Genomic DNA, 57,671 nt, shown 5'->3' with positions numbered 1-57,671 from the left:
TTTTAATTCGGTATATATAAAAAGTTTGAACAAATGCCATTTTAAATGCGGATGTGATTTGACCCGAGGAACGAGGGGCAAAACACATCCGCTACCAGCTTTCAAGGTGGCACACCTTGCCGCCGGAGGCTGTTTTTTTTCCACTGAACAGTTACAAAAGTTGCTCGCTAATCAGGTTGCCCCACCTTGCCGCCGTCGGCTTTCACCGCCTGGCAGATCATCACCGCTGGCCCCCGGGCAGGCGCAAAATGCCGGGTGCTCTCCACGGCAAACCCGGCCTCGCGGATCCAGGCCAAAAGCTCTGCTTGGGAAAAACCGAGCCAGCGATCTCCGAAGCGGTCCCTAAGGGACTCGTCGGCGTGCCGGCCAAACTCGGCCACGAGGAGCCGCCCCCCGTCGGCCACCACCCGCCCGGACTCGTTGAGGGCCAGGCGCGGATTGTCCAGGTGGTGCAGGGCAAGGGAGATGACCGCCAGGTCCGCTTCCCCGTCCCCCATGGGGAGATGTTCGAGTTCCCCGAGGCGCAGGTCGAAGCCGCCGCCCAGGGCCTGTAGCCTTTTTTCCGCCTCCTTGAGCATGTTGGAGGAGCTGTCTACCCCCACCACCTGTGAAACCCGCTCGGAGAGCCGAGCCATGAGGGCCCCGGTGCCGCACCCCAGGTCCACGGCCGTGCTGCAGGGCCGGATATCGGCCATGAGGGCCTCGTTCAGGTCAAAGTCGCCGATGAGGTCCACTTTCAGGTGTTCCCATCGGGGGGCGATGTCATCAAAGAATTTCTGGCGGCGGAGCCTGCGCTCAAAGACGATGGCTTCGGCCCGGGCAAGGTCGTCCTCCATGAGGGACTCCCCTTGTGACAACGACTCCACCAGGGTGGCCACCAGGGCCCCTGCCCCTTCGTTGGCTGCCGAATAAAAGGCCCACACCCCGTCGCGCCGACAGGAGAGGAGCCCGCAATCCGTGAGGATTTTCAGGTGCCTGGAGATCCGTGACTGCCCCATGTCCATAAGCCCGACGATCTCGTTGACGCTCATCTCATGGTGCAGCAGGATATGGTAAAGGCGGATGCGCGTGCTGTCCGCCATGGCTTTGAAATAGATCAGACTTTTCATCCCCGAAGGATCCCCCTGCCGTGAAAATATCCATATATCAAGATTTATTGATATATAGAGTTTCCCTACTCCTGTCAAGTGGTTGCCCGCTTCCCCATCCGGAAAATCACCTTGCACCCCGATGACGCCACAGCTATAATTAGCGATGCGAGCGCTACACAGCCCCGACCGACAAGGCCCTGCACCGGCCTTCCGCATGATTTCCCGCCACGGCTGGAAATCGGCCCCTGTCGTTCAACCGACATGACCCTGTTTTGCCCCGACCAGCCACCCTGACGGGCGATCGAAGGACTGACACCCATGGATTTAAAAGCAATCGGAGAAGATCTCGGCCTGGAAGAGAACGAGTTCCTTGAAATCGTTGAGCTCTTCCTGGAAACGGCGGAAGCCGATATCACACGCCTCAAGCAGGCCATCGACGGCCACGACATGCAGACCCTCACCGAGGCGGCCCACTCCCTTAAGGGATCCGCCGGTAACCTGGGTTTTACCGAAATCTATCGTCTGTCCAAAGAGATCGAAACCGCGGCACGAGAACACACCCTGGACAGCCTTGGCCCTGTCCTGGAATCCATCGAAACCCTGAAGGGAGATATTAAAGACGCCCTGAACGCCAAGACAGCCTGACCACACGCCGACGGCAGGCCGTCCCCCATCGAGGTGAGCCATGTCCCCCAGCTTCACCATTCTGGTCGCCGACGACAACTCCGTGAACCGTCTGCTCATGGCCAAGACCCTCCAAAAGGAGGGATACCGCATCGTCACGGCCGATTCCGGTAAAGAGGCACGGCACCTGGCCGATGAAGAGCCCCCCGACCTCATCCTCCTGGATATCTGCATGCCGGGTGAAAGCGGGTTCGACGTCATCAAGCACTTTAAGTCCGATGCCCGCACCGCGGCGATTCCAGTCATCTTCCTCACGGCCCTCACCGATGTCGACTCCAAGATCGAAGGGTTCAACTTAGGGGCCGTGGACTACATCACCAAGCCCTTCCACCCCGAGGAACTCTCCGCCCGGGTCAGCCTCCATCTGAAGCTCTCCATCGCCACCAACTCCCTGATCAACAGCCAGGCGGAAAAGCTTCGCCAGCTCACCGAGGCCCAGGCCTCCTTTCTCATCACCCCCGAGCAGGAGCCCGGCGCCCGCTTTGGCGTGCACTACCTGGCCCTCCACGAGGCCGGTGGTGACTTCTACGACGTCCTCCACATCTCCGACCACATCTACGGGTACTTCATCGCCGACTTTTCAGGCCACGACATCAGCACCGGCTACCTCACCTCTTCGGTGAAGGGACTCCTCAAACAGAACTGCACCCAGATCTACACCCCCCTGGAGAGCATGAACCTCATCAACGGGGTCCTGGTGGAGATCCTCCCGGCAGAAAAGTACCTCACCGCCTGCTACGCACGCCTGAACCGACGTAAAGGGATCATGGAGATCGTCTTTTCAGGGCATCCGCCTGTCTGCTACGTGCCCCAGGGCGGTCCCCCCGAGCTCGTGGGGGCCGACGGCGACCCCATGGGCATGTTCCAGAGCGCCCTGTTCGGCCTCACCACCCTCACCGTCTCCAAGGGCGACCGGGTGTACATCTATACCGACGGTCTGGTGGAGTCCCCCTCCACCAAAAAAGTCTGGCACAGTGAAACGGAAAAGATGCTCGAAGCCTGCGACCGGGCGCGATCCGAGCCCATCACAGCAGCTCCCCGTTCCGTCTCGGATTACCTCTGCCCCAACCGGGAAGCCCAGGAAGACGACGTGGTCATCCTCGCCATGGAGATCTGAGCCCTATGAATCCTTTTGTCGTGACAAAAAAAGCTGACGGCCTGGAAATCGACATGCAGGCCTCCCTCGCCCTGGTGGACCGCGCCGTGGATGAAGTCACGGCATTCTGCAGGCAGCGCGGCATCTCCAACGCTCTTTTTGCCATCATCATCACCATGCGGGAGGGGCTCACCAACGCCGTCCGTCACGGCTCGTCCCTCTCCCCCGACGCCCAGGTCCGCTTCTCCATCTTCCTGGCCGACGACACCGTTCACATGGAATTTGAAGACAAGGGGCCGGGATTTGACTGGCAGACCATGATCGACAGCCAGGCTGCCAGTGATTCCGAGGGGGGACGAGGCATTGAAATCATGAGAAAATACTGCCACAACATGGCCTACAGCAAGCGGGGCTGTCATCTGCACCTCACCATCCGGGTCGCAGCAGAGAAGTCCGACTGAGATCAAGGGGTCGGCCGGGCCCGATTTTTTTGCTCAGCCGTCAATAATGATTGATAAAACACTCACAATTTTCTACCTTTACAGCCATGGGACACGTATTCAACTTTCAGGAAGCCGGGCAATATGCCCAATGGCTTGAAATGGATCGGCACCGGGACGCAGCCGAGCGCCAAAGCCAGCTGATGGTGAAGCTCATCAAGCCGGCCTATGGAGACCGGCTCCTGGACATCGGCTGCGGAACCGGGATCACCCTTGCCTGCCTGGACCACATCAAGCCGGGCCTGGACCTCACCGGCCTGGACGCATCCACCTACATGCTGGATATCGCCGGAGAAAAGCTGAACCACCGCGCCGATCTCTTCAAGGGAAGCGCCGAAGCCCTGCCCTTTGAAGACAACGCCTTCAACTTTGCCGTCCTCAACCTCACCCTGGAGTTCGTGGATTCCCCGGAGAAAGTGATCGCCGAGGCAGCGCGCGTGGCCAAGGACCGCCTTTACATCGGCTTTTTCAACCGCCTCTCCTTAGGAGCTGTGCCCTCCCTGGGCAAGGGTCTCCACGGCAATGCCGTCTATGCCAAGGCACGGTTTCTCTCCACCTGGGAGGTCCGGCAGATCATCCGGGGCCTTTTGGGCAAGGTGCCCCTGACCTCCCGCACCATTACCTATCACCCTCCCTCGGGAGGCCGGCTCCTGGGGCGTCTCTTCCACCGTCTGCCCTACGGGGCGTACACCGGCCTGTCCGTCAGCCTGGTCCCCCGGTTCACCACCCGTCCCCTGACGCTGTTCGCCGACAAGCCCCACCCACGGAACATGAGCATCGGGGAGCAATACTTCAAACCCGATCCCCGATAACCCCCCTTGTGGCCAAGGAGCCCATCATGGTCGAAGCCCTGTTGTATGAACGACTGGAAAACAATGCGGTGCGCTGCAACCTCTGCAGCCACCGCTGTACCATCAAGGAAGGCCAAAGGGGACGGTGCAGTGTTCGGGAAAACCAGGGGGGCACCCTTGTCTCCCTGGTCTACGGCCAGCTGGTGGCCGCCGCCTCCGACCCGGTGGAAAAAAAGCCCATCTGGCACCTGGCCCCGGGGAGCCTCTCCTATTCCGTGGCCTCCGTGGGCTGCAACTTCAGCTGCAGCTTCTGCCAGAACGCCGAAATCTCCCAGCTCGCACCGGACGACAACGGCCGCACAGGCATCACCGTCACCCCGTAGGGGCGACGGCGCCGAGTGCCGAGCCCGGGCCGCAGCATTGCCTCGACCTAGACGCCCAACCCGCCGCCCCGCCGGTTGTCCTGAACCGCCCGCCTGGCCCGGAGCCGGGGGCTCTTCACCATCCTGGTCACCAACGGCTTCCTCACCTTCGAAGCCATCGACCTTCTGGCCCCGTACCTCACAAGCGCCAACGTGGACTTAAAAGCCTTTACCGAGGCCTTCTACACCCGCTATTGCCGGGCATCCCTGGAACCCGTCAAGGACGCCATCCTCTACCTGAAACAACAAGGGGTGGCCCTGGAGATCACCACCCTGGTGATCCCCGACCTCAATGACGGCGCCGATGAACTCAAAGAGATCGCCCGATTCATTGCAGAAGGGCCGGGCATCGACACCCCCTGGCACCTCAGCCGCTTCTACCCCACCTACCGCATGACCGATCATCCCCCCACCCCCATGGAAACCATCCTCATGGCTCGGGATATTGGCATCGAAGCCGGATTGCGCTATGTATACACGGGCAATCTTCCCCACAACACGGGGGAAAACACCTTCTGTTACGGCTGCGGCAAAGCGGTGATCCAGCGATCGGGGTACCGGCTTACGGCCGTGGATATCAAGGACAACCGCTGCAGCTTCTGCGGCACCTACATTGACGGTATTGATATTGATGGACAGACTTCGTAATCGGCTCACAGCGGCCTTCACCTCCCCTTCTGCCGCAAAAGTCAAAGAGACCCTCATCGTTTACGGGCGCATGATCAAGTTCAGCCACACCATCTTCGCCCTTCCCTTTGCCCTCTCCGCCGTGGTCCTTGCCACCGCCGAAGCTCCCCTCACCATCGGAAAACTCTTCTGGATCCTGGTGGCCATGGTGGGTGCCCGCACCGCCGCCATGGGCGTAAACCGCATCGTGGATGCCGACATCGACAGCAGCAACCCCCGCACGGCCATGCGGGAGATCCCCAAAGGCGAGATCGGCAAAAAAGAGGCCTGGCTCGTGGTGGCCGGATCCTCCCTGCTCTTTGTCTTTGCCGCGGCCATGCTCAGCCCCCTGTGCTTTAAACTCTCCTTTCCCGTGCTGGTCCTTCTGGGGGCCTACTCCTTTACCAAGCGATTTACCTGGCTCTGCCACATCTACCTGGGCTTTGCCATCTCCCTGGCACCCCTGGGTGCCTGGATCGCCATCACCGGAGGCTTTTCCGGCGGTATCCTCATCCTGACCCTGGCCCTTCTCACCTACATCGCAGGCTTTGATATCCTCTATGCCTGCCAGGACAGCGACTTCGACCGGGAAAAGGGCCTCCACTCCATCCCGGCCACCATGGGCATCAAAAAGGCCCTGAAAATCTCCACCTGGATCCACGTCGCCACCTTTGGTTTCATGCTCCTGCTCTGGCCCGTGTTCAGCCTGGGGTGGCCCTACGGCCTGGCCGTGGCCCTCATCGGAGCGCTTCTGGTGGTGGAACACAAGCTGGTGAACCCCGACGACCTCTCCCACGTCAACATCGCCTTCTTCCACATGAACAGCATCATCTCCGTGGTGCTCTTCTTAGGGATCCTGGCCGGCCACCTCACAGGGGGCGCCTAAGATGAAACGCATCATCACCGCCCTCACCGGCGCCTCGGGCGCCCTCTACGGCCTCCGGCTGGTGAAAGCCCTGGCCGAGGCCGGTGCGCACATCGACCTCATCGCCTCAGACGCCGCCTTCATCGTTGCCAAAGAGGAGCTGGGGCTCTCAAAAGAGGCCTTCCTGGAGACCCTGCGCGGATTCGGCCGGGACAGCATCGAGATCCACGCGGTGAACGACTTCACCGCAGCCCCGGCCAGCGGCTCCTGCCCGGTCCACGCCATGGTGGTGGCTCCCTGCACCATGGCCACCCTGGCCGCCATTGCCACAGGCAACGGCCACAACCTCATCCACCGGGCCGCAGACGTCACCCTGAAGGAAAAACGCCCCCTGGTTCTCGTCCCCCGGGAGATGCCCTACAGCCTCATCCACCTCAACAACATGACCGCCGCAGCCACAGCAGGCGCAACCATCCTGCCCGCCTCCCCGGCCTTCTACTCCAGGCCCGAGACCCTGGAAGCCCTGGCCGATACCGTGGTGGCCCGCATCCTCGACCACATCGGCATCACCCCGGCCAAAGACCTGGTAAAACGGTGGAAAAGCTAATAAGCGGAGAAAAAGTCTCCGACGGCAAGGGGCGAGCCCCTTGACCCCAGGCTCGCACATGCTCCGGGGCTCGTTCCTCACCCCTGCACATGTGCTGACGGGCTTCGCCCAAAAAAACCGTTGCGATTTGGCCCGAAACATCAGGAAGACAATGAGCAAGTAGCGACAACGTATCCTGTTCCCTTAAATCTTGTGAGCCAGTCCGCAAAACCATCATCGTTTATATCGGGCGTAGCCCGAGCGCACGGCCGTTTGCCCTGAGGTCAGGCAAAGCGCAAGGGCAATCAGCTTTCGAGGTGGCTCACCTCGCCGCCGGAGGCATCTCCATGGATAAAACATCCAAAAGAGCAGCAGAACTCCTCGACCACGCGCACATCATGACCCTGGCCACGGCCTGTGACGGAAAGCCGTGGGCGGCGGCTGTCTATTATGTGGCGCACAAGGGGAGCCTCTACTTTTTTTCGAGCCCGGATTCGAGACACATCACAGAGGGGAAAGGAGAGACGGTTGCGGCAACGGTCCATGAGAACCCGTTTCATTTTCAGGAGATCGAAGGCCTCCAGATGGAAGGGGTGATCACCAAAGCAGGCTTGACGCCAAGGGCCATGGGGGCCTTTTCCCGGTATGTGAAGCGGTTCCCCTTTCTCAAGGACCTCTTTGCCCCGCAGCACCTGGGAAGCCTCGCCGGTTTCCTCGCCGCAGGCAAACCCAAATGGTACCGGTTTACCCCGGAGACGGCCCTCTACCTTGACAACAGCGAGGGTTTCGGACACCGTGTGGAAGTCAACCCGGACGCACTTTTTCCTCAAGAGGAATAAAAAGGGCAGGCCTCCGGCGGCAAGGTGTGCCACCTTGAAAGCAAATAGCGGATGTGATTTGCCCCTCGTTCCTCGGGTCAAATCACATCCGCATTTATAACGGCATTCATGCAACTTTTTTTATGACCTATTTGTTAAACTTTTTAAAAGTTTAGCCCCCGGCAGGGCCGCCGGAGGCATAAGCTGAATAGTTACCTGAAAACAAATGAAAGGCTGTTGGAAGCCACGGGACTTTAACCGGAGACAACCTGATTAGCTGCTTTGATCTTAACCTATCCACGGGCGAAGCCCGTCGGCCAATGGGATCGACCTGAGGAACGAAGGTCGGGAGCATTGGCGAACGTGGGGTCCAGGGGATCATCCCCTGGCCGCCGGAGGCACCATGACCTATGCCAGTATGAGAGAGTGTGTGGAGGATTTGGAGGCCAACGGCCACCTGATTCGTATCAAAGAAGAGGTGGACCCGTACCTGGAGATGGCGGAAATCCATCGCCGGGTCTATGCGGCAGGGGGGCCTGCCCTGTTCTATGAGAAGGTCAAGGGGTCTCCCTTTCCTGCGGTATCCAACCTGTTCGGGACCCTTGAGCGTTCCCGGTTTATTTTTCGCCACACCCTGGACCGGGTCTCCCGCATGGTGGAGGCCAAGTCAAACCCGGCCGCCCTTTTAAAACACCCGCTGAAAAACCTCATGCTGCCCTTTGCCGCGGCCTGCGCCCTGCCCCGAAAGGTAAAAGAGGCCCCTGTCATGGCGTGCACCACCGACCTCTCCAGCCTTCCCCAGATCACCTGCTGGCCCGACGACGGCGGCCCCTTTGTGCTCCTGCCCCAGGTCTACTCCGAGGACCCGAAAAAGCCGGGGATCCTGGGCTCCAACATGGGCATGTACCGCATCCAGATGGCGGGAAATGACTACGAAAAAAACCGGGAGGTGGGCCTTCACTACCAGATCAAACGGGACATCGGACGCCACCACGCCCACGCCATTGAAAAGGGACAGCCCCTGAAGGTCTCCGTCTTTGTGGGAGGGCCGCCTGCCCACACCTTTGCCGCGGTGATGCCCCTTCCCGAAAACCTGCCCGAAGTGGCCTTTGCAGGGGCCCTTGCCGGGCGGCGTTTCCGCTACGCCAAAACAGGGGGCCACACCCTCTCGGCCGAGGCCGACTTCTGCATCGTGGGCACCGTGGATCCCAAGGCGGTGAAGCCGGAAGGGCCCTTTGGGGACCACATCGGCTACTACAGCCTTACCCACCCTTTCCCCTTTTTGAAGGTGGAAAAAGTCTACCACCGCAAGGACGCCATCTGGCCCTTCACGGTGGTAGGGCGTCCCCCTGCCGAGGACACCAGCTTCGGGGCCCTCATCCACGAAATCACCGGCCCTGCCGTGCCCGATTCCATCCCCGGGGTATCGGCGGTCCATGCAGTGGACGCCGCTGGGGTCCACCCCCTGCTCCTGGCCATGGGCAAAGAGACCTATGTGCCCTACGCCAAAGACGACGCCAAAAAGCCCATGGAGCTCCTCACCCTGTCCAACGCCATCCTGGGCTTCGGCCAGTGCTCCCTGGCCAAGTATCTCTTCATCGCGGACGAAGGGGACAACCCTGCCCTGGACATCCATGACGAAAAAGCCTTTTTGCTCCACCTTCTGGAGCGCATGGACTTTTCCCGGGACATCCACTTCCAGACCCGGGCCACCATGGACACCCTGGACTACTCCGCCGAGGGCCTCAACGAAGGCTCCAAGGTCGTCTTTGCCGCCGCCGGAGAGAAAAAACGGACCCTTGCCACCACCCTGCCTCCGGACCTCTCCCTGCCCGAGGGCTTTTCCAATCCCCGCCTTGCCCTGCCCGGCGTGGTCATGGTGGAAGCGCCCCCCTTCACCGATGCCGAAACAGGCGAAGCCTCAGTCCAGGAGCTGGCCTCTCACCTGGCCCAGGCCGACACCACGGGCATGGCCCTCGTGGTCCTCACCGAGGACGCCGAGTTTGCCGCCGCCTCCCTCAACAATTTTCTCTGGGTCACCTTCACCCGCTCCAACCCCAGCCACGATATCCACGGGGTGGGGGCCACCACCATCCACAAACACTGGGGATGCACCGGCCCCGTCATCATCGACGCCCGACTCAAACCCCACCACGCTCCGCCCCTCATCGAAGACCCGGAAGTTTCCGCCCGTGTGGACGCCCTGCTCCGTAACAACGGCATCCTGTAACGCAAATTAAAGCGGATGAAAAAATCCAGCCTCCGGCGGCGAGGTGGAGCCACCTCGAAAGCATATTGCCATTGCGCTTTGCCCTTCGTTCCTCAGGGCAAAGCGCAATGGCCTTCGGCTCGGGCTACGCCCGACATAAACGCTGATGGTTTGTGCGGGCTGACTCGCACGTTTCGAAGTTTCAGGATACGTTGTTGCCACTTATTCATTATCGATTTAAGGCTATGGCAAAAATAAAATATACACGCAGTGAGCGTTACCGATCGGTGTATTCTCATCACAAATCAAACGGCCAGCATGAGATGGTGTATGATTAGCTTACGGCCGAGCCCTTAACCGTCCTGCCGGAGTTATCCCGGTCAACGTCAATCGATGTCTCCAGAGCAATAAAAAGGGCCTCTCCTGCAAAAACGGTTGCCACATGTCACACGTCACGCGAATGCCCCGAGAACGGTCGTAAAATGAACACCTCCATGCATTCGCCAAAGGGTTTCAAGGTGCCCCCACCTTGCCGCCGGAGGCACCTGAATCGCTTTATTTTTTTCATCAGGCCTTCATGCGCTTTTGAGGCACAACCGCGTTGACAACAAACACGGGCGTTTCGTATGGTCGGGATGAGTCTTGTTGGTTTGGGCGGAAAAGGCCCTTTCTTTGGCATGTTTGAGGTGTGTATGGCCCGAGTACTGATTATCGATGACGACGAAACCCTTTGTTACTCCCTTTCCAGAGTGGTGCGCTCCGCCGATCATGAGGCCCTGACGGCCCAGACCCTGCACGAGGGGCTGGCCCTTGCCGAGGCAGGGGATGTGGACGCGGTGTTCCTGGACGTGCGCCTGCCCGACGGCAACGGCCTGGAGGCCTTGCCGACCCTGCAGAAGGCCCCATCCGCCCCGGAGGTGATTATTCTCACGGGCCTGGGAGACCCGGACGGCGCCGAGCTTGCCATGATCAACGGAGCCTGGGACTACATCGAAAAGACCGCCTCGAAAAAAGAGATCACCCTCACCCTTGCCCGTGCCTTGCAATACCGCCGGGAAAAGGTCTCGGCCATGGAGCGCAACCCGGTGGTGGCCCTGAACCGCGAGGGCATCGTGGGGGAGAGCCCTGTGATGAACGACTGCTTTGACCTGGTGGCGCGGGCTGCGGCCAGCGACGCCAGCGTCCTCATCACCGGGGAGACCGGCACCGGCAAGGAGCTCTTTGCCCGGGCCGTCCACGCCAACAGCCTGCGGCAGAACGCCCCCTTTGTCATCGTGGATTGTGCCTCCATTCCCGAATCCCTGGTGGAGAGCCTCCTCGGCTGATGTCAAAGGCGCCTTTACCGGGGCGGACCGGGACCGCGTCGGCCTCATCGCCCAGGCCCACAACGGCACCCTCTTTCTCGACGAGGTGGGGGAGCTGCCCATGTCTCTGCAGAAAGCCTTTCTGAGGGTCCTGCAGGAGCACACCATCCGGCCTGTGGGAAGCCGGGAGATGGTGACAAGCCACTTCCGACTGGTCTGCGCCACCAACAGGGACTTGGAGGCCATGGTCAAGGAGGGCACCTTCCGCAAGGACCTGCTCTACCGCATCCACGCCTTCTCCCTGGAGCTGCCCCCCTTGCGCCAACGGGGAACCGACCTGCGCGAGATCGCCTCCTACCACATCGCCCGGTTCTGCAAAGAGACGGGGCGGGACCAGAAAGGGGTCTCCTCGGACTTCTTCGACGTCCTGGAAAAGCACAGCTGGCCGGGCAACGTCCGGGAGCTGGTGAATGTTTTGGACCAGGCCCTCATCTCCTCCCGCCATGAGCCCACCCTCTTTCCCAAGCACCTGCCCATGAAACTCAGGGCCCGGGTGGCACGGGCGCGGGTCAGCCATGGCGACCACCCATCCGATACCCAAGGCCCGGAGGTAACCCCGCATTACGACCCCGAGGCCATGCCTCCCCTCCAGGCCTATCGGGACCTCGTCTGCGCCGAAGCCGAAGCCCGCTATCTTAAAGATCTCATGGCAGGCAGCGGTGGCAACGTAAAAAAAGCCTGCGCAACGGCAGGCCTCTCCCAATCCCGCCTCTACGCCCTGCTCAAACGGCACGACATCTCCCACTGATGCCCATCCCCATTCCTGCCCCGCAAGAAAAATGCCTGCGGGGCAGGAGAATCTCAGGCTTCCCCTCGTCCCACGCCCAACCCCATTTCCGGCACAAACCTCATCCATTTCAACATATTGTACCCTGCCATCCCGATTTGGTACGGCTGTTGCTATTTCTCTTGGGCAACGATGTCTTTGGATGCGCCTCCTGGGCACCAGGATGCCGCCCGATCATGAGACCGGCCCGCTCGCGCAGCCCCACCAGCGCCCCCGGACTCCGGCCGTACGCACCATCAAGAGAAAGGATCATGCAGGATGCAAGAACTCAGGGTGTTGTCACCAACCGCCATACTGGGATACGGATTCCCCATGGCCTCCTTTGAGGAGGGCATGAAGCGAAAACCCCATGTGATTGCCGTGGATGCCGGTTCCACGGACCCCGGGCCCTACTATCTGGGCGCGGGCATCTCCTTTACCGATGCCACGGCCGTCAAGCGTGACCTGGCCGTCATGATCGAAGCAGCCATGAAGGCAGGCATCCCCGTCATCGTGGGAACAGCCGGAGGCGCAGGCGGAGAGCCCCATCTCGCAGAGGTGGTGGAGATCGTCCAAGCCATCGCCCGGGAAAAGGAGCTGACCTTTCCCATGGCCGTGATCCACGCGGAAATCGACAAGGAGACCGTGGCCCGCAAGATGGCCGAAGGAAAGGTGAGCCCCCTTCACCCCGCCCCAGAGCTCACCGGCGAGGAGTTGGACCGCACCGAACGCGTCGTGGGCCAGATGGGCCTGGAGCCCATGATCACGGCCCTGGACAACGGAGCCCAGGTGATCATCGCAGGGCGCGCCTACGACCCCACGGTCTTTGCCGCATTGCCCGTCAAAGAGGGCTTTGATGCGGGTCTGGCCCTTCACATGGGCAAGATCCTGGAATGCGCGGCCATCGCCGCCACCCCGGGCAGCGGCAGCGACTGCATGTTCGGGTACCTGGCCAAAGACCACTTTCGCCTGGAACCTCTCAACCCCATCCGAAAATGCACCACCCTCTCCGTGGCTGCCCACACCCTCTACGAAAAGACCGACCCCTACCACCTGCCTGGCCCCGGCGGCCTCATCGACCTGTCCGAGACAACCTTCGAGCAGGTCACCGACAGCATGGTCAAGGTCTCGGGTTCCCGGTTCGTGCCCTCAGAGGCCTACACCATCAAGCTGGAAGGGGCCAAGCGGGTGGGCTACCGCACGGTCTCCATCGCAGGCACCCGGGACAGCATCATGATCTCCCAGATCGACACCATCATCGAAGAGGTCAAAGAGCGGGTCAGAGACAACTTCTCCGAGGCCGGGTTCACCTACCATCTGGATTTCAAGATCTACGGCAAAAATGGGGTCATGGGCAGCCTGGAACCCTGCGCCGAGATCCCCGGCCACGAGATCGGCATTGTCATCGAGGCCGTGGCCGATACCCAGAAAATTGCCAACACCATCTGCGGGTTCGCCCGCTCCACCATGCTTCACTACGGATACCAGGGCCGCATCTCCACGGCGGGCAACCTGGCCTTTCCCTACTCACCGTCCGACTTCAAAGCCGGTGAAGTCTTTGCCTTCAGCCTCTACCACATCGTGGAGGTGGACCCCCATGAACTGTTTCCCATCGACTACGTAACGGTTGGAGAGGAGCGCCCATGAAAACCACACTCAAAGAGATTGCCGACGTCATCAGAAGCAAAAACGCCGGCCCCTACGAACTGACCTTCGATATCATCTTCAAAACCCAGGAAGACTTTGAAGCGGCCTGCGCCAATAAAATCATCAACGAAGAGGTCATGGCCGGGCTCTACCGCATCCCGGTCTCCGACGTCATCAACATCATCGAGTTCAAACCCGCCAAAGCCATCAAAGCCACCATCGTAAGACCCATGGCCTCCGGGGAACTCGGAGAAACCGACGTCTACGGCGCCCAACAGCACGCGCCCCTGGTGGACCTGGTGGTGACACTGTAATCGGCAGAAAACCGATTGAAAACCTGCCTCCGGCGGCCCTGCCGGGTGCCAAACTTTTAAAAAGTTTGACAAACAGGCCTTAAATCGCCATTTCCTGGCGCCGCCAAAACAATCACGATATTTGCGCACCCGTGCGTCGTTGTGATCGCCCCGAAGGGCGATCACAACGACGCACGGGTGCATTAGGAAAGTTTTTTGCGGAGCTTTTTTTCAAAAAAGCGACCCGCCGGAGGCAACTGAATTTTTGCATGCGTTGGCCCTGACCTGACACGGCCCCCCGGTTGACGCCTGCGGGGCATTTGTCATAGGAAAAAGAGTGCGTGCCGGTTTGGGGCGCTCAGGACATAAGGGGGTTCCATGGTGTGCAGGTGGGTACTGTTTTTCTGGTGTATTGGGGTCTGTGTTGCGCCGTTACGCGCTGCCGGGGCCTCGGAGGGGAAAGACGTTCGGGACGTATTGGTGCTCAACTCATACAGCCCCGGGTATGTGTGGTCGGACTGGAAGACCAAGGGTATCCGAAAGGTGCTGGATGCCGAGGGAAGCTCGGTCCGTCTCAGCTTTGAGTACATGGACACCAAGCGGTACAAGCCGTCGGAGATCTTCGACACCCTCAAGGAGGTCTACCGGCTCAAGTACGCGTCGGTCTCCTTTGACGTGATCATCGCCTCGGACAACAACGCCCTGGATTTTCTGCTTCTGTACCGGGCCGCCCTTTTCCCCGGGGTTCCGGTGGTGTTCTGCGGGGTCAACGACTTTTCCAGGGCCATGCTTAAGGGCCAGACCGGCTACACGGGCATTGCCGAGGACTACGACCTCAAGGGGACCCTGGACCTTGCCCTGGCCATCCACCCGGAGACCACCCATGTGGCCTATATATCGGGGGGCGGCACCTCCAGCCACATCATCCGTGATCAATTCGAGAGCCTCATCCCCGGCTACGCCTCCAGGGTGGAGTTCATCCGCCTCTCCATGATGTCTCCCGACGACCTGAAAAAAGCCCTGGCAGACCTGCCCGAGCATACCGTCATCCTCTACCTCTCTTACTACGTCACGCCCGACGGAACCCGGTTCACCGTGGCCGAGGGCCTCTCCCTGATTTTTGAAGCCGCTCGAAAGCCCATCTACGGCATCTGGGACTACACCCTTGGCAACGGGGCCTTGGGGGGCCGGATGCTGCGGGTGCAGGAGCAGGCCTCGGAGGCCGCGCGCATGGCCCTCAAGGTGCTTGACGGCACCCCGGTGGATGACCTCCCGGTGATGCGGGAAAGCTTCCTGGATCCCATTTTCGATTACACCATGCTTGATTACTTCGACATCTCCATGGGACGACTCCCCGAGGGAAGCGTGGTGATCAACGAACCGGTGACGGTCTACTACCGCTACAAATACATCATCTGGGCCACGGTCCTGTTTCTCATCTATCAATCAGTGACCATCGTGGTCCTCATGCGCATCATCGCCCGCAGGAAACGGGCGGAGGAGAGGGAAAAGGCGCTGGAGGCCCAGCTTCGACAGGCCCACAAAATGGAAGCCATGGGAACCTTTGCCGGGGGCATCGCCCACGATTTCAACAACATTTTGGGCGGCATCGCCACCTGCACAGAGCTTGCCGCAGACGAGGTGGAGGACAAAAGCCCGGTGCAGGAAGACCTGTCCCAGGTCCTCAAGGCCGTCAACCGGGGGAAAAGCCTGGTTCGCCAGATCCTCACCTTCAGCCAGAACAAGGACCGGGAGATGCAACCCGTGCAGATGCGCCTTATCCTCATGGAGTGCACGCAGCTGCTGAAAAGCTCCATCCCCTCCACCATCGACGTGCGGCTCAACGTCCAGGCAGAGGCCGGGTTTGTGCTGGCCGACCCCACCCAGATCCACCAGGTGATCATGAACCTGTGCACCAACGCCAGTCACGCCGTGGCCAACCAGAAGGGGTGCATCGAGATCTCCCTGGAAGCCGTGGAGCTGGACCGCAAAGCCTCCCTGCGCCACCCGGACCTCCACAAAGGAAGGTACTCCCGTCTCACCGTGCGGGACAACGGCCAGGGCATCGCCCCCGAAAACATGGAGCGAATCTTCGACCCCTTTTTCAGCACCCGCAAAGAGAGCGGGGGCACGGGTCTTGGCCTCTCCATGTCCCACGGCATCGTCAAGAACCACGGCGGGGCCATCACCGTGGCAAGCCATCCGGGCCGGGGAACCATCTTCTCGGTGTTCATCCCCTGTGCCCACGGGGTAGCAACCGTCCCCGGGGAGGCCGCCGCCGCCCCCAACGTACACACCCAGGGCACGGTGATGCTGGTGGACGACGATGAACAGATGCTCTACGGCACGGAAAAACTCCTCACCCGCATGGGCTACGAGGTGGCCGCCTTCTCCGGAAGCCTGGAGGCCCTCAAGGCCTTTCGCACAGATCCCATGCGCTACGACCTGGTCTTCACCGATCACATGATGCCATTTTTAAACGGAATAGAACTCGCTGCAGAACTGCTGGCCCTGCGAAGCGAGATTCCCGTGGTGCTCTGCACCGGCTATCAGGACGAACTCCAGGCCCTCACCCCGGACGTCCTGGAACAAAACGGTATCTCAGAGGTCCTCTCAAAACCCTTCAAACGACGGGAGCTGGAAACAATCCTTCCGGGCCTCTGCAAGGCCAACTCATTGTGACAATTCAGTTTGCCTCCGGCGGGTCGCTTTTTGAAAAAAGCTCCGCAAAAACTTTCCGGTAATCAAGGCGCTTATCTCCAACCCCGCAGAGGCTGGAGATAAGCGCCTTGAAAGAAAAGGGGGCTATACCCTGCAGGGACGCATCCCCAAAAAACAAAACCTGTTTATCAAACTTTTCAAAAGTTTGGCCCCCGGCAGGGCCGCCGGAGGCAAAAATCTAAATGCGCTATCCTTTCGGCCTCTGTGCCTCACATCACAACTGTGATAAAAGGCCCTTATGAACTGGAAAGAGATGCTCGACAAATCGGTGGTATCGGCAAAAGAACTGGCCGATGTCCTGGGAGAGGAGACGGACGAAATCGCCCGTGTGGCCGGGGTTTACCCCATGCGTATTAACCCGTACTGGCTGAAACTCATGAAAAAACCCGGGGACCCGTTGTGGCGACAGGCCGTGCCCTGCGCCGACGAGCTTTCGGACTCTCCCCTGCTGGAGGACCCCCTCTGCGAGGAGAAGGATTCTCCGGTTTTCGGCCTGACCCACCGCTACCCGGACCGGGTCATCTTTCTCGTCTCCAACCGATGCGCCCTCTACTGCCGCCACTGCATGCGAAAGCGAAAGGTGGGCAAGCACCAGGGCGCGGTGACGGATGCCACCATCGAAGCGGGCCTGGACTACATCGAACAGACCCCTGCGGTGCGGGACGTCATCGTCACGGGCGGGGATCCCCTGCTCCTGGAAGACGCAAAAATCGACGCCATCTTAAAACGCCTCTCCGCCATACCCCACGTGGAGATGATCCGCATCCACACCCGGGTGACGTCAACCCTTCCCATGCGCATCACCGAAGCGCTCTGTGCCGTGCTTTCCCAGTATGAAAAACTCTGGATCAACACCCACTTCAACCACCCGGCAGAGTTCACCCCCGAAGCAGAAAAGGCGCTCAGGCTCTTGAACCGAACCGGAGCGCCCCTGGGCTGCCAGACCGTGCTTTTAAAAGGCGTCAACGACGCCCCCGAAACCATGGCCGAGCTCATGCGCAAGCTCACCAAAAACCGGGTGCGCCCCTACTACATCCACCACGGGGACGCCGTCAAAGGCACCGGCCACTTCCGCACCTCCATCGAAACCGGCCTTACCGTGGTCAACGGCCTGCGCGGCCACCTCTCCGGCCTCTGCGTGCCCGCCTACGTCATCGATCTGCCCGGAGGCGGGGGCAAGGTGCCTCTGCTCCCCGACTCCATCCTGGACCGGGACGAAAAAAGCCTCACCGTCAAAGGCTACGACGGCAAAACCTACACCTACCCACTATAAGCAGGGGCTACAGCCCCTGCACCCCAGGTTCGGGAATGCTCTTTCGCCTTCGTTCCTCAGGCTCATCACATTCCCTGACGGGCTTCGCCCGTGTTGACTATGACTTCCGAGGCTTCACCAAATAATATCGCACCCGCGCTTCGTTTTAATTGCCCCGAAGGGCGATCAAACGAAGCGCGGGTGCATTCGAAAAGTTTTTTGCGGAGCTTTTTTTCAAAAAAGCGACCCGCCGGAGGCAAATTGAATCGTTATCCCTTCGCCTCCTTTGCCCGTTACTTTGTCATGTGCGTAAACGAGTCCTTCACCACCTTGTCGCCGGCTTTGACCTTCACCTTCAGGGTGTAGGTCCCACTCTGTTTCATCTCCACATCCGCGCCGTGTCCGCCGCCCATGGCCATGGCCATGGTTTTAACCTCTTTGCCGGCGGGATCGGTGATGACGAATCCGACCTTGGCGTCATGGACCATGACCCCGTTTTTCCCTTTCACATCCAGCATCAGATGGTGGGAAGCCACCTTGCCGGACATGGACTCCATGCCCTCCATATCCTTCATGCGCTGGTGCATGTCGATAAGGCGGTAGGTAAGTGTCAAGTCGTCAACGGTATGGGTTCGGATAACCTCCCCCATACCCATGTCATGGCCCTTCATGTCCATGGAATGATCCATGTGCATCTTATCTCCGTGATCCGAAGATCCGTGCTCATGTCCACCGGCCGAGGCCAGGGAAAAAAGTCCCAGGGTCAACAGAGCCAGCAGGCTCAGGATCAATGTGTGCTGTTTCATGAATAACGTTTCCTTCTATCTGTGTTGGTTGTTACCTGTCGGCCCCGCGGCACCTTTGCCGGGGACCGACCCTTTAAACTCTTCAGGCGCCGGGACGTTGGCCCCGGGTCATTTGCGAGCCTTTATCTCCCTGGCCTTGATCCCGTAATAGATGGCCGGGATGATGATGAGGGTCAGCACGGTGGAGGAGACGAGCCCTCCCACCATGGGAGCTGCGATGCGCTTCATGATCTGGGCGCCGGTGGCGCTGCCCCACATCACCGGCAGCAGGCCGATGAGGGTGGTGGCAACGGTCATGAGCTTGGGCCGGACCCGCTCCACGGCCCCTTCGATGACGGCCCCGTAGAGGTCGCCAGGGGTGTTCATCTGCCCTTCGGCAAGGCGCCTGGTATAGACTTCATTTAAGTAGACAAGCATCACCACCCCGGTCTCTGCGGCCAGGCCTGCCAGGGCGATAAAACCCACCACCACGGCCACGGAGAGGTTGTAGCCCAGAAGGTAGATGAGCCAGATCCCCCCGGTGAGGGCAAAGGGGAGGCTGGCCATGACCACGGCGGCCTCGGTGAGGCTGCCAAAATGCAAGTAAAGAAGCACAAAGATGATCACCAGGGTGGCCGGCACGATGAGCATCAGGGATTGCCTGGCTTTTTCCATGTACTCGAACTGACCGGACCAGACCATGGAGTACCCCGGCGGCAGGGTCACGTGGCTGTTCACAACCTCCTTGGCCTTCTTCACATAGGTGCCCACGTCCATGCCCTTCAGGTCCACGTAAACCCAGGCGGTGCGCCGGGCGTTTTCGCTCTTGATGCCCGCCGGGCCGTCTTTAAAGGAGAGGGTGGCCAGCTGGGCCAGGGGCACGTGGGCGCCTGACGGCGTAGGCACCAGGACCCGCCCCAGGCTCTCCAGGTCGCTGCGGAACTCCCGGCTGTAGCGCAGGTTCACGGGATAGCGTTCCAGGCCTTCCACGGTCCAGGTGATGTTGAGCCCCCCGATGGCGGTCATGATCACCTCCTGCACGTCATCCACAGAAAGACCGTAGCGCACGATGTGGTCCCGGTTGATGTCGATGTCCAGGTACTTGCCCCCTGTGACCCGCTCGGAGTAGACGGACAGGGTCCCTTCAAGGGGCCGAAGCACGGCCTCCACCCGGGCCCCCAGCTCTGAGAGGGTCTTCAGGTCCGTGCCCATGATCTTGACCCCCACCGGGGTCTTGATACCTGTGGAGAGCATGTCAATGCGGGTCTTGATGGGCATGGTCCAGGCGTTGGTGAGCCCGGGGAACTTCACGGCCTGGTTCAGCTCGTCGGCCAGCTCATCCATGGTCAGGTAGCGCTCTTCGGGAAGAACCCATCCCAGGGGCGCTTTCAAGAAACCGGGCCAGTCCGAAAAAAACCGGGGCACAGGCCGCTTGCGCCACTCATGAAGGATCTTTCCTTTTTTCTCCTTGGGAAACACCAGGGAGAGGGGACGAGCCAGCCACCCCGGCCAGCCGTCGTAGAACCGGTCCACCACCAGGGTCTCGTACTCCACCTTGGGCCGCAATACGATGGTGGTCTCGATCATGGACAAGGGAGCCGGGTCCGTGGACGTCTCGGCACGGCCCACCTTTCCCAGGGTGTGACGCACTTCTGGAAAACGCTGGATGATCTTGTCGGTCTGCTGCAAAAGCTCCCGGGCCTTGGTCACGGAAATGCCCGGCAGGGTCGTGGGCATGTAGAGCAAATCTCCCTCGTTCAAGGGAGGCATGAACTCACTGCCCAGCCGGGAGGCCGGCACATAGGTGGCGGCAATCACAAGGGTGGCAACGATGATGGTCAGCTTTCGATGGGCAAGCACGCCATGGATTACCGGCCGATAGAGGCGAATAAGAACGCGGCTCAAGGGGTTTTCTTTTTCGCTGAGGATCCTCTGGGGCAGCGCCACCATCACCACGAGAATGCCCGCCACCAGGGTTAGCCAAAAGCTCCAGGAGGGCATCGAAACGCCAAAGGAGCGGGCGACCAGCACCCCCACAGGGGGCAGCACGCCAGCCAGGCTGTAAATAAGGCGACGACGCCTTTTGGGCTGGTCATCGGCCATCCCTTTTTCCCTGACAAAAAAGGTCATGAGCACCGGGATCACCGTCACCGCAAGGACCGAAGAAGCAGCCATGGCAAAGGTTTTGGTATATGCCAGGGGGCGAAACATGCGCCCCGACTGCTCTTCCAGGGTAAAGACCGGCAGAAAGGAGACGGTGATGATCAAGAGGCTGTAAAACAGGGCCGGGCCCACCTCCCGGGAGGCGTCGATGATGATCTGCCGGTGGGAGCGGGTGCCCCCGCTCCGTTCCATGTGCTTGTGGGCGTTCTCCACCAGCACCACCGAAGCGTCCACCATCACCCCGATGGCAATGGCGATGCCCCCCAGGCTCATGATGTTGGCGTTGATGCCCAGGGCGTACATGACGGTAAAGGAGATGAGAATCCCCACGGGCAGGGTGAAGATGGCCACAAAGGCGGACCGGAAGTGCAGGAGAAAGATCACACAGATCAGGGCCACCACGGCCATCTCTTCCACCAGCTTCACCGTAAGGGTGGAGACGGCCCGTTCAATGAGGCCGGAGCGGTCATAACCCATCTCAATGGTCACCCCTTCGGGCAAGCCCGCTTCCAGTTCCATGAGACGGGTCTTCACCCGTTCGATGGTGGCCAGGGCGTTCTCACCGTAGCGCATCACCACGATGCCCCCCACCACCTCACCTTCACCGTTCCACTCCAGGACCCCGCGCCGCAGCTCCGGGCCTATCTTTACCCGGGCCACGTGCTTCAACAGGATCGGCGTGCCTTTTTCATCCACGCCCAGGGAAACCTTCTCCAGGTCCTCCACCGAAGAGAGATAGCCCAGGCCCCGCACCATGAACTCCGTCTCGGCCATCTCCACCAGGCGCCCTCCCACGTCGGTGTTGGACCGTTCAATGGCCTTGCGGATCTGGCCGATGGTGAGGTTGTAGGCATTCAGCCGCGAAGGGTCCACCTCCACCTGGTACTGCTTCACAAACCCACCGATGCTGGCCACCTCGGAGACGCCGGGCACCGCTGTGAGTTCATAACGCAGGTACCAGTCCTGGATGCTGCGGAGCTGCTGGTTGTCCAGGGTGCCCGAAGCATCTTTAAGCACGTACTCGTACACCCACCCCACGCCCGTGGCATCCGGCCCCAGGCCCGGGGTCACCCCGTCGGGGAGGCGCCCGGCCACCACGTTGAGATACTCCAGCACCCGGGAGCGGGCCCAGTAGATGTCCGTGCCGTCTTCAAAAATGATGTAGACAAAGGAGAGCCCGAAAAAGGAGTACCCCCGCACCGACTTGGCATAGGGCACGCTCAGCATGGCCGTGGTCAGGGGATAGGTCACCTGGTCCTCCACCACCTGGGGCGCCTGGCCGGGCACGTCCGTGTAAACAATCACCTGTACATCGGACAGGTCGGGAATGGCATCCAGCGGCATCCGGGACATGGCAAGGAGCCCCGCCGCCACCGCAAACAAGGTGGCAAGAATCACCAGGAACCGGTTCCGCACAGACCATATAATCAGTTTTTCAATCATCGTTTTTCGCCTTGATCAGAAAAAAATCGATAAAAAACGCCTCCGGCGGCAAGGGGCTGAGCCCCTTGACCCCAGGGTCGCCAATGCTCCCGGCCTTCGTTCCTCAGGCCGATCACATTCGCTGACGGGCTGTGCCCGTGCTAAACACCGAGGGCAAGGTGCAATAAACGGAATCAAGATATCTTTCGTTCCCAGGCTCCGCCTGGGAATGATCTTTGGAGGCTCTGCCTCCACGCTTGAAATTGCTTCGCCCTTGTCGAAAAATGAGAAAATGCAAAGATTCCACACCACCCATCACGGGCGAAGCCCGTCAGTAAATGTGACGTCCCTGAGGAACGAAGGGACGGAGCATTTACGAACCTGGGGTGCAGGGGATTTATCCCCTGCGTCTTACATATCCTCAAAAAAATCATCTTCTTTGGAATCCATCGACCTGGCCTCGGGTGCCGGCGGGTTGACGGCCTCCATCATCTTAGCCACGGCTTCTTTGAGCTGGGATTCCGAGTCCAGAAGGAACTGGCCGGAGACCACCACCTGGTCCCCGGGGGCAACACCCTGGAGCACATGGAGACGCCCGTCATCCAGGGTCACGCCGGTGAGGACGTCCCGGGGGGTGTAGCGCCCCTTTCCGGTCCGCACGAACACCGTCTCTTTGCTGCCGGAGCGCAGGACGGCCTCGGAGGGAATCACCACCCCTGTGTCCCCGGTACCGGTTTCGATGGTTACGTTGGCGTACATATCGGGCTTTAAAAAGGCGTCGTCGTTGTCAAACTCCATGCGCACGGTGATATCGCGGGTCTTGCCCTCCATAAAGGGATAGACAAAGGCCACCTTGCCCGTCCGGCTCTCACCGGGGCTGAAGGGAAGCACCATGGAGGCCTGCTGACCGGCCCTCACCCTCGCCACTTCGTACTCGTAGACATGGGCCTCCACCCAGACCCTGGAGAGGTCCGAAACGGTGAACAAGGTGGTTCCGGCACCGAAATACCTGCCTTCCACGGCCCGCTTGTCCACCACCACCCCGTTATAGGGAGAGGTGATTGTCACGGTATCCAGGGCCCGCCCCCGCTTCTCCGCCCGTCGAATCTCGGACGGGGCCATGGCATAATTGAGCAGCTTTCGTTTCGCCGAGGCCAGGAGCCTCTCGTTGTAACCGCTTCCCGGACCACCCAGCCGCTGCCGGGCGTGGAGGTACTCCTCCTGGGCGGCGATGAGCTCCGGGGAGTAGACCGTGAACAACGGGTCGCCCTTTTTCACATTCTGACCTTCAAAATTGGCGTGGAGGGTCTGGATCCAGCCGGAAAACCGGGGGCTGATATCGTAGGTGCGGGTCTCGTCCCAGGTGACGTGGCCCCAGGTATGAACGCTGCGGGCCAGTCGGGCGCGCTCCGCGGCCTGGATGCGCACCCCCATGTTCTGCTCCACCACCGGGTCGATGCGAATCTCCACCCCGCCCACGAGTTCATCCTCGTACACGGGAACCAGATCCATGCCCATGGCGCTTTTGCCGGGGGCATCATATATCTCGGCAGGATTCATGGGGGCCCGCCAATAGGCCACCACCCTCTCTTTGTCCTGGGCCAGGGCAGGTGCCTCCACCGCTTTCGGGATCAGGGCCATGCCGCACACCGGGCAGTCCCCGGGCTCATCCAGCACAATGAAAGGATGCATGCTGCAGGTCCACAACTCGGCTTCGGTCTCATGGACATGATCCCCGTGGACCACAGGAGTCGACCCGGACCCCTTCTGTCCCGGTCTCTGCAGGAACAGAACCCCCACGGCCAAAACCACAAGAGCCACAACAAGCCCCATGCCCCAGGGCCACCTCGTAAAACGTATGTTCCGTATCATCTGTTTCTCTCCTCCGCGGGATTACTGGCCTTGGGGAGCTTGCGGCTCCACACTCTTTAAAAACGGAGCGACACCGGGAAAGGTCCCCCCGGCCAGCGCCATGAGTCTCATCTCTGCCAACAGGGCGTCCTTGAGATACTGTCTTGCCGTCAGTTCCGCCCGCATGGCTGCCATGGCAGCCTCAATCATGTCCGTGTAGGAGACACCCCCCACTTCGTAGCGGGACACCAGGGCTTCGGAGAGCTGGCGCGCCCTTGGAACGAGGTCTTCAGTATAAAAAAGGTGACGATCCACGGCCGTTCCCATCTCTGTAACCACGCCGCCCACCAGATGGGGCAACTCCAGGCGATACCCCTGATACCGCAGGAGAGCCGCACGCTCCCCCGCCCTTCTGGAGGCCACAAGCCGGTCTTCCCGTCGCGCCTTCCAGACAGGAACAGGAATGGAGGCGGACAGGGACACAAAATCGTCCCTGCTGTTGCCCATGGGGTCATCTTCCCGCTGTCCGTAGGCCAGGCTGACATCCACATCCGGCATAGTCTCCTTTTCCGCCAGGGAAACGGCAACCCGGCTCAAGGACACCTCATGCCTCAACAGCTCCAGGCGGGGGTTTCCTGCTTCGGCCTGGGCCACCCAGGCTTCTGCCGGCCGAAGCTGCGGCAGGTCCAGGCGGCTCTCGGGTATGACCGGGCCGTAAACATCCCGCTGAAGCAACAGGTTGATCCGGATCTCCAGCCTGCGACGCTCTCCCTCAAGGGCCAGCCTTTCGTTGGTAAGCCCGCTCAGCTCCAGTTCCCCCGAAAGCACCGCTTCCTGAATCTCCCGACCTGCGCCGTACCGTGAGGCCGAAACATGGATCAACTGGCTCACCAGTTCAAACAGCTCCCTGTTGAGCCGAAGGCTCTCGGTCACGAACCAGAGCTCATAATAGGTGCCTGCCACTTCCCGCTGGAGGGCAAGGACCTTTTCCTTCATCCCGGCCTCGGCCCGTCGGGCTTCAAGGAGGCGGGACTCGGCTGCCAGTCCCCGTTTCCCCGGCCAGGGGAGCCGCTGGGTCACGGAGACCTGTTTCTGGGTCATGGGCTCCTGGTCCAGGTCAAAGCTGTCCACCGGCACGTTGATAAGCCCCACCCCGAGCCTGGGGTTGGGAAGGGCTTCTGCATACTCCGATGCCGCCCTGAGCCCTGAAACCCTCTCCCGGTCGGCACGGATCTCTGCGTTGGCTTCCACGGCCTCGAGAACCAGCTCGGCCAGGGCTTCCTCACCGGCAAGCCCAACGGCTGGAAACCATCCCCACGCCAAAATACATATTGCTATGGCAATCATTCTCATCATGCTTCCATCCCATCAAAAATCTGTTCCATCCCCGTAACCAGGCTCACCCAAAGAACAAAAAACAGTCAGAAAAGCCACCAGTTACGCGTTGCACTTCGAAGCACCAAAACGTCCATGGCCAGCCAGCCTGTAGTAAAATCTTTTGGACCTGACCTGGCCGTTTTTTCATGGGGTATCCGGGATAGACGCCACCTCTACCCGTTTCAGTACTTTCCCGCACCATGCTCATGAGCAACAGCCGTGCCACGACCCGATGATTCAGGGACTTTGCGCGGTTTCGGTTTCCATTCAGCGGGTTAAACCGAGCCCCATGTCCAGGGGAGATGAACGCCCGTTGCACACTATTCTTCACCTCTCTGAAGAGTATTCATCAGGATCTGGGCAGAGACAGGAAAAAGATGGGGCCGAGAAAGGGGCCGGAAAACGGCTCGAAAAGCGGCACGGCACGGGCCCGTTCAAAACCTCGCCTCCCCATACCGGTTTAACCAGTCCCCATGGCACGGTTCATGAAGACTCATGTTACAAAAAGACCGAATCACCCTGCAAAAAAGGGTGCTGGTTCGCCGTCCTCATCCGGGCCGTCGGACACAACACATACACTGGAGATTTTTAACCATGAAACAAATCACCTCGTACACAAAACACCTTTTTTCAGCAGCCCTCGTGCTGCTTGCCCTGACCGTGACTGCCGGTACCGCGTCCGCCGGATTTTTTGATTTTACCCAAGGCCGCGTGGCCCAGCCGGGGACTGATCTTCACGCCCTGGGCACCCAGGCACTGAACACGGGGCTGGGTGGTATCAGCTACTTTACAAATGGTGAGGGGCGAGTCATTGAAGTCCGGGCCAAAGAGATGCCCAACGGCGACCTGCGGGTTTCCCAGCGAAGGGTCTACATCCCCAAAAATTACGTAGCCAAGACCCATGACCAAACCCTGAAAGCCGAGCGCATCCGCAATAACCTGGCCGAACTTGCTGACCAGCAGCCCTGGGTTGGGGGATATGCTCTCCTGCCGCAAAACGAAGGGGCCAAGGCGTACAAATACGGTGTCATGGTGGAGACTGAGCTCCGACGAAACCACCAAAGCGACAACTGAGACGTTTGAGTCGCTGACGTTATCCATCCAACGGTGAAGCGGGGGCCCCTTACAGGGCTTCCGCTTTCTCACTCTCTCCCTGAGCCTGCCCTCCGGGCTCAGGCCTCAGACGTAGTCTCCCTCATGCCCGGCAGCCCGAGGCTGCAAAGGCCCCAAGGCACAATGGCAGCTTCTTCAATAAACGATCGTTTATTTACCCATGAAATTGTTTAAAACGTTTCCCCTTTTATACCGGGACGTTGGCCCCGAGAATATTCATTCCGCCATGCGTTGCGCTCCCGTCACGGGGAAGACCGGCTGTTGAAAACGAGCCACTGCTACCCAAACCGTGCCCCCGACGCTTTCCTCCCCCATGCAGCCCTCTCAGGCAGGACCCATTCCCCCAAAAGCACCGTCCATGGGCAGGGCCCTGCTCTTATTTATAAACAAATGTTCGTTTATTTATTTTTATGTCAATAAGCAAAAACCGCCTAAAATCACGTATAATTACGGAGCGCATCGCATCAGCCGGACCCCGCCTTTTTTGGCCCGAAACGGCCTGTTGCCGTAAGGGAGGCCACCTTGACACAATCCGGCCGATACCGTATTCTTTTTACGTGATGAACCTTGAAAGGCCGCACCAAACAGAGCTTTGTCATCACCCCCATGGCCCCTTCCCCCGCCCACGATGAGCCCTTGCAGGAGCGGGACTACCCACGGGCATGAAAAGGCGGCCCCTTGCGTCTCCCAACCCGATCCCCGCACCTGAATCCTGAACCGGCACCGACGACACCGAAAACGCCTGAAGTCGACAGGCTCGCGCCTGGCTCACCTCAAAGCCAGGGATCCCCGTGCCATGCCACCCTTCCAGACGAGAAGGTCCAAGCCCACCGCAATGTGGTCGCCGTGGCACAGAGGCAGCCATTCATCGGAAAAAAACTGCCTCCGGCGGCCCGGTCCGGCGCCAACCCGTTAACACGTACGACGACCAGGCAACCAAATGATGGCGGCCCCACCGCTGCAGACATGCCTGCTTTGCAACCGCCTTCACCCTTTTCCCGCAGCGGCATTCCAACAAACCGACCCCACGGGTTCACGGGGTCCAGGAGTTCCCATGGCGTCTCCGGTGCACCGCACATATGGCTTGACGGCCCTTTGCCTCCTGCTGCTGGGGTGCCTTCTTGGAACGCCGGGCCACGCGGACGGGTCGAGCCTTGCCCGGCGTGTCCTTCTCCTGCACTCCTACCACCAGGGATACGCATGGACCGACGGCATCACTGAATCCATCACCCGCGCCTTTGAGGGCAGGAACATCGAGCTCCAGGTGGAATATCTGGACAGCAAGCGTCGTTCCGTGGCCCAAATAACCGCCCCGAGCCGGGACTTTCTCGCCAGGAAATACGCCTCCAGCCAGCCCCATGCCATCATCTGTTCGGACAACAACGCCCTGAACTTCCTCAGGCAATACGGCCCGGAACTTTTTCCCGGTGTTCCCGTGGTCTTCTGCGGCATCAACGGCTTTGTCCCGTCCATGCTCCAAGGCTTCGACGGTAACATCACCGGCGTGGTGGAGCAGCCCGACCCCCTGGGCACCGCAAGGCTGGCCCTCTCCCTCTTCCCGAAAACCAGGCGAATCATCGTCATCACCGGCATCACCCCCACGGCTAAAAACATGCAACAGCTGACGCAACAGGCCTTTGAGGAGCTGAGGGGCAAGGTGGAAACACTGTGGTGGAGCGGCCTCTCCCGAGAGGACCTCACGCGGGAGCTCAAGGGCCTGGGCCCAGGGGACGTGGTCCTTCTCCTCCTCTTCAACCGGGACGGCGCCGGGGAGTACTTCTCCTACGAAGAGGGCGCCAGGATCATCGCCCAGGCGTCACGGGCTCCCGTATTCGGGCTCTGGGACTTTTTCCTGGGAACCGGTGTGGTGGGCGGGCGCATGGCAAGTTCCATGGACCAGGGGCAAAGTGCGGCGGCCCTTGCCTTGAGGATCCTCAAGGGAAAGAAGGCGGACCAGCTTCACATCATCGACTCCAGCCCCAACCTGTACATGTTCGACAACGCCATGCTGAAAAAGTTCGACATCCCCAAAAAAGACCTGCCCCTGGGCAGCGTGGTGTGGGGGGAGTCCGAAGGGGAACTGCCCCGCCCCTTTTTTTACATCAACACGGTCATCCTATTTCTCTGCTTTGTGGCCGTCATCTATATTCTGCTGATATCGGCCCGGCTTCTCAGGAAACGGAGGGCCCTCCCCCAGTTCTCATCCCAGATCTCCCAGATGGTCATCGCCGTGCCTGCCATGGTCCTGATCCTGGCCACCCTGCTCTGGGCAGGGCAGGACTACCTCCAGTTCCGTGACAACAGCCGAAGCCTGCGCCTGAAACTCATGGAAGAGCTTCGCAGAACCATTTCGTATCAGGTCAACCGGGCCATGGAAGACATTGCCTTTCAGAGAAAGGCCGAGCGCGCCCGCCTGCGCCGGGACTTGAAATCCCGCACAGAAGAGGCCCTGGGCATCACCGCCCACCTCTACAACACCCACCTAGAGCAACCGAGAAAAGAGGTCGAAAAACGGATCTATGATGCCCTGTACGCCCTGCGTTGGAACGACAAGCGCGGCTACTACTTTGTCCTGGACATCACAGGCCGGATGATTGTCCACCCTCTGCTCCCCGACCTCGAAGGGCGGGAGCTGGCTGACCTCACCGATGAAGACGGGGTACTGCTGATCCAGAACTTTATCGCCACCATCCAGGAAACCGGCCAGGGCTTCAGTCAGTACAAGTGGGCCAAGAGCCCCGAGGAGAAATTCCAGAGCCCCAAACTCTCCCACCTTCGCCTCTTTGAGCCTCTTGGCCTTATCATCGGCACCGGCGAATACTTAGATGACATTCAGGGCGACACCGAGGCCCTGGCCCGGCAGCAGCTGGAGGGCATCTCCTATGCAGGTGGCGAGGGGTATATTTTCGTGACGGCCTACGACGGCACCCTCCTGGTGAACCGCACCCGCAAGGACCTCATCGGGAAAAACCTGTGGGACGATACCGACCCCCACGGCATGAAAACCGTTCAGGAGTTCATTGCCGCGGCCAAGCACCCGGACGGGGGGTTCGTGACCCACGCCTTCCGAACCCCTCCGGACCCCACCCTGATGAAAAAAATAGCCTATGTCCGCGGGGTGGATGACTGGCAATGGGCCGTGGGCTCCTGCCTTAACCTGGACCGGCTCGACGACGCCGTGGCCCTGGCCAAGCAAAAGATGGTCACCAACTTTTCGGCCAGGCTCGGCCTGATGCTGGCGGCCATGGGAGCCCTGGGCCTGTTCTGCACCTGGCTGGGACGCCGGTACTCCACCCGCCTGGTGACCCAGTTCCAGACCTTTCAGGAAGACTTCACCACCTCCGAGGGCAACTCCCTGGATATTACGGTGTACGGCCACGCCGAGTTCCGAGACCTGGCCGTGGGGATCAACGAGGTCCTGGAGGAGCGGCAACGGGTCTCAACCGTCCTTTTAAAACAGCAGTCCCTGCTGGAGGCCATCTTCGCGTCCACCACGGATCTCCTGATGCTCAAGGACAAAGGCGGGGTGTATCGCATGGTCAACGACGCCTGCACCGCCTTTATGAAAAAAAAGCGCGAGGCCATCGAAGGGCGCACCGACTGGGAACTCTTCTCCCGGGACCAGGCCGAGCTCTTCTCCAAGGGGGACCGTGAGGTGCTGGAGCAGGGCCAGCCCATCACCGATGAGTGGACGTTCAGCAGAGAGGGGACCCTCAAAAGCCTGCTTATCTCCAAAACCGCCGTGCTGGAGGGCACCGGCAGGATCACCGGGGTCCTGTGCTCCGCTCGGGACATCACCACCGTCCGCCTGGCCCAGGAGGAGCTGCAGCAGAGCGAAGAACGTTTCCGGCGCCTCTTCCGAGACACCGCCGACTCGGTCTTTCTCATTGAGGGCAACCGGTTCATCGACTGCAATGAAGCAGCCCTGCACATGCTGCGCATGCCGTCCACCGAGGAGGTGATCGGCACCCACCCATCCCGCTTTTCTCCCACCCACCAGCCCGACGGCACGCCCACGGCCCCGGCCATGGACGCCCTCTTCTCCAAGGCCCTGGCCCAGGGCCCCACCTCCTTTGAGTGGATGCACCGGCGGGCAGACGGCGAAGCCTTCTGGACGGACGTGAGCCTCACCCCCATCGCCTTTCAGGACCGCCAGGTGCTGCACTGTGTCCTGCGCGACATCACCGAGCGCAAGCAGATGGAACAGCAGCTCCGGGACGCCCTGGAGCAGGCCGAAGAAGCAAGCCACGCCAAGAGCACCTTCCTTGCCAACATGAGCCACGAAATCCGCACCCCCATGAACGGGGTCATCGGCATGACCGGCCTCCTCCTGGAAACCCGCCTCACCGACGAACAGCGCCAGTTCGCCGAAACGGTCCAGGCCTCCGGGGAGTCCCTTCTCGCCCTTCTCAACGACATCCTCGATTTCTCAAAAATCGAGGCGGGCAAACTCAACTTGGACCTTCTGGACTTCGACCTGCGGGCCATGCTGGACGACTTTACCGGGCTCATGGCCGTCAAGGCCGAGGAGAAGCGCCTGGAGCTCATCTGCGCCCCGGCCCCGGAGGTGCCCCCCTTCCTCAAAGGGGACCCCGGCCGCCTCAAGCAGATCCTCATCAACCTCACGGGCAACGCCGTAAAATTCACGGAAAAAGGAGAGGTCTCCGTGCACGTGGATCTCCAGGAGGACACCGGCCAGGAGGTGCTCCTCAAGTTTTCCGTCAAAGACACCGGCATCGGCATCTCCCCGACCAAGCAGCCCATGATCTTCCAGAGCTTCCAACAGGTGGACCCGTCCACCACGCGCCAGTTCGGGGGCACCGGCCTGGGCCTGACCATCTCCAAACAGCTGGTGGAACTCATGGGCGGAGAGATCGGTGTGGCCAGCCGGGAAGGCGAGGGGTCCAACTTCTGGTTCACCGTGCGCCTGGAAAAGCAGAAATCCCAGCCCGAGCCCCTGCGCCTGGCCGAACTCGACGGCCTGCGCATGCTGGTGGTGGACGACAACCACACAAACCGGCGCCTCCTCACCACCCAACTCACCGCCTGGGGTATCCAGGCACGGGCCGTCTCCGGCGGGGCAGAGGCCCTGGCCGCCCTTGACCGGGCCAAGGCCGATGACGCGCCCTATCACCTGGCCATCCTCGACATGCAGATGCCCGGGATGGACGGCGAGGCCCTGGGGCGGGCCATCCGCGCCAACCCGGTCCACCGGGGGACCCTGCTCCTCATGATGACCTCCATGGGCCAGAGAAGCGACGCCCGGCGCCTGGAGGGAATCGGGTTTTCCGGCTACCTCATCAAGCCGGTCAAACAAAAAGACCTTTACGACACCCTGGCCGCGGTGGTGGGCAAAGGCCCTGTGGACAGCGGGCGCGCCCCCATCATCACCCGCCGCCTGGTCAAGGAGAACCAGCGCCGCAACGGCCACGTCCTCCTGGCCGAAGACAACCCCACCAACCAGAAACTCGCCGTGCTCCTGCTCCAGAAAATGGGCATCCACACCCATGCGGTGACCAACGGCAAAGAGGCGGTCCAGGCCCTTTGCCATACCCCTTACGATCTCGTCCTCATGGACGTCCAGATGCCCGAGATGGACGGCTATGAAGCCACGCGGCTCATCCGCACCCAGGGGTCCGGGGTGTTGAACCCGGAGATCCCCGTCATCGCCATGACCGCCTTTGCCATGAAGGGAGACCGGGAGGCCTGCCTGGACGCCGGCATGAACGATTACCTCAGCAAGCCCATTCGCAAGGCCGAACTCTCCCGCATCTTGGACCGCTGGCTCCCCAACAGGGCGCAGCCCTCCTGAGCGGGGCGTTCCCTCCCGGGGCCGCGCCAACCCCCTGAAAATAATTATGTCTTGACATCCTTCCAGCACAGCGATTATCACTAAATTACGCTGTTCATCCCCAACAACCCACCGTGTGCGCCCCGGCTCCACACCGCTGCCGTGAACCACGGGCGCCCGCGCATCGGAACGCAGCCCATGGTGTTTGTCATCACATCAGCCGCCCTGGCCGGAATTATCCTGGCCCTCTACGCCCAACCCCATGCCCGACGCATGAAGGAAAAACGCCGCGCCAGAAGCCGAGGCTGCCGCCTGATACCCTGAAAGCCCCGCAAAGGCGGGCCATCCCCCCTCTTTTTCGGCCCTTGTGGCCCATTTTTAGGTTGATCCACCGGACGCATTGTCGTATCGTCTTGGCACCTTAGCCGGCCCCTTTATTCCCAGAGGGGCCGTTTCTGTCTTGGGCCGCCGGAGCCCGAAGGATTCAGGTAATACCAGCGTGAGCAAACGCAAGCTGCGGCCGCCCGGCGATGACATGTGACATCGGCCCGTTACCTTGGACGTGTGGAGGTGCAGGGGCCTTCGCATGGCCTGAGTCCCTTTCGTTCTCCTCACTCCCCCTCAACCGTCCTCACGGAGTACATATAAAATGGAATTATCTCAACAACAGGCGGCTGCCGTAGAGCACCTCGGCTCCCCCGCCCTGGTTGTGGCCGGTGCCGGCTCGGGCAAAACCCGAACCCTCACGGCACGGTTTGCGCGGCTCATGGAGCGCAACGTGGACTCCAGACGCATTCTGGCCATCACCTTCACCAACAAAGCCGCAGGTGAGATGAAGACCCGTCTCATGCAGATGACCGGTTGCATGGACACGGATTTCCCCTGGGTGCGCACCTACCACAGTGCCTGCTACACCATATTAAAGAAACACTGCACCAAGCTGGGCTACCGCATGCCCCTGGAGATCTTCAGCAGCTACCACCAGCAGAAGACCATCAAGGAGATTGCCCTGACCCAGAACATCGACAAGAAACACGCCCCGGCCATCCTCTCCGAGATCTCACGGGCCAAGAACTCCGGCAACGTCAACCGGTACTTCGACGCCCTGCCCCTCATCACCCGGAGCCGAACCGAAGGGATCTACCGGGAGTACGAACGCATCCTGAAAGAGAAGAACGCCCTGGACTTCGACAACATCCTCTGCCTCACCCGGGACCTGCTGCGGGACCACCCCGAAGTCCAGGCCGAGTACCGGGAAAAGTTCCAGCACATCCTCGTGGACGAGTACCAGGACACCAACAACCTCCAGGAGGAGATCACCCGCCTCCTGCTGGGCCATGAAAACCTCTTCTGCGTGGGTGACGACTGGCAGGCGGTCTACGGGTTCAGGGGCAGCAACGTCAGCCACTTCCTCTCCTTCCCCGACAAGTATCCCAACGCCCGGATCTTCCGCCTGGAGCAGAACTACCGGTCCGCAGACGAGATCGTCCAGCTGGCCAACGGCATCATCGGCTTCAACGAGAGCCGCATGGACAAGCACTGCTTCTCCGAAAAACGAGGGGCTGTCATCCAGGCCCGCACCTTCTTCAACGAGTTTGAAGAGGCCGAGTGGGTGGCCCGGAAAATCCGTACCGAATTCCGCAGCGGGGTGGACTACGAGGACATGGTGGTGATGTACCGCACCAAGGCCCTCTCCCTCTGGTTTGAAAAGGCCCTGCGCCAGCTCCAGATCCCCTATCAGATGGTGGGCTCCAAGGGCTTCTTCGAGCGTAAGGAGATCCTGGACCTCAACTGCTTCCTCCTGGCCGCGGCCTTTCCCGGGGACGACGTGGCCTTCGAACGCATCGTCAACACCCCCAAGCGGGGCATTGGCCCTTCCATGATCACCAAGATCTCCCAGGCGCGGGTGGGCCTCATGAGCCTGCAGGAATCCGCCAGGCAGATGGTCAAAAACCGAGTCCTCTCCAAAAAAGTGCACGATGGCCTCACCATGATCTTCGAGCTCCTGGACGCCATCAAGGAGATGCCCCCGGCCCTGGCCATCCAAGAGATTCTGGACCGCACCGACTACCTCGGGTACCTCGAGGGGTACTGCAAGACCCCGGATGAGTTCAACACCCGCAAGGACCAGGTGGAGGAACTCCTCCACACCGCCTCCCTGAAGGAGAACCTGCTGGACTACCTGGAAGACGTAAACCTGATCCAGGAAGACAAGGACGACGATGACGGGGGCGGCAAAGGGGTCCACCTCTCCACGGTCCACGCCAGCAAGGGCCTGGAGTATCGCATGGCTTTTATCGTGGGCCTGGAAGAGCAGCTCTTCCCCCACTGGCGATCCATGGAGAGCGACCGCGAACTCGAAGAGGAGCGCCGCCTCATGTACGTGGCCGTCACCCGGGCCGAAAGCCACCTCTACGTCACCTCCGCATCGTCACGGCGGAAAAAGCGCACCAAAAAAAGCCGCTTCTTCTACGAACTCGACGAAGCCATGGACGAACTGGGAATCTGATCCCCCTCAAAGCGCCCCGGCACCCAGTCTGCCGGGGCGCTTTGCCGTTGAGCCCCCCTGCCCCACCCCACCCTCTTTTTTACCGCCTGTACACATTTTTCTTGACACAAGGGTCGTCGAAGAAATACCTTTGCATACAAACTAATATACAGAAACACCAATTTTAGCTTTTCTCAGATAATATTTTCAATTTATTAACTAAAACATAAAAATAGGGCGCAAGAGCAAGATCAAGGGAAGTTATCCTTACAAACTTTAACCCGACATCATCGTGCCGGACAGCCCCATACTGAACATTGATCATGTCTCCAAAATAGAGGCCCGCTACAAAGAGCCCCGGAGCGGCCCAAACCCCGCTCCGCCAGGCAAACGCCTCTTATCGGAAGACATCACACGGACACACGCAACCCACGGGATCACATGATAAAAACGTACAAAGACTGCATCTGCTTCCTGTTTGCCAAGGCCAACCAGAAGTCACAGGCCGTCTTAAAGAAAATGCTCAAACCTTACGGGCTGACTCCGGTCCAGATCCTCATCCTCGAAGCCCTGTGGGAGGACGACGGGTTGACGGCAGGGGACTTAAGCAAGCGCCTGATCCTGGACAACGCCACCCTCTCCGGGGTGCTGGACCGCCTGGCCGACGCCGACTGGATCTCCAAGTCGACCGACGCCGAAGACAAGCGGGCCATCCGGATCCACCTCTCGGCCAAGGCCCGGGAGTACCAGGAGGACCTGCTCCAGGCCCGCGAGCACGTCAATGAAACGATTTTGCAGAGCTTTTCCCAGGAGGAGAAGCTTCTTTTAAAACGTCTTTTAAAGGACTTGAGGTAAGTGTATTGCGGCGGATGGAAAGCGCCGGGGGTGCCCGCCGAGCCCAGGCCTTCATTGGAGCCGCTTCATAAACGCCCACACCCTTACATCAATGAAGAAGGAAAGGAATTGAAATGGATTTCAACTTATCACCACTGAACAAGATGGTCATCAAAACGGCAAAGGCGTTCTGTGAGACAGAGATCCCCGGGATAGATGCTTACATGAAAGAGCACAAAGACTATCCGCCCAATCTCCAGGAGATCTTTGCAAAGCACAAGATGCTCGGCATGGACGTTCCCAAAAAATACGGGGGCATCGGCGCCGACAACTTCAACCTCATCCTCATTGCCGAAGAGGTGGGCAAAACCGGGTCCACCTGCATGCTCCCCTTCTTCATGAACAACTCCGTTGCAGAGACCATCTGCCACTGGGGCACCGAAGAGGTGATTGAAAAATTCGTTCCGCCCCTGTGCGACGGCACCGCCTGGCCTGCCATCGCCTTCCACAGCCCGACACCGGTTCCGACCCCCGCGCCCTGACCCTCACGGCCGAGCCCGACGGCGACGACTTCATCTTAAACGGCACCAAGCGCTTCATCAGTATGGCCAACAAGCCCGGCTACGGCATCTTCTTTGCCAAGGACCTCTCCATGAAGGGCAAGCCCTTCGACACCACGGCCTTCATCGTGGACAAGATGTCCCCGGGCATTACCTTCTCCGGCCACTACGAGCTCATGGGCCTGGACGGCGCCGACACCTGCGATGTCTTCTTCAAAGACGTCCGCGTGCCCAAGGCCAACATCCTGGGCAAGCGAGCCGAGCCAACTGCCGTTCTTCTGCGCTGGATCGCCGGTGAGCGTATCCAGCAGTGCGCCGCCACCATCGGCGGAGGCCAGGCAGCCCTGGACGAGTCTGTGAAGTACGGCAACGAGCGCGTGGTGGGCGGATTTCCCATGGGCTACATGCAGGGTTTCTCCTGGATGCTGGCCGACATGAAGACCCGCGTCGAGGCGTGCCGCCTCATGTGCTACAAAACCGTCAAGCTCCAGGACGAGAGCAAGAAAGGCTTTGAGGCCGCCTCCTCCGAGCTCAAGGTCTTCACCGTGCCCATGATCCAGGAAGTGTGCCGCCAGGCTGTTCAGTTCCACGGGTCCTACGGCTACTCCAAAGAGTACAAGGTGGAAAAACTCTTCCGTAACGCCATGCACGTCGGCGTTGTCGCTTCAAGCCTTGAGATCAACAAGACCATTGCCGGCATGACGATCCTGACTCAGAAGTAAGGCACGCGGCGACACGCCGGCCCGGTGCCCGTGGGCGACACAGCCCATGACGCGATCACACGCGAATCGACGACTTTACCGATTAAGAGGACTTCTAAGATGAAAATCATTGTATGCATAAAACAAGTTCCCGACGTAACCGAGGTAAAATGGGACGAAAACGGCTCCCTGATCCGATCCGGTCTTCCCAGCATCATCAACCCCAACGACAAGAACGCCATTGAGGCGGCCCTGACCCTGAAAGAGGAGAAAGGCGCTGAGGTGACCGTTGTCTCCATGGGTCCCCCCCAGGTTGAGGAGGCCCTCCGGGAGGCCCTGGCCATGGGATGCGACCACGCGGTGCTCCTGACGGACCGCAAGTTCGGAGGCGCCGACTGCTGGGCCACGGCCTACACCCTCGGCCTTGCCATCAAGAAGCTGGGCAACTTCGACCTGATCTTCTCCGGCGTGGAGGCCATGGACGGCAACACCGCCCAGGTGGGCCCCGAAATCGCCGACTTCCTGGAGCTCCCCCTACTTTCCTATGCCGAAAGCATCGAGGTGGGTGACGGCACCGTCAAGATCCACCAGAAAATGGGAGACCTCACCCGGGTCATCGAAGGCCCCATGCCTGCCCTGATCACCTGCGAAAAAGAGCTCAACGTACCCAGGATCCCCCGCATGGACCTGGTGTTCGAATGCTTTGAAAAAGAGATCCAGGTCCTGGGCATGGCCGATGTAGACGGCGAGGTGGGCAACTTCGGCCTCAAGGGCTCTCCCACGCGCCTGCGCAAGGTCTTTTCACCCAAGCGCGCCAAGGCTCAGGTGGAGTTTCTCGACGGGACGCCCAAAGAGTCCTCGCAGAAGCTGGTGGAAAAACTTCAGGAAATCAATGCCATCTAAGGTAATGTTTGTGGTTTTGCTAAAAAAATACCAGTGCATATAAAGGCGTATGGGTATTCGTAGACAGGTGCAAGATCCACTAAGCCGCTCCACCCTTTCATTGGAGATCCTCGGAGAGGGCCGCAAGCTCGCCGACAAGCTGGGCAGCGAGCTCACCGCCGTCATCCTCGGGGAGAACGTTGAGGAAACCGCCAAGGAGCTCATCGCCTTTGGTGCCGACAAGGTGCTCATGGCCGATGCCCCGGTCCTGGCCGATTACCGCACCGAGCTCTACACCGACATCATTTGCAAGGAAGCCGAAGAGAGAAAGCCCGACATCCTTCTGGTGGGCGCCTCGGCCACGGGCCGCGACCTGGCCCCGCGCATCTCCTTCAGGCTCCACACGGGCTGTACCGCAGACTGCACCGAGCTTGACATCGACGAAGAGAAGAAGATCCTCGTCTCCACCCGTCCGGCCTTCGGCGGCAACGTCATGGCCACCATCCTCTGCCCGGACCACCGTCCCCAGATGTCCACCGTACGTGCCGGCGTCATGGCCGTTCCCAAGAAAGACGAGTCCCGCACCGGCGAGATCATCAAGATTGAGGTCACCGCCAAGGAAGAGGACGCACAGGTCAAGGTTCTGGAAGTGAAGCAGCACGAGGCCTCCGCCCAGAACATCCAGGAAGCCATCCGCGTGGTCTCCGCGGGCATGGGCGCCTGCTCCGGCGACTGCTTCGATCAGCTCAAAGACCTGGCCAAGGAGCTGGACGCCGAGATCGGCGGCACCCGCCCCGTCTTTGAAACCGGCCTCATCTCCCACGACGTCCAGATCGGCCAGACCGGCAAGACGGTCCGCCCCGAGCTCTACCTCGCCGTGGGCATCTCCGGCACGGTCCAGCACACCACGGGCATGGCCGACTCCCGCACCGTCGTTGCCATCAACAAAGACCCCAACGCCGAGATCTTCAAGTTTGCCCACTACGGAATCGTGGGCGATGCCAAAGACGTGGTGCCCCAGCTCATTGAGCAGCTGAAAGCCGTCAAGGCATAGGGCACACGATCTAAGAAAAGCGGGGCCCGGCTGGAGAGAGGGGCCCCGTTTTTTTTGGCCATGAACGCGGCAGCTTAAGCGGCAATGAAGCCTCCGGCGGGTCGCTTTTTTGAAAAAAAGCTCCGCAAAAAACTTTCCTCAGGCCTGGAAGGTTTACTCAAAACCTGTTTGCCAAACTTTTTAAACGTTTGGCCCCGGCAGGGCCGCCGGAGGCAATTTTTTTTCAGGAAGGAGGATCAGTGATTCAGACAAAAATAACTGAGATGTTCGATATAAACCTTGCCCATCATCTGCGGTGCCATGATGTGGATCTGCAAACCCGAGCTGTGCGCCGCCATCTCCAACGCCGGGGGCATGGGCAACATCACCGCGGCCATCTACAAGACGGAAGAGGAGTTCCGGGGCGCCCTGCGAAAGACCCGGGAGCTGACGGACAAGCCCTTCACCGTCAACATCACCCTGCTGCCCTCCATCAACATCACCCCCGAACACCACAAGATGTACCTGACGGTCTGCGCCGAAGAGAAGGTGCCCGCCCTGGAGATCTCAGGAGCGCCCATCGACAAGGCCTGCGGCATGGAATACATCGACATGCTGAAAAAAGCAGGGGTCAAGCTCTTCCACAAGGTGGGCTCCGTGCGCCACGCCATTCACGCGGAAAAAGCAGGGTATGACGGCATCTTTGCCGCAGGCATCGAAGAGGGGGGCCACCCCCTGAACGACGACGTCACCACCATGCTCCTGACCCCCCGCATCGTGGAGTCCGTGAACATCCCTGTGGTGACCACCGGGGGCATCGCCAACGGCAAAACCATGGCCGCCGCCCTGATGCTCGGAGCCGACGCCGTCATGATGGCCAGCCGGTTCATGGCCACCAGAGAGTGCGATATCCACCAGAACATCAAGGACGAGCTGGTGAAACGCCAGGAACGCGACACCACCCTCATCTGCAAATCCGTGAACCTCCAGGGACGGGCCCTGATCAACGAGACCACCAACGCCGTTCTGGACGTGGAAAGCAAAGGCGGCGGCCTGGAGAAGATCATCCCCCTCATCACCGGGGACAAGTGCCTCAAGGCCTGGGAGACCGGAGACGTGGACGTTGCCCCCATGATGGTGGGCCAGTCCATCGGCCTCATCCACGAGGTCACCACCTGCAAAGAGCTCCTCGCCTCCATGGCGGCAGAAGCCGAGGCCGAGATCAACAAGCTCCACGGCAAGCTCATCGCCTAAACCCTTTCGGCTAAAGCGATTCAGCGCATCCAAATCAATAAAAAAGGCGGAACCCATTGGGGTTCCGCCTTTTTTATTTCCTGAAGGCCCTGAAAACCAGACAGATATCTCTGCAAAGACGACTGCCGAATGTCACGAACCACGCCGCCGAAGGCTGGCTTTTCCCACCCACTTTAACCATAAAAGGCAGTGCGGTTAAATCGATAATGGACAAGGAGCGACATCGTATCCTCTTACCTCGAAGCTCTAACCTGCCCGCACAAACCATACCGGAGCATTTTTATCTCGGGCGTAGCCCAGCCCGAAGGCCCTTGCGCTTTGGCCTAGAAACGGAGGGGAGGGCGGGAAAAGCGATCCTGCTTCGAGGGTGGCTCACCTCGCCGCCGGAGGCATGCTTTTCCCCCCACTTTAATCATAGAAGGCCTCCGGTTTTGCCGCGCACTCGTATGTCTACAGGTTGTCCTGCACAAAGCGCCCCGGCGTGGTCCCCACCACGCGCTTGAAATGATACGTCAAGTGGCTCTGATCGAAAAACCCCGCGGCCAGGGCGGCCTGGTAATGCCCGCCCCCGGCCGAGAAGGCCCCGCGCCTGAGCGGTGACACCGCCGATGGGTGAGGTACCGATGGGGAGACATATGTCATCGCCGGGTAAAAAGACGCTGCAGGTGAAAAGGGCTGAGGCAGGCAACGGCCGACAGGGTGGCCAGGGTCAGGGGCTCTGCGTGGTGGGTGCGGATGTGGTCCCGCACCCGCGCCATGGCCGCATCCTGCCGTCCCACCGCACACACCTCCGGCGGATCCTGGGCAAAGGAGAGGATGATTTCAGAGAGCAGGCCGTAAAGAAGGCTCTCCTTGTCAAGGGCTGGGGCCAGGGGATCGGAGAGCATCCTGAAAAAACGCTCAAAATCCCGGGAAATGATTTCATGTGTTGCGTGCACGCAGCCGAACCACACCCCGGACACGCTCTTTTCCGAGATCTCGGAGGCCACGCGGGCCAAAACCGCCGGATCCACCGACAGGAGGCGATAGCTGTGGGCGCCCTCCTCCCCGGAAGCGCAGGCATGCACCTGACCGGGGTTCAAAAAGAAAAGCCCGCCCCTTAAAATGCCCGCTTCGCCATGCTCGTGGGCGATCACCCGAACGCCCCCGTCCACCATGCCCACAACAGCGGTTGTGTGACTATGGGATTCAAAGGTGTTGGACACGTCCTGCCCTGCCACCGCTTCCACGCCGCATAAAAAGGGAAGGCTCGAAAATGTGATGCGCTCCCGTGTTGCCATGGTCTCTTTTTTGGCCTCCGAAAATCAGCCTCCGGCAGGGCCGCCGAAGGCAATGCGATTAAATCGATACTGGACAACCTGTGACATCGTATCCTGTTACTTTAAAGCTTGTGAGCCAGCCCGAACAAACCATCAGCGTTTACGTCGGGCGAAGCCCGAGTCGAAGGCCCTTGCGCTTTGGCCCGAGGAACGAGGGACGAAGCGCAAGGGCAATCAGCTTTCGAGGTGGCTCACCTCGCCGCCGGAGGCACGCTTTTGGAGCCGACTTTAACCATCGAGGACAGGCCTTTTGACGGATCTCTCAGTTGCTCAGGGCAAGGCAGGAAAAAACGTGGCGCGAAGCAGGAGCCCTTTGTCTCCAGCTTTGACGCCATGGGCTTCCCCCTTGGGTATCACGGCAAGGCGCCCCATGTGGTAGGGGTGGTGCTTTCCGTCGAGCTCAAGGGAGCCCTCCCCGCCCAGGACCTCATGGAGTTCCCACTCTTCCCCGTGGACGTGGGACTCCAGGGTGCAGCCGGGATCGATGCGAACCATGTGGGCGCTCAGCGCCCCGTCAGTTCCCTCACCGCAGACAAGGGACTTTAAGTACACCCCTTTAAAGTGGGGGTGAGCGTTCCACGGCCCGACCTTTTTCGGGGAGCCTTCTCCCTTGTACGTAACAGATCCGTTGGCCATTGCCGCAAACAATTCCTTTTCCATTTCCATGGCATCCTCCAAGTCAAAAAATTCGGTTGGGTCGTGTTGACGTTACGGAAACACTACCTTCCCGCGTCTCCGGAATCTTGGAGGATCTTGCGAAAATACTCTGCGGCTTCAGTCTGCGTCTTCCTTTTCCAGGGCGTACCAGTCGATGCCCCGGGTGATGTACATAACCACCGAAAGCACGAGAAACAGGCCGACACTGCCCATGATCAGGGCGTAGTCTTCAAGCTGGAGCACAATGTAGAGGTAGGCATAGAGCACGGTCAGGATCCCGAACACCGTGACGGTGAAGCGGTTGTTGCGCAGAATCCCCCGGGAGTATCCCGTGATGAGGGCCGTGACGGCCGTTGCCGAGATGATGTAGGCCAGGTCAAAGTTAAGATGCTCGGAAATGGAGAGGAGCAGCACGTAGAAGAGCAGCACGGCCAGCCCGATGAGGATGTACTGAATCGGGTGAACCCTTTTCTTGCTGATGATCTCCGAGAAGAAAAAGGCGGCAAAGGTAAAAACGATGAACATCACCGCGTATTTTGAGATGCGCATGGACTTCTGGTAGATGTCCGCCGTCACCAGAAGGTTCACCCCAAAGGCGGAGTCTCCCACCTTGTACTGGTTTCCGGACCACACCTGGGGGTAGTTCCGGTTCAGGTGGAGCACCGACCAGTCCGCGGAAAAGCCCCGGTCCGTCACCTCCCGTTGGCTCGGGAGAAACGAGCCGTTAAAGCTCGGGGAAGGCCAGCTTGACGCCAGGGTCACACGGGTGGTCTCCCCCACGGGGATAAAGTGGAGCTCTTCGCTGCCGTTGAGCTTTAGCCTCAGGGAGAAGGGCGTTTTGGCCCGATCCGGGGAAAGGGGGATGGCGCACTGCACCCCGGAGGAAGCAATGTCCGTGGTTTTGAGGCCCGGGCCTGCCTTGTAAGTCGCCTCCCCGCAGGTCACGGAGATGGTGTCCCGGATCCCCCGCATGTCCGAAATCCCCACGGAAAAAATCGCCTGGTCCCAGAGCACATGGTCGGGGTCGATGCCGGAACGGGTCAGGTCCGGCAGGGCAAAGGCCCCGGAGATCTCCAGCCCGGAGGTGTAGAGAACGGCCTCGTAGAGGCTTCGGTAGCGGACCTCGGTATCGAGCTGCCCGTTGATGACCACCTCCTCGGGCAGTACATGAAGATACCGCAGGGTGTAGGTCAGCTTGTCGTCTTCATCCCGAAAGTAGGACTTGTAGGGAACCGTGAAAAAAGGCCCGGTCACGGTCTGGCTGTTGCCCCACTTGGCGTTGATCTCGTACACCACGTCGTCGCGCCGGAACTCCCGCTCCCGCATCAGGGAAGAGACCATGGACATGGGAATAAGCAACACCAGGACCAGCAGGCCAATGGAGACCACCTTCAACGTGGCCGAGTTGCGGATAAAATGGCCGGTTTTTTTCATTGTCTCCTGTTTTTTCATATCCTCTCCTGAAACCCTGAACGTAAAAGAATTGCCTCCGGCGGCAAGGTGGGGGCACCTTGAAACCCTATGGCGAATGCATGGAGGCAGACATCATGCGAACGCTTTCGGGGCATTCGCGTGGTATGTGACATGTGGCAACCTTTTTTGCAGGAGAGGCCTATTTCATTCTCCTGAAAACCCAGTGAAAAGCACCGGGGATTCGCTTGGCGTTAACCGGAATAACTCCGGCGGCAAGGAGTGCCGGTAACGGGTGCTTTTTACCCCTCGCAGGACCACCGGAGGCATCGGATGTGTAACTATCTATGTTTTAATTCTTACTGTTTCACGCGATACGTCACCTGCACCCCTTGGATAAAATTACGCAGGATCTGGTCCTTGCACTCCCGGTAATGCTTGTGGCCGGGCTTGCGAAAAAAAGCGCTCAACTCATGCCTGCTCATGCCGAAATTCGCCCGGGCCATGATCGCCAGCACGTCGTCCGAGGTGAGGTTCAAGGCAATCTTCAACTTTTTAAGGATAAGATTGTTTGTCAGGCGCGTCTCGGGTTCAGGCTGAGGGCCTTCTTTCCGGCCCCGGTTGTGGACGATAAGCCCGTTTAAAAAGCTCGCCAGCTTACGGTCGGAGAGTGCCTCAAAGGAAGGGTCCTCCTCCCGTTTCAACCAGGCGGCAGCCTGCTCCCGGGAGACCTCAAGGCCCCCTGAGACGAAGAGCTCCGCCATCTTCGGATCGCTGAAGTCAAAGGCATAGCGAATCCGCCTCAGTATATCGTTGTTGTCCATCGTGTGGTCCTTGTTTTCTCGTAACTATTCAGCTCAAAAAATCAGCTCAAAAAAAAAACAGCCTCCGGCGGCAAGGTGTGCCACCTTGAAAGCAGGTTGCGGATGTGTTTTGCCCCTCGTTCCTCGGGTCAAATCACATCCGCCTTTAAAGTAAAAATTCACTCAAAAAGATTTTTTAAAACCTGTTTGTTAAACCCGCCTTTATAAAATCAGGCAAACGTTTAGCCCCCGGCAGGGCAGCCGGAGGCATAAGCTGAATAGTTACGTTTTCTCCATCAAAAAAAGAGGTATGATAACGATTCATAGGCCACCCCGCCATGCGCATTTCCCTTTACATCCCATATGCATCTGCATTAGTAAACCGATGCGGTCTATTTCCTTTTCTAAAATATAAGGATTTGCTTCTCCACGGTTTATGTTAGGGCATAGCCCTTACGCCATGGTTCCATCCGTCTGACGCTATAGAAAAAAGTTGGTGATATGAGATTGACTGATTTGCGACGTGCCCTGCCTGATTTACTTCACCCTGTGTTTGTCTTCTTTTTTATCCTCCTGATCATGACACCCACCGCCTTTGGGGACTGCCGGGGCTGCTGCTCCGGCCACGGCGGCGTGGTCTGCCAAGACGGGGTGACCATCTGTGGTGACGGCACGCCCCTGTCGGAAGCCTGCCAAGCCAAGGGCTGCATCGGGTGCGACTCCGAATCCCCTGTGATCGCCCAAAACGATGCGGGCCCGTCGGCAGAGCCCCTGGCCGTGGCCAACTTCAATATCCAGGTGTTCGGTGTCTCCAAAGCAAAAAAGCCAAAGGTGATGGAGGCCCTGGGATCCGTTATCTCCCACTTTGACGTGGTGGCCGTTCAGGAGATCAGGGACAAAAGCGGAAAAGCCATCCAGGCCCTGGAAGAGCAGGTGGACGCCCTGGGACGGGACTACGAAACGGTCCTTGGGCCGCGCCTCGGGCGCACCTCCTCCAAAGAGCAGTACGCCTACCTCTACAGGACCGATGTCCTTGAGTTCATCGAGGCCTACACCTTTGACGATTCACGCGAAGATACCTTTCACCGGGAGCCTTTCATCGCGCAGTTCAAGACTCGGCAGAGCAATTTTTCCTTTGTCCTCATCACCCTCCACACCGACCCGGACGATGCCACCACGGAGATCAACGCCCTGCCGCAGGTGGTGACCGATGCCCGCGCCCATTTCCCGGAAGAGACCCGCTTCGTGATCCTGGGGGACCTCAACGCGGACTGCGCCTACTACGATGAAGACGAACTCTCTTCTCCCCTGAGGGGCGAAGGCTTCAGGTGGCTCATCACCAACGGCATGGACACCAACCTCGCCCGGTCTGCCTGTGCCTACGACCGCATCATCATCACCGAGGAGACCGCCCCGTACTTCACCGGCACCTCCGGCGTCTTTCCCTTTGACGAGATCCTGGGCCTGTCAGCCAAGGAGGCTAAAGCGGTCTCCGATCACTACCCGGTCTACGGGGTCTTCACCACCACACCTGCCGGGCAGTAGATAAACTCACGAAGAAGACCCGACCACGATCTCCTTTCCGTCCACGAGAAAGCGGGCCCCTGACTTGTTCATGACGATCCGAACTGTTTCAAACCCGTCCAAAGGCGCCGAAGCCCCGTTCCATTCAAGCCGGTCCTCCCGGATCACAATGCGATGGGTATTGCCATCCACCCTGGCCGTCACCCGGCACATTGAGCCTTCGGCATAGCTCAAGGCCGAGACCACATCGCCTGTAAAGGTATAGGTCACGGTCTTTCCGTTGAACGTGGACGTACCGGAAGATGTGTCTGCAGACGCAAGCCCGGTGCAGGCAACGAAGAGAACAACAAAGATAAAAGCACGCACAAAACGGTGCATATAAAAAAACCTCACGTGGGTGTGGTTGGTTGAAGCGTATGCCTTCTTTGGGAAAAAGCATGCCTCCGGCGGCCAGGTGGGGGCACCTGGAAACCCTATGGCGAATGCATGGGAGCAGACATCCTGCAAACGGTTTCGGGGCATTCGCGTGGCGTGTGACAACCGGCATCCGTTTTTGCAGGAGAGGCCTATTTTATTCTTCTGGAAACACAATAAAGGGCATTTGGGATTCCCTTGCCTTTAATCGGAATAACTCCGACGGCAAAGCAGGGCCGCCGGAGGCAGGATCTACATACGTTTGCCCTGGACGGTAAGGTGAGCCAAGGCAGGTTGCGAATGTGCTTTGATGGTATTTTCCGCTCACGTGGCTTCGGCCCTATCGTTGCAAACGTTTCCCAGAGTCCTTCATGTTATGCCAGAAATCGGGGTATTGGGTGTGTGATGTGCATTACACATGCAGAAATCCATGGCGGGAAAAAGGCGAAAGTCGTGTCATGGGGATTGACCGGAGCGTCTTGGTGGGCTTTGTCGCTGCGGTGTCTCGCGTTGCGTTCCCTGTAGGAAGGAATTTTCGGGCCACCAGCCTGCCATCCGGGGCTCGGTATCAGGGAGACGGCATCTCCTGGATGACCTGGGCGGCCAGGTGCTTGATCACCCCGGTGCCTTCAAGGTCGGGCTCGCGCTCTCCCCTGGCTTTCTCTTTGAAGTGCCGGATGCCATCCCTGTCGGATAGGGCCACCCGTCCCTCAATCCACCGAAGGGTCCCATCTTCGGCATGGAACACCACGGCAGGCCCGAAGACCTCCTCTCCGGCCCCTTGGGTGATTCGCCCCCTGACAAGGCAATGCTCAATGGCAAAAGACGCCGGCTCCGGCCCGAGCGCCAGCAGCTCCCCGAACAGGGCCACACACTCCTCCACAGAGTCGGCATCCTTCCACTCCACGGCGGCCCTCCCCTCGTACTCGAGCTGCTTGATGTCGGCCTCGGTAAAGGAGAGGTCCAGTCGCGAAATGGCTTCTTGGTAGACACTCTCCACCGACACCGCCTTGCGGCTGACCACCACATCCGAATCGCTTAAAATGCGCATGGCGTTACGGATGCTGATCATCTCTTTTAAGGTGGGCTCTTTGCGCATGGCCACATCATCCACGGTGCTTTTATACACGGGCAGATCGTTATCCAGAACAAGGAGGGTCTGCGGCTCATCCCCTGTGGTACCTTCGGGGAGGTAGAGCTCCATTCCCCGGACCTCGCGGCTCCTGAACCCGGCGGCCACAAGGAGCCCCCGCATGGCTTTTTTATCGACCTTTCTACCGCTGCCCACAGGACCGAGGCTGGCAAGCACCCGCAACCTCATGCGGTCCAGCGCCAGCTTTTCAAGGAGATTCTCTTTAAACGACATGGCGGCTCCTTCTGTTGAGGGTTGTCGCCCATACCAAAATTCAGCGGCAACGCATTCCTGCCCCCCTGTTTTTATCAAGCAACATGGGCTTTTGTCCTAAATATAGAACACCTGCGAACCGATATAATAAAGTACATCGTACAAATTAATGTTCGCTCCTAAAAAACGTGCCGTTCAATCGCTGCGGAGACGATCCCGATCCCCTGCGGGAATTCCTCTGTCCTTCCGACAGGCGAGGTGCGTACCATTCAGGACAGGGCGACATAGCACAGCCTCCTGTTTCATAACCGTATAACATGTAACGAAAAAAATAAAACGCTGCAATACACGCGAATCGACACAAGGAGACTTCTCATGTTCAAAAAACTCAAGTTGAGGGGAAAAATCGTTCTTCTCATCTCCCTGGTGGCCCTCGTCGCCTTCACCGTGTCCATAACGGTCATGACAACCAAGACCCACCGCATGGTCAAAGACGAAGCCCTGGCAAAGGGAATCGAACTGGCCAACCGCCACGGCAATGAGGTTAAGGCATTACTGGAGCTGCCCCTGGAGTCGTCACGCACCATTGCCCGAGGCATCATGGGCCTGAAGGACCAGGGGAGCGTGCCCGACCGAGCCGCTTTAAACCGACTGCTCAAGGGGATCATCGCCAACGACCCCGAGCTCCAGGGCATCTGGGCCTGCTTCGAACCGGACGCCTTAGACGGCAGGGATGCCGAGTTTGCGGGCACGGCCAACCATGACGACTCGGGCCGCTACATTCCCTACCTCTACCGCCTGGGATCGCCCCTCACCGTGGACAAACTCACCGACTACACGATCCCGGAGACCAACAATTACTATGTCATTCCCCAGCGGACCGGCAAAGAGTACATCACGCCACCCACGGTCTATACCATCAGCGGCAGGGAGGTCATCCTCACCAGCCTGACGGCTCCGGTGATGGAAAACGGTGGGGCCATCGGGGTGGTGGGGCTTGATATCCAGCTCAACAGCCTCTCCGACATGGTGGCCGACATCACCCCTTACGGCACCGGATATGCCGCCATCATTGCGGCCAACGGCACCTATGCCGCCCATGTGGACAAGAAGCGCATCGGCCAGTCCATAGGAGATCAGGGCCAGTGGGCCAGGGCGCGTGAAGCGGTCAAAGAGGGCAAGCCTTTCCGTTTCACCGATCACTCAGCCCACCTTGACACCGATACCTTAAGGCTTTTCGTTCCTATCGAAATCGGCAACACCGGCCAGCACTGGTCTTTTCTCGTCACCCTGCCCCTGGACAAGGTGATGGCCAACGCCGACAGGATCCTCGTCACCAACATCACCATCGGGGTGCTCTCCTTTCTGATCTTTGCGGCCGTGGCCTGGGCCATCGCCACCTCCATTGTGGGGCGCATCAAGGAAAACGCCGCCATGATGAATGACATTGCCAAGGGGGAAGGGGATCTGACCAAGCGCCTTGAGGTACGCTCCGAAGACGAAATCGGCGACCTCTCCTCGGGGTTTAACCTCTTTATGGAAAAACTCCAGGGCCTCATCCGGGAGGTGGCCTCAGGGGTCTCCTCGGTAAACGATGCCTCCGCTGGCCTTTTGTCCATGTCCGAAGAGCTTGCCGGGAGCGCGGACAACGCCTCCTCCCGCTCCACACGGGTGGAGCAGTCCTCGCGGGACATGACCGAGAACCTCACCGGAGTGGCGGCAGCCATCGAACAATCATCCACCAACATCGCCATGGTGGCAACGGCAACGGAAGAGATGTCCGCCACCATCAGCGAAATCGCCAAAAACACGGAAACCGCCCGGGGGGTCTCGGCCACTGCCCTGGAGCGCACCCACGGCACGTCTCGGGAGATGGACGCCCTCCGCAGCGCGGCCGAGGAGATCGGCAAGGTTACCGAGACCATCACCGAGATCTCTGAGCAGACCAACCTGCTGGCTTTAAACGCCACCATCGAAGCGGCCCGTGCCGGAGAGGCCGGCAAGGGATTTGCTGTCGTGGCCCACGAGATCAAAGAGCTTGCCGCCCAGACCGCAGAGGCCACACAGGGCATCAAAAAAATCGTAACAAGCGTCCAGGCAACGGCCACGGCATCGAGCACCGGCATCCTGGAGATCACCTCGGTCATCACCGAAGTCAACGACATTGTGGCCACCATCGCAGGGGCCGTGGAAGAGCAGTCCGCCGCCACCAGCGAGATTGCCGAAAACGTGAACCAGGCCTCCCTGGGCATCCAGGAAGTCAATGAAAACGCCGCCGGGTGCACGGTCATGGCAGGGCAGATCGGAAACGACATCGCAGAGGTCAATAACGCCGCTGAAGGGGTCACCCGCATCGGGGGCTCCCTCCGGGCCAGCGCCGAAGAGATGCGCACCATGGCCGATCAGCTGGGCTCCCTGGTGGGCCGCTTCAAAATATCTTAGCACCGCACAGAGCACGCCGGGGCACACAGGCGTTGTGCCCCGGTTTTTTTTTAGTTTTTTTAGGGGACAGGTTTTTTATGTTTTATATTCTGACGTAATCTGCTGACGCACAATGATGAAAGATGCACAGGGATTTTTTGGGGGACAGGCTCTTTATGTCCTGGCGCAATCCTCTATAAACCAGTAAAAAGATACCCAAGGGTAGTCTGGCTGCAGGAGGACCCTCTCCCCGCCGTCAAAAGGATTCCGGTAAAAGGCAAGCCAGCCGAAAAGGACCCCTTCATGAATTGTTCATAGATAGTTAAAACGCACCGGCCTTGCCACCAAAGGCTCCGTGCCGTCCTTTGCCTGCCACAAAGGCCCTGGCCCCTTTCAAAGCGTCATCATTGTCAAACACCTCGGCGGCATTCATGAGTTCATGGTCAAGGGCTTCATCAATGGGCATGGTAAAATGACTCAAGGCATTGCGCCTGTCGCACATCAGTCCCTCAAAGGGGAATCCTGCCATCTCCGCAGCAAGGTCTTCGGCCTCCTCCCGCACCGTCCCATTCGCCACCACCCGTGTCACAAGTCCATAGGAGAGTGCCTCTTCTGAATAGACCGGACGCCCGGTAAGGATCATCTCCATGGCCCGCCCATGGCCAATAATACGAGGAAGACGCACGGTGCTCCCGTTGCAGAGGGGAAGCCCCCATCGTCTGTTGAAAAAGCCGAGTACTGAGCTCTCTTCGGCGATTCGAATATCGCAGAAGAGCAGCTGGGCAGCGCCACCGCATACCCGGAGATGGCCGCGATCACCGGCTTGGAAAGCGAAAGGCGCGAAATACCTAAGGGACCGTCCCCTTTTTGCCGTATCGGGTTACACCCCTCAGCCACCATGGCCGCCAGATCCCCACCGGCGCAAAAGTGACCGCCCCTGCCGCACACAACGGCTACCCGGGATTCCGGATCGTTTTCAAAGTCCAAAAAAGCTTCCGACAACTCGCGGGCAGCCCGGCTGTCGATGGCATTACGGACATGGGGGCGGTTAATTACAAGTGTTGTTACCGGGCCTTTTCTTTCAATACAAACGGATGGGGAATCAGGGACGCTGGAAACAGGCTTCATGGCACACCTTCTGTTGTTGAGTGATCGGAAGAAATAGCTCTAAACCGATCTGTGGGTGCCTTCAAGAAAAAAGTAGGGACAGGCTCTTTGTGTAACAATTGACGATTACCGGCCAAGAACCGTTAAAGGCCACAACGATTCTTTTTTGTCATGGAATCAAAGAGAAAATGCCGATGTCGTTCTCAATGAATATCGTCCAACAGCGGGCCAAACAAAACAGCCCCGTTGGGAAGCAACAGGCTGTCATACGTAAGCACAAATCCATCATACCTATCTGCAATCTTGAACAGGCTTTCCCAGATTGCAGGGTTATCTTGGAACTCTTTATCGGTAATCAGCCCAAGCACGATGCGCGTATGGCCAATGGCATGGCAGACACCTTCTTTTGTCTCAGGGTCCCGGACACTGGAAGAGATATACCCGAGAAAACTGTCTATGTGGGCGGACACTAGGTTTCTGTCCATAACATTAAACCGGACGATATCTTCCCCTACCCTGACATCAAAAAACGTTGGCGGCCTGAATAACCCCTTGTCACTTTTAACGTCTTCAAACAGCTCCGCAAGATTAACCATCGTATCGCACTGAATGTAAATTGCGCCGTTTGCCGGCATGTAGTCTCCTTATGTGTGAACATGTGAATAAGTAAAACAGAAACAGGGGACAGGCTCTTTATTTAATCAACAGCTTTAGGAATCAGCGGTTACGATTCACCAAGTCAGACATCGGTCAATCGTTTCAAAGAATACATGCCCTCAATGCCTTTCACCCGTTTCGGAATTTTATTTCGTTTTGCCCGAAAACGCTCTTTAAATACCTCATAGCCTGCTTCAACGAATGCCTTTGACCCGATGATACCTGAGTCCGTGAAATAACGGGTTCTGTATCGAAACCGCCTTACCCGGTTCAAGTCAAACCCTTCGGCGGTCTCTTCATCCAATACCGCCTTAGAAATCTTCGCAGCCCCTGTCTTCTCGATGGCTCCCACATGATAGAGATATTCCCTGTATTTACGAAACCGCATAGCGGGATCTTCCATGCTGAAATCAGGCATCCCAAAGTCCGTCGAAAGAAACCCATCCCTGTTTCCTGTCTGGGCGTGGTACCCAATGGAGCACCAGCGATAGTCCTCAGGACGCTTCACGATCCCGGCTCGCACCGCATTGAGATCAATGTAGGCCAGGCAATGGGTCAGGGTATCTCCCTGTTGAACAATCACACTCTTAAACCGCTCACCCCAGAGGGTCCCTTTTCGCTTTTTCCGTTTATTATAAAAACAGGAAAACCTCTGCTTAATATCCTTAACATAGGCAGAAAGGTTGGAAAACCGTTCCCAATACTCATTGAGGCTTCCTTCAGGGAACTCCACATCATCACCATAGAGAAGCCGATAACGCCTTCGCACCTCGTCGTCCGACACCATAGCCCCTGGCTGGATCTCTACTAACAAGTGAAAATGATTGCCCATGACGGCAAACCCCAGGACCTCTACACAATAAACCATGGAGTACCTCTGGATGATACGAACCAGCTCGTCTTTCGCGACACGGCCAAAGGGAAGGCCGTCAAGGGCGGTTCGGCTGATGATGTGGTATGCTGATTTCTCACCTGAATCTGTTACGATCATACGGGGAATACGTGGCATGAGTCCTCCTTTCTGAATTTGTAGGATCAATAATCGGGCTGACAGACAACAGGCCTATTCCCAATAATAAAGAGCAGATACACACACCAGAGCCATCGATTGGGGTATTAAAAGATGTCCAGCATAAAGAGCCTGTCCCTTGACTGTTTGAAATCTCGGCCGAATTGTGGTTAAACCCAACTACTTCTAAAGACAACAATCAATAACTTCAGGGGGATGGTGCAGGAGCATGTCACAGGGACGTTTATTTCGAAAGTTTGTCAACCGGTATCTCATTGACGGCCTGAGCGGCATGGCGCTGGGGCTTTTTTCCACCCTTATCGTGGGGCTCATCATCAAACAGATCGGAGCGGGCATCGGGGGAACCACCGGCGGTGTGCTGCTTCAGATAGGGGGGATGGCCCTTGCCATGACCGGGGCAGGCATCGGCGTGGGGGTCTCGCACAAGCTGGGAGCTCCCAACCTGATTATCTACGCCTCGGCAGTGACCGGGATGTTCGGGGCCTTTGCCGGTAAGGTCCTGGCCGGAAGCGTCTTTGTGGGGCGTGCTGTTCACCTGGCGGGGCCGGGGGAGCCCCTGGGCGCGTTTATCGCCGTGCTGGCAGGCATTGAGGTAGGACGCCGGGTATTCGGCAGGACCCGGCTCGACATCATCATCACCCCCATGGTCACCCTGGTGAGCGGCGGAATTATTGCCCTTCTCATCGGGCCGCCCATCTCCACCTTCATGACCTATCTGGGCGACATCATCCTCTTTGCCACCCACCAGCAGCCCTTTGTCATGGGGGTCATCATCTCGGTCTGCATGGGAATTTTCCTTACCCTGCCCATCAGCTCGGCGGCCATCTCCATCATCTTAGGCCTCAAGGGCCTCGCCGCAGGGGCAGCCACCGCAGGATGCGCAGCACAGATGGTAGGTTTCGCCGTGGCCAGCTACCGGGAAAACAAGGTCAACGGTCTTTTCGCCCAGGGCCTTGGCACCTCCATGCTCCAGATGCCCAACATCGTAAAAAATCCCAGAATCTGGATCCCGGCCATCGCGGCCAGCGCCGTCACCGGCCCCATCGCCACCGTGCTGTTCGGCATGGAAAACAACCCCAGCGGCGGGGGCATGGGCACCTCTGGCCTCGTGGGCCAGATCATGACCTGGAACACGATGATCGGCGCCCAGCACCCCGCAATACTCTTTCTCAAAATTGCTCTGATTCACTTCATTTTTCCGGCGGCCATCGCCTACGGCGTCTCGGAATACCTCCGTCGCATCGGCTGGATCAAGCCGGGAGACATGTGGCTGGAACCCTGATCGCCGCCGACCCAGAAACAAGGCATCAGAACTTGATCCGCGCACCTGTGATAAGTGCGTGGATCGACTCGTAACTGCTGATATCGGCGTCCAGGTCATAAAAATAGTACCCGGCGTAGAGCTCGGCACCGAAATCTTTGACATCCTGAACCACCTGGGCGCCGATGACATCACCCTTGCCGTACTGCCGGGCAATGCTGCCATCCAAAGTCAGGTTGTCGTCGTACTGGCCGAAGTCCACGGAAAAGCGCGTCTCCCCAAAGGAGGCAAACATGGCCTTGTAGCCCAGCTTGAGGTAATAGAAGGTCCCGTCATCAGCACGGTCTTGCTTGTACTCCTGAAGCCCGCTGGCAAAGGCTGCGTTGAAACCGGAGTCAAAGAGTATCGCCACAGAACCGTCGTATTGATTCTCAACAGTGTCCGACGCATCGCTGGGCCTGGCATATGCGATGGCAGCCAGCACCTGGATATCAGCCAGCTCACCGTCGTACCTCAACGCCAGATCGCCTCCACCGTCGGCCACCCAGGAGCCCGAGGCCATGAACCCGGCAAAGGAGGGAGAGTCGTATCGCATCCTATCGTCCCTGCCCAACCCATCCATGCTGTTGTAGATTTTTGATATGTTGATACCCGTCAAGCTGTTCAAGTTCTTGTCGTAAAAAATAAGACCGCCTGCGTAATCGCTCACGGCAGAGGCGCCTGCCAGGTAAGTCCCCGAAAGATCGAGGCTGGTGGTGTCATCCGAAGCCGTGGACCCATGCCCCATGGACAAGGTTCCCCACCTCGTGTGCTTCATGTACAGGTCCACATGCCTGCGCTTGAAGGTGTTGTCTACGTCGTCACCCCTGGGGTCATCCTGGCTCACACCATCACTAAGGTTCAAATTGAGCCCGGCTTCCAGAAGGGTCCCGAACATGAGTTCGTCGGAAACCTTGATGGTTCCGCGAATACCAAATCGGGACTGGGAAGCCGCGTTGTCAACCTGGTACACGTCGGCATCATTTCCGTCATCGGCGGCAAGGAGGGCACGGTTGATATGGCCGTAGAGCACCACGGACGACGCCTTGTTCCCACTGAACACAAAGGGCGCCCGAAAGCTTCCCCCGTCCTCTTTTTCAGAGGTCAAAGCGTCGATGGTGGCCCTCATCTCTTCAAGGGCCTTGGCCTGATCGGCAAGTTGTGTCTGCATTTCGAGGAGCTCTTTTTCCGGAGCGCCATATGCCGTGCCGCCAAGGGCGGCCAGGGCAAAGACCGAGAGAATGAAAACGTGAATCAACTTCTGCTTCCTGCGTTTCATGGCAATCCCTTTCCAAATGAGGTTACTGGTCAATCACCGCGAATCATGCGTTCATCACCAAAAGCGATGCAAAAAAACAGATATTGCAGAACAAGGTCACAAGACCTTATTTATAAACAACGTTTCATGGCCAACCAAAAAAACAGACGGAGCAAACCTCAGGAATCAGCCCTATACGGCCTGACTGACGCCACCGATTGACTGCACTGTGTTCGCCCATATCCCGAAAAGGCGCTGCAGGGATCGCAGAAAAGCTCACCTGCCATCGCACCTCCTCGGCCCGGCCCATCGGCATGGGTCCCGGGGAGCTTTACTCAAAATCAATACTGAAAAGGAAGAGATGTACGAGACGTTATGACTTGTTCACAACAACATTGCACACAAAGAAAAAAAGATCAATCGGATAAACACGTTATACTGACTGAGTCATTTATTTTCTGTTTTGATATGTCCCTCGTCAAACCACGATTTCGCCGGAGAGTATTGCGTCAATGGGCACTCCGTAGCTCCTGATGGCGGGGAGGGTAGCGTTATGGTGCGCCCGAATAACATCGCCGGAAGCGTGTGATTTGTCATGGGTGGTATGGGCATCGGCGGCCAAAGTCACATGATATTTCAATCCGGCGGCCCTGCGGGCGGTGGTGTCCACACAGAACTCCGTGGCGTATCCGCAGAGGATAAGGTGAGTTGCCCCCAGCTTGGTCAGAAGTTCGGTAAGGCGGGTTCGCAAAAAAGAGTCCGGGGTTGTTTTGCGAATCACATGGTCCCCGGGTTCCACCCGAAGCCTTGGGTCCAGCTCCCAGCCGGGAGAACCATAGACGAGGCCGCCGCCTTGGGTCTCATGCTGCACAAAAATCACCGGCACCGAAGCACTTCGGCAGCGCGATGCCAGCTCATTGATGCGAGATATCACGTGCTTCGCATCAAAGGGAACGGGCTCAGGCCCGAAGAGCCCCTTTTGAACATCAATGACCACCAACGCTGATTTCATCACACCCTCCTTATATGCACGCCAACATCAAAACCTGCCGACGCCCCATGGACATCGCCCCGCCCCCGGGTTACCCTGTGGTCCGATCCCTGATCACTCCCACCCATGGGGTGGTATAGCATCGAATCAGAAAAAACCATAGCTAAGAGCCATCGACCCTTTTGCAGGAGCCCCCATGAACATACATCAGATTCGCCTGGCAAAAATGGCCACCTTTGCCTACATCGTTGAAGACAAAGCCACACATCGCTGCCTTCTGGTGGATCCGGCCTTTGAGGTAAAACGGATTCTACGGGAGGTCCACATCCTGGGACTGGAGGTGGTGGGACTCGTCAACACCCACTGCCACAGCGACCATACGGCAGGCAACCGGGCGGTGGTGGCGGCCACCGGTGCTCCCTTGATGATTCACCGTGACGACGCCAAGGCGCTTTCCGGCATCGGAAACCGCACCCTCACACGGGCCCTGGGAGGCAAGGGATCGCCCAAGCCGTCCCGGCTGCTGAAAGACGGCTCCGTCATCGAGGTGGGAAAGGGTCGCCTCACGGTCCTTCATACGCCCGGGCACACCCGGGGAGGCATTTGCCTCTACACGCCCGGCCACGTTATCACCGGGGACACCCTGTTTGTGGGAGGGGTGGGCAGAACAGACCTTCCCGGGGGCAGCCTGAAAATCCTGAAGCGCTCCCTGCGCGAAAAGATCTTCACCCTGCCGGGGGACACGGTGGTATGGCCCGGCCATGACTACGGGGCAAAGCCCACCTCCACAGTGGGCCGAGAGAAGGCCACGTTAAGAGTGTAATCGTCCATCAGAAGGCAGGCGGTTTTTCAACCAGGATTAACCGATGGGCTGCACGGCGCACACTTTGCGGCTGAAGCGATGGATCACCGGGGTGCCCTGCCCGTGCCGAACAGCACGCACAACGGCGGCCTGGTCTTCAGGAACGGTACCTGCCAGGATGCGCACGGGAAGATGGCTAAAGGCCTCGGGAACCACCGGGGTGCTGGGCCCAATCATGATGACCCGGGTCATGTCCCGGGGCAGCAGGGCAAGGAGTTCTTCGGTGCTGCGATTCAATATGGAGGTGGAGGTAAGTAACAACACCTCGGCCCAGCCGTTGAGTTTTTGAAGAAAGGAAGGGCGATCACCCACGCCCTGGGTATCGTCCAGAACCTCCACAGAAGCGCCCCGGGCCGTAAACTTTTTCATAAGGGGCCGAAAGAACCCCACCATGGCCACCCGGGTCTCCGGGCCGATGGCAAAGGAATCCATCCAGCCTCCGTCACCGGCATCCTCCGGGTACTCGCAGGCCTCGTGGTAGTTCAGGGCGTTGACCAGGGCCAGAGCCATGGTGCGGTGAAGTGGCACGCCGGACTGCAAAAGGTCCA

The 57,671-nt window shown here is 59.1% G+C and carries 46 protein-coding genes and 1 pseudogene (1 of these 47 cut by a window edge); 30 read left to right on the top strand and 17 right to left on the bottom strand.

Annotated features, from left to right (window positions below; all coding sequences use genetic code 11):
* Nucleotides 1-167: 167 nt before the first annotated feature.
* Nucleotides 168-1,109 (bottom strand): ArsR/SmtB family transcription factor, encoded by a 942-nt coding sequence (locus ACOYW2_RS26845; protein WP_482768565.1) that lies wholly within the window; start codon nucleotides 1,107-1,109, stop codon nucleotides 168-170.
* A 300-nt stretch (nucleotides 1,110-1,409) separates the two neighbouring features.
* Between ACOYW2_RS26845 and ACOYW2_RS26840 the strand changes: the two genes are divergently transcribed.
* The 16 genes from ACOYW2_RS26840 (at nucleotide 1,410) to ACOYW2_RS26765 (ending at nucleotide 17,792) form a co-directional block, all read left to right on the top strand.
* Nucleotides 1,410-1,736 carry an Hpt domain-containing protein gene (locus tag ACOYW2_RS26840; protein ID WP_482768564.1) on the top strand — a complete coding sequence of 109 codons (327 nt, stop codon included), beginning with the start codon at nucleotides 1,410-1,412 and terminating at the stop codon, nucleotides 1,734-1,736.
* 40 nt (nucleotides 1,737-1,776) lie between these two features.
* On the top strand, nucleotides 1,777-2,892 hold the full coding sequence (locus ACOYW2_RS26835) for a response regulator (protein ID WP_482414293.1): 1,116 nt from the start codon (nucleotides 1,777-1,779) through the stop codon (nucleotides 2,890-2,892).
* 5 nt (nucleotides 2,893-2,897) lie between these two features.
* The gene (locus ACOYW2_RS26830) at nucleotides 2,898-3,332 is read left to right on the top strand and encodes an ATP-binding protein (RefSeq protein WP_482414292.1); all 435 of its coding nucleotides are present in this window, start codon (nucleotides 2,898-2,900) and stop codon (nucleotides 3,330-3,332) included.
* A 140-nt stretch (nucleotides 3,333-3,472) separates the two neighbouring features.
* Nucleotides 3,473-4,183, top strand: a complete 711-nt coding sequence (locus tag ACOYW2_RS26825; protein WP_482768563.1) for a class I SAM-dependent methyltransferase — start codon at nucleotides 3,473-3,475, stop codon at nucleotides 4,181-4,183.
* Nucleotides 4,184-4,209: 26 nt separating this feature from the next.
* Nucleotides 4,210-4,545 (top strand): hypothetical protein, encoded by a 336-nt coding sequence (locus tag ACOYW2_RS26820; RefSeq protein WP_482420727.1) that lies wholly within the window; start codon nucleotides 4,210-4,212, stop codon nucleotides 4,543-4,545.
* A 93-nt stretch (nucleotides 4,546-4,638) separates the two neighbouring features.
* Nucleotides 4,639-5,232, top strand: a complete 594-nt coding sequence (locus tag ACOYW2_RS26815) for a radical SAM protein (RefSeq protein ID WP_482771091.1) — start codon at nucleotides 4,639-4,641, stop codon at nucleotides 5,230-5,232.
* Nucleotides 5,216-6,136 carry a UbiA-like polyprenyltransferase gene (locus ACOYW2_RS26810; protein WP_482768562.1) on the top strand — a complete coding sequence of 307 codons (921 nt, stop codon included), beginning with the start codon at nucleotides 5,216-5,218 and terminating at the stop codon, nucleotides 6,134-6,136. The genes ACOYW2_RS26815 and ACOYW2_RS26810 overlap by 17 nt, the downstream gene beginning before the upstream one ends.
* A 1-nt stretch (nucleotide 6,137) precedes the next feature.
* On the top strand, nucleotides 6,138-6,722 hold the full coding sequence (locus ACOYW2_RS26805) for a UbiX family flavin prenyltransferase (protein ID WP_482768561.1): 585 nt from the start codon (nucleotides 6,138-6,140) through the stop codon (nucleotides 6,720-6,722).
* A gap of 326 nt (nucleotides 6,723-7,048) precedes the next feature.
* Entirely contained in the window at nucleotides 7,049-7,540 is a 492-nt protein-coding gene (locus ACOYW2_RS26800; RefSeq protein WP_482768560.1) for a pyridoxamine 5'-phosphate oxidase family protein, read from the top strand.
* A 382-nt stretch (nucleotides 7,541-7,922) separates the two neighbouring features.
* Nucleotides 7,923-9,749 carry a UbiD family decarboxylase gene (locus tag ACOYW2_RS26795; protein ID WP_482768559.1) on the top strand — a complete coding sequence of 609 codons (1,827 nt, stop codon included), beginning with the start codon at nucleotides 7,923-7,925 and terminating at the stop codon, nucleotides 9,747-9,749.
* A 671-nt stretch (nucleotides 9,750-10,420) separates the two neighbouring features.
* A complete protein-coding gene (locus ACOYW2_RS26790; RefSeq protein ID WP_482768558.1) occupies nucleotides 10,421-11,053 on the top strand; it encodes a sigma-54-dependent transcriptional regulator in 633 nt (210 codons plus the stop codon).
* The gene (locus ACOYW2_RS26785; protein WP_482768557.1) at nucleotides 11,010-11,840 is read left to right on the top strand and encodes a sigma 54-interacting transcriptional regulator; all 831 of its coding nucleotides are present in this window, start codon (nucleotides 11,010-11,012) and stop codon (nucleotides 11,838-11,840) included. The genes ACOYW2_RS26790 and ACOYW2_RS26785 overlap by 44 nt, the downstream gene beginning before the upstream one ends.
* Before the next feature lie 297 nt (nucleotides 11,841-12,137).
* On the top strand, nucleotides 12,138-13,505 hold the full coding sequence (locus ACOYW2_RS26780; protein WP_482768556.1) for an acyclic terpene utilization AtuA family protein: 1,368 nt from the start codon (nucleotides 12,138-12,140) through the stop codon (nucleotides 13,503-13,505).
* Nucleotides 13,502-13,819, top strand: a complete 318-nt coding sequence (locus ACOYW2_RS26775; protein WP_482768555.1) for a DUF4387 domain-containing protein — start codon at nucleotides 13,502-13,504, stop codon at nucleotides 13,817-13,819. The genes ACOYW2_RS26780 and ACOYW2_RS26775 overlap by 4 nt, the downstream gene beginning before the upstream one ends.
* Before the next feature lie 459 nt (nucleotides 13,820-14,278).
* On the top strand, nucleotides 14,279-16,480 hold the full coding sequence (locus ACOYW2_RS26770; protein ID WP_482768554.1) for an ATP-binding protein: 2,202 nt from the start codon (nucleotides 14,279-14,281) through the stop codon (nucleotides 16,478-16,480).
* A 277-nt stretch (nucleotides 16,481-16,757) separates the two neighbouring features.
* Entirely contained in the window at nucleotides 16,758-17,792 is a 1,035-nt protein-coding gene (locus ACOYW2_RS26765) for a KamA family radical SAM protein (protein WP_482768553.1), read from the top strand.
* A gap of 272 nt (nucleotides 17,793-18,064) precedes the next feature.
* On the opposite strand, the gene ACOYW2_RS26760 is transcribed toward ACOYW2_RS26765, so the two are convergent.
* From ACOYW2_RS26760 to ACOYW2_RS26745, 4 genes are all read right to left on the bottom strand, one after another.
* Nucleotides 18,065-18,577, bottom strand: a complete 513-nt coding sequence (locus ACOYW2_RS26760) for a hypothetical protein (protein WP_482768552.1) — start codon at nucleotides 18,575-18,577, stop codon at nucleotides 18,065-18,067.
* 108 nt (nucleotides 18,578-18,685) lie between these two features.
* Nucleotides 18,686-22,162, bottom strand: a complete 3,477-nt coding sequence (locus ACOYW2_RS26755; protein ID WP_482768551.1) for an efflux RND transporter permease subunit — start codon at nucleotides 22,160-22,162, stop codon at nucleotides 18,686-18,688.
* A gap of 390 nt (nucleotides 22,163-22,552) precedes the next feature.
* On the bottom strand, nucleotides 22,553-24,013 hold the full coding sequence (locus tag ACOYW2_RS26750) for an efflux RND transporter periplasmic adaptor subunit (protein WP_482768550.1): 1,461 nt from the start codon (nucleotides 24,011-24,013) through the stop codon (nucleotides 22,553-22,555).
* 21 nt (nucleotides 24,014-24,034) lie between these two features.
* A complete protein-coding gene (locus tag ACOYW2_RS26745) occupies nucleotides 24,035-25,348 on the bottom strand; it encodes a TolC family protein (protein WP_482768549.1) in 1,314 nt (437 codons plus the stop codon).
* Nucleotides 25,349-25,963: 615 nt separating this feature from the next.
* Here ACOYW2_RS26745 and ACOYW2_RS26740 point away from each other — a divergent pair.
* From ACOYW2_RS26740 to ACOYW2_RS26695, 10 genes are all read left to right on the top strand, one after another.
* Complete coding sequence (locus tag ACOYW2_RS26740; RefSeq protein ID WP_482768548.1) at nucleotides 25,964-26,443, top strand: hypothetical protein; 480 nt, start codon at nucleotides 25,964-25,966, stop codon at nucleotides 26,441-26,443.
* A gap of 1,093 nt (nucleotides 26,444-27,536) precedes the next feature.
* A complete protein-coding gene (locus tag ACOYW2_RS26735; RefSeq protein WP_482768547.1) occupies nucleotides 27,537-32,294 on the top strand; it encodes a cache domain-containing protein in 4,758 nt (1,585 codons plus the stop codon).
* Between the two features lie 177 nt (nucleotides 32,295-32,471).
* Complete coding sequence (locus tag ACOYW2_RS26730; protein WP_482768546.1) at nucleotides 32,472-32,597, top strand: hypothetical protein; 126 nt, start codon at nucleotides 32,472-32,474, stop codon at nucleotides 32,595-32,597.
* Between the two features lie 325 nt (nucleotides 32,598-32,922).
* Nucleotides 32,923-34,782: an ATP-dependent helicase gene (locus ACOYW2_RS26725; protein ID WP_482418799.1), complete on the top strand. Its 1,860-nt coding sequence runs from the start codon at nucleotides 32,923-32,925 to the stop codon at nucleotides 34,780-34,782.
* Nucleotides 34,783-35,202: 420 nt separating this feature from the next.
* The gene (locus tag ACOYW2_RS26720) at nucleotides 35,203-35,616 is read left to right on the top strand and encodes a MarR family winged helix-turn-helix transcriptional regulator (RefSeq protein ID WP_482418798.1); all 414 of its coding nucleotides are present in this window, start codon (nucleotides 35,203-35,205) and stop codon (nucleotides 35,614-35,616) included.
* A gap of 113 nt (nucleotides 35,617-35,729) precedes the next feature.
* Entirely contained in the window at nucleotides 35,730-36,137 is a 408-nt protein-coding gene (locus ACOYW2_RS26715) for an acyl-CoA dehydrogenase family protein (protein WP_482768545.1), read from the top strand.
* Nucleotides 36,068-36,877, top strand: coding sequence for an acyl-CoA dehydrogenase family protein (locus tag ACOYW2_RS26710; protein WP_482768544.1), 810 nt, complete (start codon nucleotides 36,068-36,070; stop codon nucleotides 36,875-36,877). Before ACOYW2_RS26715 ends, ACOYW2_RS26710 begins: the two co-directional genes overlap by 70 nt.
* A gap of 99 nt (nucleotides 36,878-36,976) precedes the next feature.
* Nucleotides 36,977-37,759 (top strand): electron transfer flavoprotein subunit beta/FixA family protein, encoded by a 783-nt coding sequence (locus ACOYW2_RS26705; protein ID WP_180138746.1) that lies wholly within the window; start codon nucleotides 36,977-36,979, stop codon nucleotides 37,757-37,759.
* Between the two features lie 49 nt (nucleotides 37,760-37,808).
* Entirely contained in the window at nucleotides 37,809-38,792 is a 984-nt protein-coding gene (locus ACOYW2_RS26700; protein ID WP_482768543.1) for an electron transfer flavoprotein subunit alpha/FixB family protein, read from the top strand.
* Between the two features lie 279 nt (nucleotides 38,793-39,071).
* Nucleotides 39,072-40,025 (top strand): NAD(P)H-dependent flavin oxidoreductase, encoded by a 954-nt coding sequence (locus ACOYW2_RS26695; protein WP_482768542.1) that lies wholly within the window; start codon nucleotides 39,072-39,074, stop codon nucleotides 40,023-40,025.
* A gap of 638 nt (nucleotides 40,026-40,663) precedes the next feature.
* Here ACOYW2_RS26695 and ACOYW2_RS26690 read toward each other — a convergent pair.
* The 4 genes from ACOYW2_RS26690 to ACOYW2_RS26675 form a co-directional block, all read right to left on the bottom strand.
* Nucleotides 40,664-41,305, bottom strand: coding sequence for an AraC family ligand binding domain-containing protein (locus ACOYW2_RS26690; RefSeq protein WP_482768541.1), 642 nt, complete (start codon nucleotides 41,303-41,305; stop codon nucleotides 40,664-40,666).
* A gap of 309 nt (nucleotides 41,306-41,614) precedes the next feature.
* Entirely contained in the window at nucleotides 41,615-42,010 is a 396-nt protein-coding gene (locus ACOYW2_RS26685) for a cupin domain-containing protein (RefSeq protein WP_482768540.1), read from the bottom strand.
* 108 nt (nucleotides 42,011-42,118) lie between these two features.
* Nucleotides 42,119-43,453 carry a cell envelope integrity protein CreD gene (gene creD, locus ACOYW2_RS26680; RefSeq protein WP_482768539.1) on the bottom strand — a complete coding sequence of 445 codons (1,335 nt, stop codon included), beginning with the start codon at nucleotides 43,451-43,453 and terminating at the stop codon, nucleotides 42,119-42,121.
* Nucleotides 43,454-43,770: 317 nt separating this feature from the next.
* Nucleotides 43,771-44,235, bottom strand: coding sequence for a YehS family protein (locus ACOYW2_RS26675; protein WP_482768538.1), 465 nt, complete (start codon nucleotides 44,233-44,235; stop codon nucleotides 43,771-43,773).
* Between the two features lie 486 nt (nucleotides 44,236-44,721).
* Between ACOYW2_RS26675 and ACOYW2_RS26670 the strand changes: the two genes are divergently transcribed.
* A complete protein-coding gene (locus ACOYW2_RS26670) occupies nucleotides 44,722-45,759 on the top strand; it encodes an exonuclease/endonuclease/phosphatase family protein (protein ID WP_482768537.1) in 1,038 nt (345 codons plus the stop codon).
* A 6-nt stretch (nucleotides 45,760-45,765) separates the two neighbouring features.
* On the opposite strand, the gene ACOYW2_RS26665 is transcribed toward ACOYW2_RS26670, so the two are convergent.
* A complete protein-coding gene (locus tag ACOYW2_RS26665) occupies nucleotides 45,766-46,116 on the bottom strand; it encodes a hypothetical protein (protein WP_482768536.1) in 351 nt (116 codons plus the stop codon).
* A 604-nt stretch (nucleotides 46,117-46,720) separates the two neighbouring features.
* On the bottom strand, nucleotides 46,721-47,518 hold the full coding sequence (locus ACOYW2_RS26660; RefSeq protein ID WP_482768535.1) for a hypothetical protein: 798 nt from the start codon (nucleotides 47,516-47,518) through the stop codon (nucleotides 46,721-46,723).
* Between the two features lie 354 nt (nucleotides 47,519-47,872).
* Between ACOYW2_RS26660 and ACOYW2_RS26655 the strand changes: the two genes are divergently transcribed.
* Complete coding sequence (locus tag ACOYW2_RS26655; protein WP_482768534.1) at nucleotides 47,873-49,939, top strand: methyl-accepting chemotaxis protein; 2,067 nt, start codon at nucleotides 47,873-47,875, stop codon at nucleotides 49,937-49,939.
* Nucleotides 49,940-50,240: 301 nt separating this feature from the next.
* On the opposite strand, the pseudogene ACOYW2_RS26650 reads toward ACOYW2_RS26655, so the two are convergent.
* The 3 genes and pseudogenes from ACOYW2_RS26650 to ACOYW2_RS26640 form a co-directional block, all read right to left on the bottom strand.
* Nucleotides 50,241-51,046, bottom strand: a pseudogene (locus ACOYW2_RS26650) (crotonase/enoyl-CoA hydratase family protein).
* Between the two features lie 182 nt (nucleotides 51,047-51,228).
* Nucleotides 51,229-51,660: a hypothetical protein gene (locus tag ACOYW2_RS26645; RefSeq protein WP_482768533.1), complete on the bottom strand. Its 432-nt coding sequence runs from the start codon at nucleotides 51,658-51,660 to the stop codon at nucleotides 51,229-51,231.
* A 104-nt stretch (nucleotides 51,661-51,764) separates the two neighbouring features.
* Nucleotides 51,765-52,691 carry a transposase gene (locus ACOYW2_RS26640; protein ID WP_482768532.1) on the bottom strand — a complete coding sequence of 309 codons (927 nt, stop codon included), beginning with the start codon at nucleotides 52,689-52,691 and terminating at the stop codon, nucleotides 51,765-51,767.
* A 229-nt stretch (nucleotides 52,692-52,920) separates the two neighbouring features.
* Between ACOYW2_RS26640 and ACOYW2_RS26635 the strand changes: the two genes are divergently transcribed.
* Entirely contained in the window at nucleotides 52,921-53,994 is a 1,074-nt protein-coding gene (locus ACOYW2_RS26635; protein ID WP_482768531.1) for a PTS sugar transporter subunit IIC, read from the top strand.
* Nucleotides 53,995-54,019: 25 nt separating this feature from the next.
* On the opposite strand, the gene ACOYW2_RS26630 is transcribed toward ACOYW2_RS26635, so the two are convergent.
* Complete coding sequence (locus tag ACOYW2_RS26630) at nucleotides 54,020-55,291, bottom strand: porin (protein WP_482768530.1); 1,272 nt, start codon at nucleotides 55,289-55,291, stop codon at nucleotides 54,020-54,022.
* Nucleotides 55,292-55,748: 457 nt separating this feature from the next.
* Nucleotides 55,749-56,282, bottom strand: coding sequence for a cysteine hydrolase family protein (locus tag ACOYW2_RS26625; protein ID WP_482768529.1), 534 nt, complete (start codon nucleotides 56,280-56,282; stop codon nucleotides 55,749-55,751).
* A 175-nt stretch (nucleotides 56,283-56,457) separates the two neighbouring features.
* Here ACOYW2_RS26625 and ACOYW2_RS26620 point away from each other — a divergent pair, with 175 nt between their 5' ends.
* A complete protein-coding gene (locus ACOYW2_RS26620; protein ID WP_482768528.1) occupies nucleotides 56,458-57,084 on the top strand; it encodes an MBL fold metallo-hydrolase in 627 nt (208 codons plus the stop codon).
* Between the two features lie 36 nt (nucleotides 57,085-57,120).
* Here the strand turns inward: ACOYW2_RS26620 and ACOYW2_RS26615 are convergent, their stop codons facing one another.
* On the bottom strand, nucleotides 57,121-57,671 hold the 3' portion of the coding sequence (locus tag ACOYW2_RS26615; protein WP_482768527.1) for a Rossmann-like domain-containing protein. 205 nt of this gene lie beyond the right edge of the window; only the last 551 of its 756 coding nucleotides appear in the window; its start codon lies off the right edge, out of view — the gene reads right to left on this strand; the stop codon is at nucleotides 57,121-57,123.

This window comes from Desulfoluna sp. CLI2B (assembly GCF_056847375.1).
This window is presented reverse-complemented; position numbering and strand designations above follow the sequence as displayed.

What these genes read in the sequence shown, in the direction of transcription:
- ACOYW2_RS26845 (WP_482768565.1), bottom strand. Translation starts at nt 1,109, where the DNA reads ATGAAAAGTCTGATCTATTTCAAAGCCATGGCGGACAGCACGCGCATC.
- ACOYW2_RS26840 (WP_482768564.1), top strand. Translation starts at nt 1,410, where the DNA reads ATGGATTTAAAAGCAATCGGAGAAGATCTCGGCCTGGAAGAGAACGAG.
- ACOYW2_RS26835 (WP_482414293.1), top strand. Translation starts at nt 1,777, where the DNA reads ATGTCCCCCAGCTTCACCATTCTGGTCGCCGACGACAACTCCGTGAAC.
- ACOYW2_RS26830 (WP_482414292.1), top strand. Translation starts at nt 2,898, where the DNA reads ATGAATCCTTTTGTCGTGACAAAAAAAGCTGACGGCCTGGAAATCGAC.
- ACOYW2_RS26825 (WP_482768563.1), top strand. Translation starts at nt 3,473, where the DNA reads ATGGATCGGCACCGGGACGCAGCCGAGCGCCAAAGCCAGCTGATGGTG.
- ACOYW2_RS26820 (WP_482420727.1), top strand. Translation starts at nt 4,210, where the DNA reads ATGGTCGAAGCCCTGTTGTATGAACGACTGGAAAACAATGCGGTGCGC.
- ACOYW2_RS26810 (WP_482768562.1), top strand. Translation starts at nt 5,216, where the DNA reads ATGGACAGACTTCGTAATCGGCTCACAGCGGCCTTCACCTCCCCTTCT.
- ACOYW2_RS26805 (WP_482768561.1), top strand. Translation starts at nt 6,138, where the DNA reads ATGAAACGCATCATCACCGCCCTCACCGGCGCCTCGGGCGCCCTCTAC.
- ACOYW2_RS26800 (WP_482768560.1), top strand. Translation starts at nt 7,049, where the DNA reads ATGGATAAAACATCCAAAAGAGCAGCAGAACTCCTCGACCACGCGCAC.
- ACOYW2_RS26795 (WP_482768559.1), top strand. Translation starts at nt 7,923, where the DNA reads ATGACCTATGCCAGTATGAGAGAGTGTGTGGAGGATTTGGAGGCCAAC.
- ACOYW2_RS26790 (WP_482768558.1), top strand. Translation starts at nt 10,421, where the DNA reads ATGGCCCGAGTACTGATTATCGATGACGACGAAACCCTTTGTTACTCC.
- ACOYW2_RS26780 (WP_482768556.1), top strand. Translation starts at nt 12,138, where the DNA reads ATGCAAGAACTCAGGGTGTTGTCACCAACCGCCATACTGGGATACGGA.
- ACOYW2_RS26775 (WP_482768555.1), top strand. Translation starts at nt 13,502, where the DNA reads ATGAAAACCACACTCAAAGAGATTGCCGACGTCATCAGAAGCAAAAAC.
- ACOYW2_RS26765 (WP_482768553.1), top strand. Translation starts at nt 16,758, where the DNA reads ATGAACTGGAAAGAGATGCTCGACAAATCGGTGGTATCGGCAAAAGAA.
- ACOYW2_RS26760 (WP_482768552.1), bottom strand. Translation starts at nt 18,577, where the DNA reads ATGAAACAGCACACATTGATCCTGAGCCTGCTGGCTCTGTTGACCCTG.
- ACOYW2_RS26755 (WP_482768551.1), bottom strand. Translation starts at nt 22,162, where the DNA reads ATGATTGAAAAACTGATTATATGGTCTGTGCGGAACCGGTTCCTGGTG.
- ACOYW2_RS26750 (WP_482768550.1), bottom strand. Translation starts at nt 24,013, where the DNA reads ATGATACGGAACATACGTTTTACGAGGTGGCCCTGGGGCATGGGGCTT.
- ACOYW2_RS26745 (WP_482768549.1), bottom strand. Translation starts at nt 25,348, where the DNA reads ATGATGAGAATGATTGCCATAGCAATATGTATTTTGGCGTGGGGATGG.
- ACOYW2_RS26740 (WP_482768548.1), top strand. Translation starts at nt 25,964, where the DNA reads ATGAAACAAATCACCTCGTACACAAAACACCTTTTTTCAGCAGCCCTC.
- ACOYW2_RS26735 (WP_482768547.1), top strand. Translation starts at nt 27,537, where the DNA reads ATGGCGTCTCCGGTGCACCGCACATATGGCTTGACGGCCCTTTGCCTC.
- ACOYW2_RS26730 (WP_482768546.1), top strand. Translation starts at nt 32,472, where the DNA reads ATGGTGTTTGTCATCACATCAGCCGCCCTGGCCGGAATTATCCTGGCC.
- ACOYW2_RS26725 (WP_482418799.1), top strand. Translation starts at nt 32,923, where the DNA reads ATGGAATTATCTCAACAACAGGCGGCTGCCGTAGAGCACCTCGGCTCC.
- ACOYW2_RS26720 (WP_482418798.1), top strand. Translation starts at nt 35,203, where the DNA reads ATGATAAAAACGTACAAAGACTGCATCTGCTTCCTGTTTGCCAAGGCC.
- ACOYW2_RS26715 (WP_482768545.1), top strand. Translation starts at nt 35,730, where the DNA reads ATGGATTTCAACTTATCACCACTGAACAAGATGGTCATCAAAACGGCA.
- ACOYW2_RS26705 (WP_180138746.1), top strand. Translation starts at nt 36,977, where the DNA reads ATGAAAATCATTGTATGCATAAAACAAGTTCCCGACGTAACCGAGGTA.
- ACOYW2_RS26700 (WP_482768543.1), top strand. Translation starts at nt 37,809, where the DNA reads ATGGGTATTCGTAGACAGGTGCAAGATCCACTAAGCCGCTCCACCCTT.
- ACOYW2_RS26690 (WP_482768541.1), bottom strand. Translation starts at nt 41,305, where the DNA reads ATGGCAACACGGGAGCGCATCACATTTTCGAGCCTTCCCTTTTTATGC.
- ACOYW2_RS26685 (WP_482768540.1), bottom strand. Translation starts at nt 42,010, where the DNA reads ATGGAAATGGAAAAGGAATTGTTTGCGGCAATGGCCAACGGATCTGTT.
- creD (WP_482768539.1), bottom strand. Translation starts at nt 43,453, where the DNA reads ATGAAAAAACAGGAGACAATGAAAAAAACCGGCCATTTTATCCGCAAC.
- ACOYW2_RS26675 (WP_482768538.1), bottom strand. Translation starts at nt 44,235, where the DNA reads ATGGACAACAACGATATACTGAGGCGGATTCGCTATGCCTTTGACTTC.
- ACOYW2_RS26665 (WP_482768536.1), bottom strand. Translation starts at nt 46,116, where the DNA reads ATGCACCGTTTTGTGCGTGCTTTTATCTTTGTTGTTCTCTTCGTTGCC.
- ACOYW2_RS26660 (WP_482768535.1), bottom strand. Translation starts at nt 47,518, where the DNA reads ATGTCGTTTAAAGAGAATCTCCTTGAAAAGCTGGCGCTGGACCGCATG.
- ACOYW2_RS26655 (WP_482768534.1), top strand. Translation starts at nt 47,873, where the DNA reads ATGTTCAAAAAACTCAAGTTGAGGGGAAAAATCGTTCTTCTCATCTCC.
- ACOYW2_RS26645 (WP_482768533.1), bottom strand. Translation starts at nt 51,660, where the DNA reads ATGCCGGCAAACGGCGCAATTTACATTCAGTGCGATACGATGGTTAAT.
- ACOYW2_RS26640 (WP_482768532.1), bottom strand. Translation starts at nt 52,691, where the DNA reads ATGCCACGTATTCCCCGTATGATCGTAACAGATTCAGGTGAGAAATCA.
- ACOYW2_RS26635 (WP_482768531.1), top strand. Translation starts at nt 52,921, where the DNA reads ATGTCACAGGGACGTTTATTTCGAAAGTTTGTCAACCGGTATCTCATT.
- ACOYW2_RS26630 (WP_482768530.1), bottom strand. Translation starts at nt 55,291, where the DNA reads ATGAAACGCAGGAAGCAGAAGTTGATTCACGTTTTCATTCTCTCGGTC.
- ACOYW2_RS26625 (WP_482768529.1), bottom strand. Translation starts at nt 56,282, where the DNA reads ATGAAATCAGCGTTGGTGGTCATTGATGTTCAAAAGGGGCTCTTCGGG.
- ACOYW2_RS26620 (WP_482768528.1), top strand. Translation starts at nt 56,458, where the DNA reads ATGAACATACATCAGATTCGCCTGGCAAAAATGGCCACCTTTGCCTAC.